The following is a 56,115-nucleotide window of genomic DNA, read 5'->3' as shown; positions in this document are numbered from 1 at the left end:
ACAACGCGATCACCACCGCGATGGGCGCCCGGCTCACCGAGGTCCTCGAGACGATCGCCGTCGAGCCGTCGGTGCGGGTCGCGATCGTCACCGGCGCCGGCCGGCGGGCCTTCTCGGTCGGCAGCGACCTGCGGCAGCGCAAGAGCATGACCAAGCAGCAATGGCTGCGCCAGCGACAGGACTTCGACCGCACGCTCTACACGCTCCGCCAGCTGCGCAAGCCGATCTTCGCGGCGGTCAACGGCATCGCGTACGGCGGCGGCTCCGAGATCGCCCAGAGCACCGACTTCATCATCGCGTCCGAGAACGCCACCTTCGGCCAGCCGGAGGCGATGATCGGGCTGTCGGCCGGGGGCGGCTCGCCGGTGTTCCTGCCCCGGGCGCTGCCGCCCGGCAAGGCGCTGCAGATGCTCATGACCGGCGACCCGATCACCGCCCGGGAGGCCTACCGGCTGGGCATGGTCAACGAGATCCACCCGCCGGACGACCTCATGCCGGCCGCCCACCGCATCGCCGCCAAGATCGCGAGCAACTCGCCGACGGCCGTGCAGGCGGTCAAGCGGGCCGTCCGCATGGGCGACGGGCAGCCGATCGAGCAGGCCATCTCGATCATGATGGAGGCGCACTGGCGCTCCGCCGTCCACCCGGACCGCGTCGAAGGGATCGGCGCCTTCAACGACGACCGCGACCCGACCTTCCAGGACGCCGACTACTGAGGACTTGGAGCGCCCCCGATGACTCTCACCGATGCGATCGCCCGTAATCGTGCCGCCCTCACGATGATCAAGGAAGAGCCGTTCAACGCGGAGGCGCCCCATGATGGCCTGCGGGACGCCGTCACGCCGACCGAGCTGCACTACGTCCGCAGCAACTTCGCCCTGCCCGACCACGACGGCACCCTCCAGGTCGGCGGCGCGGTCGGCAACCCGCTCACGCTCACCGTCGACGACCTGCGCTCCCTGCCGGCCGTGGAGCACGCCGTCACCCTCGAATGCGCGGGCAACGGCCGCCTCGACATAAGACCGCTGCCCACCGGCGAGCCGTGGGGCGGGTACGCCGTCTCCACCGCCCGATGGCGGGGCGCCCGGCTCGCCGACGTGCTGCGCCGGGCCCAGCCCGGGGCGGACGGCGTCGAGCTGCGCTGCGAGGGCGCCGACAGCGGCAAGTACCACCTCACCTCGGTCCTCGAACCGGCCGACGCCGATCTGACGTTCGTCCGCTCGCTGCCGCTGGCTCACGCGGCCGACCCGGCGGCCGAGATCCTGATCGCGTACGAGATGAACGGCGAGCCCCTCGTGCCCGACCACGGCGCACCCTTCCGCCTGGTCGTCCCGCACTGGTACGCGGTGGCGTCGGTGAAGTGGCTCAAGCGGATCGACGTGATCACGTCGCCGTTCGCGGGGGAGTTCCAGACCGGCCACTACATCTATCAATGGCCGGACCGGCCGTTCGAGCCGGTGACGCTCATGCGGGTGCGGGCCCGGATCATCGACCCGGCGCCGGGGACCACGATCCCCGCGGGCAGGTACACGATCCGCGGCAAGGCGTGGTCCGGATCCGGGCCGATCGTCGAGGTGGGCCTGAGCTTCACCGGGGACAGCGAATGGAGCCCGGTGAACGTCGAGCCGGCGGGCCCGTACCAGTGGCAGGAGTGGAGCTACGAGTGGGAGGCGACGCCCGGCCGGCACAGCCTGCGGGCGCGCGCCCGGGACGCTTCGGGCGACATCCAGCCCGAGGTGCCGCCGTGGAACCGGCTCGGCTACGGGAACAACGCGGTCGAGCTGTCGTACGTGGAAGTGCGCTAGGACGCCGCCGCGGGCCGGATCGTCCGATGGTCGGGCATGTCGAGGGCCGCCCGGAGAACCACCGGTGAACGCAAACTTTTTTCACCTTTGAGTTTTACCAGAACGGTTCTATTGACGATCGTCGAAACCTACTGTCCGGTACATGTCCCGGATCACGGCCGCTCTGGCCGTCGTCGTCACCCTGTCCGCGGTGCTGATGACTCCGCAGCCCGCCCTCGCCGCGAGCGGCGCCTTCACCGCCCTCACCTACAACGTCGCCGGCCTCCCCGAGGGGCTGTCCAGCGCGCCGACCTCGCGCGGCACGGCGACCACCGCGATCGGCGGGCGGCTCGCGCCGTTCGACCTCGTGCACGTGCAGGAAGATTTCAACTACCACGCCAGCCTGTACGCAGCCGACACCCACCCGTACCGGACGCCGACCAGCGGCGGCGCCGGCATCGGCAGCGGGCTCAACACGCTGAGCGACTACGCGTACGACACCGACGACTTCGAGCGGGTGCGGTGGAACTCGTGCCAGCTCGACTCGGGTGACTGCCTGACCCCCAAGGGCTTCACCTTCATGCGGGAGCGGCTCGCCGAGGGCGTCTACGTCGACCTCTACAACATCCACACCAACGCTGGCACGAGCAGCGGCGACCTGACGTCCCGCGCCGACAACCTCAACCAGCTGACCGCGTTCATCGCCTCCCATTCCCCGGGCAACGCCGTGATCGTCATGGGCGATGCGAACGCCCGCTACACGCGTACGGGAGACACCATCGCCTCCTTCGCCCAGCGCAACGGCCTCACCGACGCCTGGGTGCAGCTCGAGCGCGGCGGCGTCGCGCCGCCGATCGGCAGCGACGCGCTGGTCTGCGACGAGAGCGCCGTCACCGACACCTGCGAGGTCGTCGACAAGGTTCTCTACCGCGGCAGCCGCTTCGTCACGCTCACCGCCACCGGCTACCACAACGAGCACGCCGGTTTCCTCGAGACGTCCTCCGGCCTGATGCTCAGCGACCACGACCCGATCAGCGTGAAGTTCTCCTGGTCGGCGAGCGCGGCCTACCAGCTGAGCGAGCAGTTCGGCGGCCCGCACGGCGCCTATTACACCGACATCGACGCCGTGCCCGCGGCCGCTCGGGCCGGCGCGATCAGCCTGCGCGCCGGCAGCCGCGTCGACCAGGTGAGCCTCACCCTCACCACCGGCGCGGTGCTCGCGCACGGCGGGACCGGCGGCACGGCGAAGTCGCTCGCTCTCGGCAGCGGCGAGTACGTGACCTCGGTGAAGCTCTGCCGCGGCAAGTACGGCGACACCACCCGCATCTTCTACGCCCAGTTCACCACCAGCACCGGCAACACCCTCTCCGGCGGCACGACCACCTCGGACTGCGTCACCCGCACGGCGCCCAGCGGCTGGCAGATCGCCGGCTTTCACGGCCGCGCCGGCGACGAGGTCGACAAGTTGGGGTTGATCTACACGAAGCGCTGAGGGGCTCAACATTGGCAAGAACCGGCCGAACGGACGGATGTGAGCGTCGGCTACCTGGACCGGCCGGCCGAGAGTGACGCGCTGTTCCGGTCGCTGTTCGACACCTCGCCGATCGGCATGGCCGTGTTCGACCCGGACGGCATCGTCGTCCGGGTCAACGCGGCCGCGTTGATGCTGCTCGGCTACCCCGCGCCGGAGCTCGAGGGCCGGTCGCTGGCCTCGCTGGTGAACCCCGGCGATCACGGCGCGCTGGCCGGCGCCGGGCAGCGAGAGCTGCGGCTGCTGCGCAAGGACGGGCTGGAGGTGGCCTGCCTGGTCGGGGTGACCTCGCTCGGCGACGATCACCGGCTCGCCCAGATCGTCGACCGGTCCGGCGCGGTCGCCGTCGAGCGGGCGTTGCGCCGCAGCGAGGAGCAGTTCCGCGCGGCCTTCGACGCGAGCCCGATCGCGTCGGCCATCGCGGGCGAGGACGCCCGGCTCAAGCGGGTGAACCCGGCCTTCGAGGCGCTGATGGGACGGTCCGCCGACGACCTGATCGGCCGCCACTTCGCCGAGCTCACGCACCCCGACGACCGGTCCGCGAGCGAGCGGGAGGGCCAGGTGGTTGCCGCGGATCCCGCGGCGGCGTCGGGGTTCGACAAGCGTTACGTACGCCCGGACGGCACGGTCGTGCGGGCTCGCGTCGGCCTCACCACCATTCCCGGCCCGGACGGCACCCGCGACCGGTTCGTGCAGTGCGAAGACATCACCGCGCGCGAGCTCGCCGAGGAACAGGCCGCCCGCGAGGCGCAGCGCCTGCGCGTGACGATCGCGGTGCAGCGCGAGGTCATCGCCGCCGCCCGCGACCAGGACGTCGTCCTGCGGCTGATGGCCGACCGGGCGCTGCAGGTGCTCCCGGCCGGCGACGCGGCGAATGTGCAGCTGCTCGACTCCGGCGGCGGCATGCTCCGGACGGTCGCCGGCACCGGCGCGCTCGCCGATCGCAGCATCCCGCCCAAGCCGTTCGAGGGGTCGCTGGCCGGGCTGGCGATGACGACCGGCGCGGCCGTGCGCTGCGACGACACATGGCACGACCCGCGCGCCAACCACGACTTCAGCAAGGCGATCGGGGTCCGCTCGCTGGTCATGGCGCCGCTGCGCACCCCGGACGGCCCGGCCGGCGTGATCGTCGTGGCCTCCCGGTGCCCGGGCGCCTTCGGCGACGCCGACGAACAGCAGCTCACCCTGCTGGCCGACGCCCTGGCCGGCGCGCTGCGGCACGCCGCCGACGCCGCGCACAAGCAGGACCTGCTGCGGCAGGCCACCGACGCGGTGCACGCGCTCGAGCAGGAGCGCGCCGCCGAGCGATCCGCCCGCGCCGACCTGGCCCGCAGCGAGGAGCAGTTCCGCACAGCGTTCGACGGCTGCCCGATCGGCCTGCTCATCGCCGACGAGCACGGCCGGTTCCAGCGCGCCAACCCGGCCGCGGCCACGCTCACCGGCCGTACCCGTCAGGAGCTGGCCGGTCTCACCCACCGCGACATCACCGACCCGGCCGACATCGAGGCCACCGCGCGGGCCCGGCTCGCGCTGCTGCGCGGCGCCGGCGAGGTCACCTACGACAACCGCCTGGTGCGGCCGGACGGCTTCATCGCCTGGACCCGGGTCACCCTCTCGCTGATCCCCGGACCGGCCGGCCGGCGCTGGCGGCTCGTGCAGCTGCAGGACATCACCGCCGAGCGGGCCGCGGCCGCGGCCCGCGATCGCGAGTTGAGCCGGCTGCGAGCCACCCTCGCCGTGCAGCGCGAGGTCACCGCCGCGGCCGGGGTGCGCGACGACGCGCTGCGCGTGGTCGCCGACCGGGCCGTGGACCTCTTCGACGCGGCCGACGGGTCCGCGCTCGAGCTGGTGGACGGCGACGTCCTCTACTACCAGGCCACCGCGGGCACGCTCGCCCCCGCGGCCGGCACCCGCATCAAGATCGCCGGCTCGCTGAGCGGCCGGGTGCTCGTCACCGACGCGCCCGCGCACTGCGCCGACACCGCCGACGACCCGCGGGTCAACCGGGAGGCCTGCGAGCGCCTCGGCATCGGCTCGATGCTGATCGCCCCGCTGCACGCCGAGAACCGGGTCATCGGCTGCCTCAAGATCTCGGCGTCCCGGTCGCACGTCTTCGACGACACCGACGAGCAGCAGCTGGCGTTGCTCGCCGACAGCCTCTCGTCGGCGCTGCGGCACGCCGACGACGCCGAGCGCAACGCCGAGCTGCTCGCCGAGCGCACCCGGGCGCTGGCGGCGCTCGAGGCCAGCGAGACCCGGTTCCGGCTGACCTTCGAGAACTCGCCGCTGGGCCTGACCCTGATCAGCATGTCGTCCACCGACCGGGGACGATATCTGCAGGTCAACCCCGCGATGACGGCGATCACCGGCTACGACGCCGGGGAGCTGACGCGGATGACGTACAAGGATCTGATCGTCGCCGAGGACGTACCGAGCGACGAGACCGTGCGCGCGGCGGTCGCCACCGGTCTGGGGTCCTACCGGACCGAGCTGCGCTACCGCCACAAGGACGGGCACGCGGTGTGGGTGTCGCTGTGCGGGGCGCCGGTGCGCGACGGGCACGGCAATCCGCTCTACCTGGTCAGCCAGGTCGAGGACATCACCGAGAAGCGGGCCGCCGACGCCGAGCTGCGCCGGCACGCCCGGCTGCTCGCGCTCATCCCGGCCGCGGTGATCGTGCGCGACCCGGACGGGACGATCCGCTGGTGGAACGCCGGAGCCGAGGCCCTGTACGGCTGGTCGCAGCGCGCGGTGGCCGGCAAGAACGTGCACCGCCTGCTCACCACCTCCTTCCCGGCGGGCGGGCGGGAGGCCGACGTGCGGCACAGCCTCGAGCACGACGGGCACTGGGCCGGGCAGATCGAGCACCGCACCGCCGACGGCCGCACGGTCACCGTGCTCAGCCGCCAGGTGCTGCACCGCCCGGGGGCCGGCGCCGACCCGCAGGTTCTCGAGATCAACACGGACGTGACCGCGGCCCGCGCCGCCGAGAAGGCCCTGGCCGAGAGCGAGCAGCGGTTCCGGGCCCAGTTCGCGAACTCGGCCGCCGGGCAGATCATCCGCAGCCTCGACGGCTCGCACGTGCAGGTCAACCCGGCGTACGCGCGGATGCTCGGCTACACGCCGGAGGAGCTGGCCGCGATCCCGGACGAGGTGCTCGTACACCCCGAGGACCTCGTGGCCGCGCGGCGCCAGATCGCGGGACTCTACGCCGGGGACGAGGGCGCCTGCACGCACGAGGGACGGCTGCGCCACCGGGACGGGCACTGGGTCGATGTGGCGGCGACGATCTCCCTCGTACGCGATGAGGCCGGAAGCCCGAAGAACCTGATCGGCGTCGTCACCGACATCTCGGGCCGCAGGGCCGCCGAGAACGCCCGTGATCAGGCCGCCGCCGCGCTCGCGGAGCGCAACAAGGAGCTGGAGGCGGCGAACCGGCTCAAGCTCGACCTGATCGGCATGCTCGGCCACGAGATCGGCAACCCGCTGTCGTCGATTCGCGGCTACGCGGAGATCCTGGCCGAAGGCCTGGAGGGCCCACAGCGGGACCGGGCGGTCGGCACGATCGGGCGGCAGGCGGCACGGCTCGACGAGATCGTGCGCGAGGTGCTCTCCATGGTCAGCCTCGACGCGGGCACGATCACGGCGTCCCGGCAGGAGTTGTGGCTGCGGACGGAGGTGACGCGCGCGCTGGCGGCGATGGATCTCGACCATCTGCCGGTGGCCGGACCGGACGTGCGGGTGCTCTTCAACGCCGGGCACCTCCAGCAGATCATGGTGAACCTGCTGTCCAACGCCGCGAAATACGGCTGCGGCGCCACCGCGATCAAAATCACCGGCACGCGTACGGGCGCCGCGCACGTCACCGTCGAGGACAACGGCCCCGGCGTGCCCGGCGAGTTCCAGCCCCGCCTGTTCGAGCGGATGGCCCGCGCCGACCGGGACGCCGCGGGCGTGCGCGGGACGGGACTGGGCCTCTACATCGTGCGGGGCCTGGCCCAGGCGAACCACGGCGACATCCACCACGAGCCCAACCCCGCCGGGGGCTCGCGTTTCGTCCTCACGCTCGAGGCCTGCGGCTTGACGCACCTTCCCCGGTAGTCCCGCCGGCTTCAGCCCACCTGCTGCTGGAACACCGCCGGGGAGTACCGCCCGGCGCCGCGTTCGGCCTGCTCGCCGGGGGCTTTCCGGCCGAACGCCAGCAACGCCAGGCAGGCCGCCGCGCCGACCGCCGGCCAGTTCGCCGACTCCGCCAGCAGCGCCGCGTAGGCGATCGCCGCCGCGAGGACCCACCGGCGGGCCGTCGCCAGCAACAGCAGCGAGGCCACCGCCACCGGATACCAGTAGTAGGGGTGCTCCACCGGATCGGTGCCGACGCGCAGCAGCCCGGCGGCGAGCGGCACGGCGGCGAACGCGGATTCACTTCTCCGGAGCCGCCACGCGATCGCGGCCACGCCCAGCGCCACCACCGCCGCCTGCACCGGGCGCAGCCACCAGGTGAACTCGGTGATGCCCAGCAGCGAGGCGAGGGTTCGGCCGCCGACGGTCCAGGTGATCCGGAACATCGCGAAGTGCCCGGTCAGGGCGAACGGCACATAACATGCCACGCCGCCGGCCACGGCGATCACGCCGGTCCGCACCGCGCGCGCCGGCCGGGCGGCGGCCAGCAGGCAGGGGACGGCGAGGATGCCCCACGGGGCGAGCGCGATGCCGAGGGCGAGCAGGCCCGCTGCCGCGAGGTCACGGCCGCGGCGTTGCAGAACGATCGCGTACGCCCACAGCACCGGCGTCAGGATCTCGGCGGGGTGGCCGTTCCACGGCATGGGCGCGCAGACCCAGAGCAGAGCGAGCAGACCCGCCACCGCTTCGCGCCGGACATCCGCGACCGGGCGGGACAATCGGGCGCAGAGCCACATCGCGCCGGCCACGAACGCGGCGTCCCACAGCGCGACGATCGGCGGCCAGGGCGTGCCGTCCGGGGCCGCGCCGATCATCAGCAGCCGGCTGATCAGCAACTGCGCCGGGCCGGCCTGGTTCCACGCGCTCGCGTAGACCTCGCCGAGCCGTCCCTGCAGCAGCAGGTCGCCGGCCGCCGCGAAGTCCACGAGGTCGGGCGGCAGCGTCATCGTCAGCAGGCCGAGCATGGCCGCCAGCACCGCCGCGATCGCGCGCCGATACCGGATCAGCACGCTCACGCGGCCGCCGGCGCCTGCGGCGCCACGGCTGGCGCCTGCGCCACGGCTGGCGCCTGCGCCACGGCTGGCGCCTGCGCCACGGCTGGCGCCTGCGCCACGGCTGGCGCCTGCGCCACGGCTGGCGCCTGCGACTGCGGCGCCAAGGCCGGCTTCCTGGCGACGGCCGGCGCGAACAGCAGCGCCCCGAGCAGGAGCAGCTCGGCCGTGACCAGCCAGCTCTGGCCGTCGGTGCGCGGCCCGAGGATCAGGTCCTGGTAGCCCTGCGGCGCCGCGAGCAGGACCAGCCCCGGCAGGAACCAGCGCACCGGAACTCCCTCCACCGCCAGGTACAGCAGCACCACCGCGTAGCCGGTGAGAAGGAAGTGCACCTCGGAGATCCCGCCGGCCAGGAACGTGGCGAACAACAGCGCCGCTCCCAGCCGTACGGGAGAGGGCTTCTGCCGGGCGACGACCGCGACCACCGCGGCCAGAGCGACCACCGACGCCGCCACGCCGAGCAGGTGGGGCGCGTTCTGCCCCTCGGCCCAGCCACGCAGCGACAGGTTGTTGATCGCGTTGGCGCCGTGCAGGTTCGTGCCGGTCAAGCAGTAGCGGAACACACTCACGAAGGTGTCGCCGCCGGGCATCAGGCCCATCGCGAACAGCAGCAGGCCGCCGGCCGGCACCATCGTGTTGAGCAGCGGCAACCATTGGCGGCTCAGCAGCGGCACCAGCACCAGCGGGGCGAGCATCGGCTTGACCAGCAAAGACGCCGCCAGCAGCGCGCAGCCGAGGGTCCAGCGGCCGCGCCGGAACGCCAGCAGGACGCCCACCGCCACGGGCACGAGCAGCTCGCTGAGGTTGCCCAGGAAGGACGACCGGTAGGCGATCACCCCGCCGAGCAGGCCCATCACCGCGACGCCGAAGACCGCCGGCCGGTGCCGGGGCGCCTCCCGCGCGATCAGCCAGGCCGCGAACAGCAGCGCGGCCGTGCCGAGCAGCACCCACGCGGCGAACCCGAGGCTCGGCGAGCCGAGCGCGGTGGGCAGCAGCAGGAGCGCCGCGGTCGGCGGATAGACGAACAGCGGGTCGGAGTAGATCGACCGGCCGTCGAGCAGCGCCTCGGCGGCGTGGCGCAGCGGCAGGTAGTCGATGCCGAGCGCGACCCCGCCGCCGAGCACGTCGTCGAGGCCGATCCCGGCGAAGATCCCGGCCACGGCCACGATGAACAGCCCGCCGACCCACGGCGGCACCCGACGAAGACGCTCCACGCCCGCAGCATCGGTTGCCGCGCGCCCGCCATGAGGCTTGCGAGTCGCCGGCCCGCGACGGCGCGTAGGCCCGGACGTCGGCGGACGGGGTCGCGGGCAGCGACCTCAGGCGACGCGGGCGAAGACGACCACGTTCGCGGGGTGTGCGCCGCCGCTGGTCACCAAGGTCAGCACCGGGTAGTCGCGCGGCCCGAAGACCCGCTCGTTGGGGAAGGCCTTCTTCGGGTGGAGCCCGACCCCGATGACCACGAACCGCACCTCGCTCCCGTCGGCCCGCCGTACCTGGATCTCGTCGCCCGGCCGCAGCAGCCGCAGCCGGTGGAAGACCGCCGGCCCGTGCTCGGCCGAGTCGACCCGCCCGGCGATCACCGACGACCCGTTCTCGCCGGGCGTGGGCGACCCCCGGTACCAGGCAGCCGGGGCGTCCTCGCCGGGCGCCGGCAGATCCAGCGTGCGATCCGGCCGAAGCCCGATCGGCACCACGGCGGTCCGCAATTCGATGGCCGGTATCTGCAGCTCTACCGGCGCGGACGGCCCGGGGGCCCGGGCCTGCTCCGGTCTTCCTCCTGCGTCAGTGAGCACGCTGTCCTCCCGATCGGCACATGGGTGGGATAGCGCCGGTGGGCGGAGGAACCCGGCGAACGGTGGGTGTGGCGGGGTGTCACGCAATCTCCCCGCGAGTTGCGGGCACGGTAACCCCGCTCGGCGCGCGCCGGAAGAGGCTTGTCGGTGATCTGCCTCAGGCGCCGGGGTCCACCGTTGGGCACCACCGTGGCCGCCGGGACGGACCGGTCGGTCGTCATGGGTGCTGATTGAACCGGGTTCGGGCGGACATCGGGTGACACGATCTAGTACGTTGACGCCCGCCGATGTCCGTTCCTTCCCGGGGAGCCACATGTCCACTTCGTTCACCCGCCGTACCGCGCTGGGCCTCGGCGCCGCGACCGCCGCCGCGACTGCCGCCGCGCTGACGGCCTCGCCGGCGTCCGCCGCCGCGAGCGGCCCGGCGTGCATCCGCTCGACGTATCAGCGGGAGAAGACGAAGGCGGGCGGCGCCTGGCACACCCATATCGCCGGCGTGGACGCCACCGGCACGCCGGTCGCGATCGTCGAGGACGACGCCGACCACGTGACGCAGGGCTACAGCGTCCAGAAGCTGGCCGTGGCCACCGCGGTCATGGACAAGATCGACCGGGGCGAGCTCTCTCTGGGCCAGAAGCTGGATCTGCCGGCCGACATCATCCTGGGCGGCAGCGGCATCTACTTCCTGCACACCGTCTGGGGCGACCAGATCACCATCGCCAACTTCCTGACCGCGATGCTGCTGGTCTCCGACAACACCGCGGTACGCATGTGCGGCCGCGTCGTGCCGGCCGCCGAGATCAACGAGATCCTGGCCGCGAAGGGCTTCGTCCACACGCGGGTGGAGCCGGTGGCCAATCCGAACCGCTTCTACCTGGGCACCACGACGCCGCGCGAGATGCACGACCTGCTGTGGCGCCTGGCCACGAAGACCCTGCTGTCGCCGGCGTCGTGCACGTTCCTGCTGAGCATCACCCGCTGGATCAACGGCTACATGGACGGCGTCCGCCGCGTGATGTCGTCGGAGGAGCGCAGCCGCGTGGCCACCAAGTACGGCGCCGACTTCAACACGCTGGGCGCGTCGCGCCACGAGGCCGGCATCATGTTCGGCCCCGACGGCCTGCCGAAGCTGACGTACGCGATGTTCGCCGAGGGACTGGGCGACCTCGACAACTACGGCTCGACGCATCCGGCCGTGCAGGCCCACGCCGTGATCGGCCGGACGATGCTCGACAACCTCCCGGCCGGCGCGGCCGCGACGCTCGCCCGCACCGCGCGAGCCGAGCGCATCGAGCCCTTCCGCCCGGTGAACGGCGGCTGACGGCCGCCTCCCCACACCACCGGCTGACGGCCGCCTTCCCCGCCGGCGGTTGGCGGTCATGCCTCGGGCGCTGATCGGGACGGGCCGACCAGGCCCGTCTCGTAGGCGAGGATCGCGGCCTGGACGCGGTCGCGCAGGCCGAGCTTGCCGAGGATGCGGCTCAGCGCGACGATGCGGGCCGGCTCAGCGCGACGATGCGGGCCGGCTCAGCGCGACGATGCGGGCCGGCTCAGCGCGACGATGCGGGCCGGCTCAGCGCGGCGATGCGGGCCGGCTCAGCGCGACGATGCGGCCGGCTCAGAAGGAGCGGCCGAGGACGTCCGGCTCGGCGACCGGGGGCTCGTGGTGGATCAGGTAGCGGTGGGTCTCGCGGTGGGGCGACCGGATCGCGTCGCCGCCGGCCCGTTTGGCCTCGTACATGGCCTGGTCCGCGCGGTACAGGGCGTCGCCGAGGGCGATGGCGGGGCCGGTGGCGACGCCGATGCTGACCGTGGCGGGGCAGTCGGGCAGGGCCCGCACGGCGGACAGCATGCGGGCCGCCACGGTGGCCGCGGCCGACGGTGTCGCGTCGGGGAGCAGGGCGCCGAACTCGTCGCCGCCCAGGCGGGCGATCAGGTCCTGATCGCGCAGCTGGGCCGACAGGGCCTGGGCTATCGCGCGCAGCGCCGTGTCGCCGGCGGGGTGGCCGAAGGTGTCGTTGATCTGTTTGAACTTGTCGGTGTCGATGATCAGGACGGTGACGGTGGCGTTGGGGGCCGTCGGCAGCGTCTGGGCGCGGCGGACGGCGCGGTCGAAGGCCCGCCGGTTCGCTATCCCGGTCAGCGGGTCGAGGTCGGCGGCGCGGGTGGCCTGCTCGTGCTGGGCGCGCAGGGCCTCTAGCGACTTCAGCGTGGCCGCCGTGTGCAGGGTGTGCTGGCGCTGGCGCCAGAGGGACGCGGCCAGCGTGTCGCCGTACGAGAGGCCCACCGTGGCGCCGGTGGAGCCCTGGGCTGCGAGCAGCACCGCGTGGGTGCGGTGGGTCGCAGCGATGATCAGCCAGCCGGAGTCGGCGGGCAGGGTCGCGACGGCCTCCTCGATGACGCGGACGGCCTCGTCAGGTTTGCCCGATCTCTTCAGCGCCACTGCCCGGAAGGACCAGCTGAACGCCAGCATCGACGGCGCGATGCCGCGCGAGCGCAACGCCGCGAGGTAGTGCTCGATGTCGACCGACGCGCCGGCCGGATCGTCGCGGCCGGCGCGGGCGCACGCCGCCATCAGCAGGGCCAGCTCGCGCCACGTGTCCGCCGACGAGCCGGACGCCTCGGCGGCGGCCCGCCGGGCGAAGCGCTCCGCGCAGGCCGTGTGGTCCTCCGCCTCCGCGACCTGGCCGACCTGGTACAGCTCCAGCGCCCAGTGCAGGTGCATCTCGGCCAGATTGAACAGCCACATCGCACGGTTGCCGTTCTGCTCCGCGTCGGCCGCGCTGATCGCGTACGCGGCCTCGTACTGCGGGCCGGCCAGCTCGTACAGGCGCAGCTGCAGATAGCCGACCGCGATGCCCACGCGGGCGTTCACCGCGGCGACCGGGTCGAACGCTGCGCGCAGCGCCGACTCGGCCGCGGACAGGTCGCGCAGCGCGGCGTCGACGTCGTACTCGCCGATGTCCTCCTCGCCCAGGCGCAGCCTCTCGCCGGCCCGGGTCGCCAGCGCGCACGCCACCCAGCCGTTGCTGCCCTCACGCTCCGCGACCCGCAGCATGACGTCGACCGCGGCGAGCGCGGCCCGCAGGTCGCCCTGGACGATCAGCGCCACCACCCGCACGAAATGCATGCACGCGAGATCTCCGCCGGGCGAGCCGAGCGAAGCGGCGACCTCGGCCAGCACCGCGTCGGCCTCGCCGGCCTGCGCCCGTTCCAGCAGTCGTGCGGCGCGCCGCGAGGGGTCCGGCATAGGCGACCATCCAATGAGGGTTATTCAGGAAGCTCGCGTTTCAGGACCTTACCCGTGGCGTTGCGGGGGAGCGAGGCCAGAAACACGATGTCGCGGGGCACGCAGAAGCGCGCGCGATTTTCCCGAACATATGTGCGAATGGCGTCGGGCTCGAGGGCCGTCGATTCCCGCAGCACCACGTACGCGGCCAGCCGTTGCCCGTATTCGTCGTCGGGAACCCCGATCACCGCGCATTCGAGCACCTGCGGCAGATCGGCCAGCAATCCCTCCACCTCGGACGGGAAAACGTTCTCCCCGCCCGAGACGATCATGTCGTCCTCGCGGCCGTCGACATAGACGCGACCGAATTGGTCGACGTGTCCGAGATCCCCGGTGGCGAGCATTCCGTCGCGAAGCTCCCGGGCGCTGCCGTTCGTGTAGCCCTCGAAGAGCATCTCGTTGCCGACGAACAGCCGCCCGGTCTGCCCCGGCGGAACCGGCATTCCGGATTCGTCGAGCACCGCCACCGCCGTCCCGTGCGGCGGGCGGCCCGCGGTGCCGGGCGCGGCGCGCAGATCGGCCGGCGTGGCAATGGACGCCCACGACGCCTCGGTGGAGCCGTAGAGGTTGTAGAGAACGTCGCCGTACCGGTCCATGAACCGCGTCGCCAGCCCGCCGGGCAGGGCGGAGCCGCTGACCGCGGCGATCTCCAGGGCGGGCAGCGGCAGTTCCGGTGGCAGTTCCATCAGGCTCTGGAGCATCACGGGTACGGCGATGAGCGCCGTGCACGCGTTCTCCCGCATGAACGACAGCGCTGTTGCGGGCTCGAAGCGGCGCCGGAGAACGACCGTGGCCCGCAGCGCGAGCGCGATCTGCAGGCCCGCGAATCCCCACGTGTGAAACAGCGGCGCCGCGATCATCACCCGCGCCCCGGCCCGCAGCGGGATCCGGTCGATGATCGAGCAGAGCGGGCTGAAGCCGCCCGGCGTGGGCCGCTGCGCGCCCTTCGGCATCCCGGTGGTTCCCGAGGTCAGCACGATGGTCCGCCCCGGCCGGGCCGGCGGCGACAGCTTCACCGGCGGCACCGCGGCGATCATGTCGGCGGTCCGGTCCATCGCGATGGACCCCACGAATCCCGACAACAGCCCGGCGAACTCCGCGTCATGAACGACGACCTTCAAACCCTGGTCGTCGATCACGGACGAGAGCTGAGCCGCGGACAGCCCAGTATTGATCAGAACCGGATCGGCTCCCACCGACGTGGCGGCGATCAACACGGTGATCATGGCGGCCGAGTTGCGGCACAGCACGCCGACGCGATCACCGGCCGAGATCGGCAGCGCCCCGGCGAGCCGGGACGACCGGTCGAGCAGCTCGCCGTACGTGAGGGAGGCACCCGCATCGTCGATCACCGCAACCCGCGACGGCGAGCGGGCGGCGGCCTGGCGCAGCTCGCCGGCGAGCCCGTACCCCCACTTCCCGAGGGCCGCGAACTGCTGCACGATCCGGTGCGGCGGCCCCGGGTTCAGCAGCCCGCGCCGTCCCATGGTGGCGAGAACGAAGGGGCCGCTCATTACCGGATCTGCATTCCCGAGATGGCCCGCGAGATGACGAGACGCTGGATCTCGCTGGTCCCCTCGAAGATCGTGTAGATCTTCGCGTCCCGGTACATCCGCTCGACCGGATGGTCCCGCAGGTAGCCGGCCCCGCCGAGGATCTGCACCGCCTTCTCGGTGACCGCCACGGCCACCTCGCCCGCCTTGAGCTTGGACATCGATCCCTCGCCGGCCTCGAACGGCCGGTCGTTGCGCCCCATCCAGGCCGCGCGCCACACCAGCAGCCGGGCCGCGTCGATCTCGGTCTTCATGTCGGCGAGGGCGAACGCGATGGCCTGGTTCTCGATGATCGGCCGCCCGAACTGCACCCGGTTCTTCGCGTACTCGAGCGCGTATTCGTAGGCGCCGCGGGCTATCCCGATCGCTTGCGCGCCGACGGCCGGCCGGGAGAGCTCGAACGTCCGCATCGCCGCCTGCCGCGAGGCCCGCTGCCCCGACCGGGCCCGCGCGAGCCGTTCGTCGAGCGCTTCCTTGCCGCCGAGCAGGCAGCTGCCCGGCACCCGTACGTCGTCGAGGAAGACATCGGCCGTGTGTGAGGCCCGCAGCCCCAGCTTCTTCAGCTTCCGTGTGCCCACGAGTCCGGCCGTTCCCGGCGGCACGATGAAAGCCGCCTGCCCGCGCGATCCGAGCGAAGGGTCGACCGATGCGGTCACGACGTGCACATTGGCGATCCCGCCGTTCGTCGCGTACGCCTTCTGCCCGCGCAGCACCCATTCGTCGGAGGCCTCGTCGTACACCGCGCGGGTCCGCATCGACGCCACGTCGGAACCGGCCTCGGGCTCGGTCGAGCAGAAGGCGCCGACCTTGGGCTCGGCCGCGTCGCCGAAGCATTGCGGCACCCATTCCACCAGCTGCTCGGGCGTTCCCGACCCGTAGATGGCCGCCACCGCGAGCGACGTGCCGGAGATCGCCATCGCGATCCCGCCGTCGCCCCAGAACAGTTCCTCGTTGGAGATCGGCAGGCTCAGCCCGGTCGTGTCGGACCACGTGTTGACGAGGAACTCGAAGCCGTAGAGCCCGATCTTCGCGGCTTCCTGGAGGATCGGCCAGGGAGTCTCCTCGCGCTCGTCCCACTCGGCCGCCGCGGGCCGGACCACGCCTTCGGCGAACCCGTGCACCCATTCCCGCAGGTCGTTTTGTTCCTCGTTGAGGTCGAGCCAGAACTCCATGCGCGCGGACACCCCTCGGGCCGACAAACGGACTCTACTGGCCGGTAACGTTACGGTGGCGTAACCAGCCCCGCAAGATGCGGCCGCTGCGAGTCGAGCCGGAATTCCCACCCGTCGGTGTGCGACGACGAACGCGGCGACGCCGAGAAGCCGACCCGCGCCGGCAGGAGAATCGGCTGTTTGAACGCCACGTCCACGGTGTATTCCGCCGGCAGCCGTCCCTCCAGGGCGGCCAGGGCGCGCGCCTTGCTCCACATCCCGTGCGCGATCGGCCGGGGAAATCCGAACAGGCGCGCCCCGATGCGTGAGGTGTGAATCGGATTGTGGTCGCCGGACACCGCGGCATAGTCGCTCCCGACCCGCGCCGGCACCGTCCACACGGCCGTCGGGGCCGGCGTCGGCGGGTGGTCGCGCGGGGCGTGCCCGACGCTGCTGGTCGCGTTTTTCGACAGGTACGTCGAGACGCCCGTCCACACGTTCTCGCCGCTCGCGAAGGCCGTCGCCACCACGTCGAACACCCGGCCCCGGTCGTGCGAGCGCAGATTCTCCGCCCGTACCAGAAGGTCGATCTTCTCGGCGGCGAGAAGAGGGCGCCGCACGCTGATCCGGTTGGCCACATGCACGATCCCGACGACCGGGAACGGGAAGTCCGCCGCCGCCATCAGCGTCATCGCGAGGGGGAACGCGAGGACGTGCGGATACGTCGCGGGCAGCGTGTCGGTGAGCCGGAACCCGCACACCCGGTCGTACCGCGCCAGGTGGCCCAGATCGACCGCGACGCCGCGGCGCACGATCTCGCGGTCGGGCAGGGCGTCCGGCCGCCGCGACGGCACCATCCCGAGCGCTGCCTTCAGGAACAGCCCGCCCGGGTCCGACGTGAGCTCGACGACGGCCATGTCACGCCCCCAGCAGGCTCTGCCCGCAGACCCGCACGACGTTCCCGGTGACGGTCGCCGACCCCGGCGAGGCGAACCACGAGATCGTCTCGGCCACGTCGACCGGCAGGCCGCCCTGGGACAGGCTGTTCATCCGCCGTCCGGCCTCGCGCAGGAACAACGGCATCTTCGCGGTCATCGCGGTCTCGATGAAGCCCGGCGCCACCGCGTTGATCGTGATGCCCTGGCCGGCGAGCACCGGCGCCATCGACTGAACCAGGCCGATCACGCCGGCCTTGCTGGTGGCGTAGTTGGTCTGGCCGCGGTTGCCGGCGATGCCCGCGATCGAGGCGACCCCGATCAGCCGCCCGCCGGCGTTGATGATCCCGCGCTGGAGGAGCAGGTCGTTGATGCGCTCCTGACTGGACAAGTTCACGTCGATGACCGAGTCCCAGCGGCTCTCGTCCATCCGGGCGATCGTCTTGTCGCGGGTGATGCCGGCGTTGTGGACGAGGATGTCCAGGCCGATCAGGTGTCCCGCGAGCCGTTCGGGGGCGTCGGGGGCGGTGAGGTCGAGCTGGACGGCCCGGCCGCGCACGTCGTTGGCGACCCCGGCCAGGGCGTCGCCGGCGCCGGGCACGTCGAGCGCGATCACGTCGGCGCCGTCGCGGGCGAGGACCCGGGCGATGGCCGCGCCGATGCCCCGGGCGGCGCCGGTGACCAGCGCGGTCTTGCCGGCCAGGGGGCGGTCCCAGTCGGCCGGGGTGGGCGCGCTGCCGGCGCCGACGTGGATGACCTGGCCCGACACGTACGCGGAGCGGCCGCTGAGCAGGAACCGCAACGTCGACTCGACGGCCGTCTCGCCGCCGGGCGCGACGTAGACGAGCTGGCTGGTGATGCCGCGCCCGAGCTCCTTGCCGATGCTGCGGGTCAGCCCTTCGAGGGCGCGCTGGGCGGTGGCCTCGCGGGGCGTCCCGGCCGCCGCGGGCGGGGTGCCGAGCACGACGACCCGGCCGCTGCCGGTCAGCGACCGCGCCACCGGGTGGAAGTAGTCGTAGAGGGCGCGCAGCCCGGCCGAGTCGGCGATGCCGGTCGCGTCGAAGACCAGCGCGCCATATCTCACCTGGTCGTCGGCGACGTCGGCGGTCTCGGTGCCGGCCGCTTCGAGCAGCTTGGCGACCGTCCCGGCCAGTCGTCCGCCCGGCGCGGCCCCGATCAGAACGGGACCGGTGGTCAGCGGCTCGCCCGCCTGGTAACGCCGCAGGCGCGGCGGGTCGGGCAGCCCGAGCCGCTTGACGACGCCGCGGCCCATTCCAGAGTTCGCGAAGTTCGCGTACCTGTCTCCCATGGGCGTAGCCTACTCGTGAGTAGGGTTCTGTCGTGAAGGAGATTGCCGTGCACAGCGTGCGTCGCGTCGCCGTCCTGGGTGGAAACCGGATCCCGTTCGCCCGCTCCAACTCGAAGTACGCCGAGGCCTCGAACCAGGACATGCTGACCGCCGCGCTCGACGGCCTGGTCGCCCGGTTCGGCCTGGCGGGGGAGCGGCTCGGCGAGGTGGTGGCCGGCGCGGTCCTCAAGCACTCCCGCGACTTCAACCTCACCCGCGAGACCGTGCTCGGCTCCCGGCTCGACCCGCGCACCCCGGCCTACGACATCCAGCAGGCCTGCGGCACCGGCCTCGAAGCGGCGATCCTGGTGGCCAACAAGATCGCGCTGGGCCAGATCGACGCGGGCGTGGCCGGCGGCGCCGACACCACCTCCGACGCGCCGCTGCAGGTCAACGAAGAGATGCGGCGCGCAATGCTGGCGCTCAACCGGGCTCGTACGCTGCCCGACCGGCTCAAGGCCGTGGCCCGGATCCGGCCGCAGCATGCGTTCATGCCGGCGATCCCGCAGAACGCCGAGCCGCGCACCGGGCTGTCGATGGGCGAGCACGCCGCGATCACGGCCCTCAAGTGGGGCATCCCGCGCGAGGCCCAGGACGAGCTCGCGCTCGCGTCACATCAGCGCCTGACGGAGGCGTACGCGAAAGGCTTCTTCGATGATCTTGTGACGCCCTATCTGGGGCTCACGAAGGACCAGAACCTGCGGCCCGACACGACGCTGGAGAAGCTCGCGAAGCTGAAGCCGGTCTTCGGCAAGGAAGACGCCACGATGACCGCGGGCAACTCGTCGCCGCTGACCGACGGCGCCTCGAGCGTGCTGCTGGCGAGCGAACAGTGGGCGAAGGAGCGCGGGCTGCCGGTGCAGGCGTGGTTCGTCGATGCCGAGGACGCCGCGGTCGACTTCGTGCACGGCGAGGAAGGGCTGCTCATGGCGCCGGCCTACGCGGTGCCGCGGCTGCTCGCCCGCAACGGGCTGACCCTGCAGGACTTCGACTTCTACGAGATCCACGAGGCGTTCGCGTCGCAGGTCCTGGCGACGCTGGCCGCCTGGGAGTCGCCGTCGTTCGGCAAGGAGAAGCTCGGCCTCGACGCGCCGCTGGGCTCGATCGACCGCGCCAAGCTCAATGTCAACGGCTCGTCGCTCGCCGCCGGGCACCCGTTCGCGGCCACCGGCGGCCGGATCGTCGGCACGCTCGCCAAGCTGCTCGCCGACAAGGGATCCGGCCGCGGCCTGATCTCCATCTGCGCGGCCGGCGGTCAGGGCGTCGTGGCCATCCTGGAGCGCTGAAACAGCGCCGCGAACTCCTCGGGAGGCATCGGCTTGCCGAAGAAGTAGCCCTGCAGCAGGGGACAGCCGACCTCGCGCAGCGCCTGCACGTCGGCCGCCTCCTCGACGCCTTCGGCCACGGCCGACATGCCCAGCGACTGGGCCAGCCACAGCACCGCCCGGATGATCGACGACTTCTTCGGGTCGGTGGCCAGGCCGGCCACGAACGACCGGTCCAGCTTGACGATGTCGGCGGGGACCGACTGCAGCCAGGTGAGCGAGCTGTAGCCGGTGCCGAAGTCGTCCAGGGCGATGCGTACGCCCAGGCTCTTGATCGTCTCGAGGCGCTCCTCGATGTCGACCGTCGAGGCCAGCAGCGCGGTCTCGGTGATCTCCAGGACAAGGCGGCTCGGGTCCAGCTGGGGCACCGAGGCGAGCAGGTCGGCGAGCAGCGGCACGAAGTCGGGCTCGGCCAGCTGGCGCGGGCTCACGTTGACCGACACGTAGCGCAGCTCGTCGCGCCACGCCACCAGGTGCCGCAGCGCCTCGATCAGCACGTGCTCGCCGAGCGGCACGATCATGCCGGTCTCCTCGGCGGCCGGCACGAACAGGCCCGGGCCGAGGATCCGGCCGTCGGCGGCGCGCATCCGCACCAGCGTCTCAGCGCCCATGATCTCGCCGGTCTGCGCGGAGACGATCGGCTGGAACCACACCGGCAGCGTCTGCCGCCGGTCGCCTTCCAGGGCCTCGCGCAGCAGCTTCTCGGAGGCGATCCGGTCCTGCACGGCGACCCGCATCTGGTCGCTGAACACCTTCATCCGGTTGCCGCCGTTGCGCTTGGCGACGTACATCGCAGTGTCGGCGGCGAGCACGGCGTCCTCGGCATCGTCGGCGTTCGTGGCCACGGCCAGGCCGACGCTGGCCGACAGGGCGAGCACGTTGCCGCCCACCGGCAGCGGCTCGGCGAACTCGCGTACCACCGCGTGCCCGAGTGCCGCGCCGCTCTCGAGACCGCCGGGCAGGGCGACCACGAACTCGTCGCCGCCGAAGCGGGCCAGCAGCGCGCCGGCCGGCGCGAGCGCGGTCAGCCGGGCCGCGAGCGAGCGCAGCACCAGGTCGCCGGCCGAGTGGCCGGAGCCGTCGTTGATCGACTTGAACCGGTCGACGTCGAGGTAGAGGACGCTGGCCGGGCCGGGCCGCGCGGTCATCATCGCGGCCAGGTCCTGGTCGAAGCCCTCCCGGGAGAGCAGCCCGGTCAGCGAGTCGTGCCGCAGCTGGTGGCGCAGCTCCTCCTCGTGCCGGCGGGCCTGGGTGACGTCCAGGCAGTGCACGAAGATCAGCCGGAGCTGGCCCGTCTTGTCGTGCAGGGCGGTGCTGTGCACCTCGATCCACACGATCGAGTCGTCGTCGTGCCGCCGGAAGGCCCGGGTCGCGGTGGCCGAGCCCTGGCTGACCAGCTCGCCGAAGAGGTTCGGCAGGTCCCGCTCGATCGGGGTCAACGGCAGGTGGGCGACGGAGAAGCCGGCCGGCAGCTCCTCGGGCAGGCCCAGCCACGACCGGTACGCCGCGTTGGTGCGCAGCAGGCGGCCGTCCGGCGCGATCATCGCCATCGGGACCGGCGTCTCGTCGAAGGCGATGCTGAGCTGCGCCTGGCTCTCGTCGAGGTTCTCCTGCGCGCGACGCTCCTCGGCCGCGGTCAGATGCCAGGCGATCACCTGGAAGGCCGCGGCGAGCAGCACGGCCGCGCCGTGCAGCCCCGCCCACAGCAGCGGGTGCACCTGCGCGCCGTGGTGGTCGTAGGTGCGGTCGCTGAGCAGCGAGCCGAACACCCCGTGGTGCAGCGTGGTGGCGATCAGGAAGACGCCGAACGGCGCCCAGTCCCGGTAGAGGGCGAGCGCGGCGATGACGATGAAGAAGGTGAAATGGGCCTCGGTGAGCCCGTGCGACATCGCCACGAAGCCGCCGCAGAACGCGGTGAAGCCCAGCGCGACCGCGATCGAGGGCAACCGGCGCCCGGGCAGGCGGGCGGCGGCGACCACGCAGGGCAGCACCAGCAGCACCGTGAACAGCCAGGACCTGGTGAGGCCCTCGTCGGTCCAGGCGCCGAAGACGGTCAGTCCGACCACGGTCGCGGCGAGGAGCATGGTCAGCAGCCGGTGACGGCGCTGCCAGTCCTCGTCACGGAGTCGTCCCGCTTCGGGGATCCAGCCCAGCCTCCAGCTCTTCACGCCTCTGAAATCGGCTCGGCATCACGGTTTACCAGGATCGTTCGGTAGCGGATGAGTTGCCGGCTCCTCCTTCGCGTGATCGTCGGCACATTCCGATACGGAGACGTTCCGTTTCACCGGCTGCCGGGTCTATGGTCTACCTCGAATACGGAACCGTCTCGTTTCGAAACGCGGGGAAACACATGGACACTCCAGCCGCTACCCAAGCGGGCCATCCTCGGCGCTGGGCCATTCTCGGCGTCATGGTCATCAGCCTGCTCGTGGTCGTGCTCGACAACACCGTGCTCAACGTGGCACTGCGCACGATCGCCGACCCGGAGCACGGCCTCGGCGCCACCCAGAGCCAGCTCGAGTGGGCCATCAACTCGTACACCCTGGTCTTCGCCGGCCTGCTGTTCACCGCCGGCATCCTCGCCGACCGGCTCGGCCGCCGGATCACCCTGATCACCGGCCTCGCCCTGTTCGGCATCGCCTCACTGGTCTCCGCGTACGCGGGCTCGGCCGACCAGCTGATCGCCGCCCGCGCCCTGATGGGTCTCGGCGCCGCGGCCGTCATGCCGGCCACCCTGTCGATCATCGCGAACGTCTTCGCGCCGCAGGAGCGCGGCCGTGCCATCGGCGTCTGGGCCGGCGCGGTCGGCCTCGGTGTCGCGATCGGCCCGATCGTCGGCGGCCTGCTCCTCGAGCACTTCTGGTGGGGCTCGGTCTTCCTGATCAATGTGCCGATCGTGGTCATCGGCATCGTCCTCGGCCTGGTCATCGTCCCGGAGTCGCGCGACCCGAAGCCGGGCCGCATCGACGTGGTCGGCGTGCTTCTGTCGATCATCGGCATCGGCCTGCTCACCTATGGCGTGATCAAGGGCGGCGAGGACGGCTTCGGAGACACGCTCGCCTGGACCACGCTGGTCGCTTCGGTCGTAGTGCTCACCGGCTTCGTCGCCTGGGAGCGCCGCGTCGCCTTCCCGTCGCTGGACGTGCGGCTCTTCAAGAACAAGACCTTCGCGGCCTCGACCGGCATGATCGGCCTGGTCTTCTTCGCGGCCATGGGCGCCATGTTCTTCGGCGCCTTCTACCTGCAGCTGGTCCGCGGCTACGGCCCGCTCGCCTCCGGCGCGCTGTTCGTCCCGTTCGCGGTCGCCCAGATGGTCTTCGCCCCGCGCAGCGCCGCGATGGTCAAGCGGTTCGGCCCCAAGGCGGTCAGCGCCGTCGGCCTGCTGCTGGTGGCGATCGGCCTGGCGTCCTGGCTCTTCATCGGCGCCACCACGCCGATCTGGATCGTCGGCGCGGCGTTCTTCCTCATGGGCGTCGGCATGGCCAACGTGATGCCGTCGGCCACCGAGTCGATCATGGCGGCGCTGCCGCGGGAGAAGGCCGGCGTCGGCTCGGCGGTCAGCAACACCATCCGCCAGCTGGGCGGGGCGCTGGGTGTCGCCGCGCTCGGCGCGATCCTCTCCTCGGTCTACCGCGACCACCTCGGCAGCGTCACCGACGGCCTGCCGGCCGCGGCCGCCTCTTCCGCCGAGGAGTCGATCTCCGGCGCCTATGCGGTCGCCGAGCGTCTGGGAGACGGCGGTCCGGCCCTGATCAGCAGCGCGAACGACTCCTTCCTGACCGCGATGCACTACGCCTCGGTCGGCAGCGTCATCGTCGCCCTGCTCGGCGCGGTCGTCGCGCTGCTCTGGCTGCCCGGCAAGCGTCCGGCCACCGCTCCCGTCCCCACCTCGGCCGAGGGTCTGGCCGAGGAGCAGGGCGTGGAGCTGGTCGAGGCGTGACGCTTACGTAACAATGAACGCCATGACCACGGCAGTTAACGAGGCCGGCCAGGACCGCAAGGCTCCTGGCCGGCCCCGCAGCGCGCAGGCCGACGAGGCCATCCTCGACGCGGTGCTCGAGCTGCTCGGCGCCGGCCACAGCGTCGCCGCCATCTCGATCGAGGCGGTGGCCGCCAAGGCCGGCGTCGGCAAGGCGACCATCTATCGCCGCTGGCCCAACAAGGAAGCCCTGCTCATCGACGCGGTCGCCTCGATGAAGGGCCCGTTGCCCGAGCCCACGGGCCAGTCGGTCCGCGACGACCTGGTGATGCTGGTCAAGGCCAACCGCACCGGCCGCGCCCGGCGGTACGGCCAGGTGACGGTGTGCCTTATGCCGGAATTCGTGAAGGACGAGAACCTGCACAGCATGTACCAGGCGGTCATCGAGCCCCGCCGGGACGTGATGCGGCAGGTGCTGACCCGCGGCGTCGCCAACGGGGAGCTGCGGCCCGACCTCGACATCGAGCTCACGCTGCTGATGATCTCGGGGCCGTCGATGATGCAGAGCCTGCTGCACTGGAACCCGGCGGTGCAGGAGGAAGGCTTCGCCGAGTCGCTGGTCGACTCGGTGCTGCGGGGCGCCGCCGCCTGAGCGCTTGTCGTTCGGGCGGCCTTGTCGCTCGCGGCCTTCTTGCTCAGGCGGCCTTGTCGCCTCGCAGCGCCATCCGCGCCGCGGCGTTGCGGACGGCGATGCCCGGCCGGGTGCTCGGCACGATCAGCGCCGCGGCGAATCGGGCGGCGCGACCCTTCGTGTCGGTGCGGCGGCGGTGCTCGGCCTCGTAGCGCTTGAGCGCCGTCTCGACATCGGCTTCGCCCAGCGCCCCGGCCAAGGTCCGCGCGCCGGCCATCGCCATGCTCGAGCCGTCGCCGAACAGCGACACCGAGGCGGCCGCGTCGCCGAGCAGCGTGATGCGGCCGCGTGACCAGCTCGGCAGGACGACCCGGCTCACGCTGTCGAAATAGAGATCATCGGACGCGCGCGCGCGATCGAGGAACTCCGGGACCCGCCACAGCCGATCCTTTCCGTACGCGTCGAGCAGCATCTTCTTGTGTGCTGCCGTGTCGCGGTGGTCGAAGCCGGGGACGGCCCCGCCGCGGAAGATGAACGCCAGCAGGGCATGGTCGCGGGACGGGTGCACCGAGAGCAGGCGGCCGGGCGCGTTGTACATGAGCGCCTCGTCGGGGTGGTCGACCGGCTCGCCGAGCGGGGTGGTCGCCACGTAGACGCCCAGGTGGCGTACGAAATCCTGCTCGTGGCCGATGGCCAGCCGGCGGACCGTGGAGTGCAGTCCGTCGGCGCCGACGACCAGATCGAAGCGCCGGGGCTCGCCGCGCTCGAAGGCGACGTCGACGCCGTCCGGGTCCTGGCTCATCGCCGTGATCGTGTCGTCGAAGACGAACTCGGCGTGGTCGCGCGCGGCCGCGTACAGGATGGTGGCGAGATCGGCCCGTGGCACCTCGATCTCCATGGTTCCGGCCGCGCTGCGGCTGGACGGCATCGGCAGGCGCGCGCCGCGGCGGCCGCGTGAGTCGATCAATCGCATGGCGGTGACGGTGGTGGCGGCCTCGCGCAGCGCCGGGACGACGCCCATCTGCTCGGCGACCGGGAGGGCGGGGCCGCGGACGTCGACGGGGTTGCCGCTCGAGCGCTGCCCCTGCGCGCGCTCGACGACCGTGGGCTGGAAACCGGCTCGGGCCAGCCAGAACGCCAGGGTGGGACCGGCAACGCCGGCTCCCGAGATGAGTACGGTTCGCATGGCTTCACCATAGCTGCACTCAGTGCGGGATTGCAACGAGTGCCGGTTTGCGTTGGATGCATTAAGGTGTTCTTCGTGTCACTGCGTGAACGGAAACGGGAGCGGACCCGGCAGGCCATCGTCGCGGCGGCCGCCGACTTGATCGAGCGCCGCGGGTACGAGCGGACCACGGTTGCCGACATCGCGGCGGCGGCCGAGATCGGGACGCGGACGTTCTTCAGCTACTTCCCGACTAAGGAAGACGTGCTCTTCCCGGAGGCCGATGACCGGGTGCGGGTGACCGTCGCGGCGATCGAGAGCAGGTCGCCGTCGGAGGGGCCGGCTGCCGTGCTGGTGCGGGCGCTGCGGGAGGTGGCGGAGTCCAGTGCGGATCTGACCGGGCGGATGGCGCGGCTGCGTCTGCGGCTGATGCATTCGGTGCCGGCGGTCCGGGGGCGGGGGCTGCTGATCCAGATGGACGCGCAGCGGGAGATCGCCCGGCATCTGGCGGCGGCATATCCGTCCCAGCTGGACGCGGTGTCGGCGGGAGCGCTGGCGGGGGCCCTGACCGGGGCGGTGACCGGGGCGTTGCAGGCGCTGTTTGACGATCCGTCGCAGTGGGATGATCCGGACGTGATCCGGTCCGCCGTCGAGCGGGCTACGGCGATTGCGCTCGCGCCCTGGGGGGATTCTGGTGATGGAGCCGTTTGAGACGCTTTCTGTGGAGGGGGCGCCGGTGGTCGCGGCGCCGGACGGGTCGACGGTGCGGCCGTTGTGCGTTGTGCCCGGGGCCGGGAGCTTCGCGCATTTCAGTCTGGGGCCGGGGGAGGTCGCGCGGGCTGTGGTGCACGCGACGGTGCAGGAGATCTGGTACGTCGTGGCCGGGTCCGGGTCGATGTGGCGTCGGTCGGGTGCGGATGCCTCGCCGGGTGCGGCTCCCGCGTCAAGTGCGGCTCCCCTTTCGGGTGCGGCGTCCTCTTCGGGTGCGGCGTCCTCTTCGGGTGCGGCGTCCTCTTCGGGCGGGGTTTCCTCCGAGGATGTGCTGCGGCCCGGGGTGTGCTTGACGATTCCGGTCGGGACTTCGTTCCAGTTCCGGGCGGGAGCCTCCGGGCTGGAGGTCGTGGCCGTGACCATGCCGCCGTGGCCGGTCGGCAGCGCGACCGAGGCGACGCCGGTCGACGGGCCCTGGGAAGCGACCTTCTAGACCTCCTCATCGAGATGGGTCTATCATCTGGCGGAGCGACCTTGGGAGCGCTCCCAGTCGCGGCGCCGCCTTCCACCGGGCGGCCGTCCTCGAAGGAGAACCGCCATGGCCCGTCGTGGTTTCCGATGGCTCGCGACGGCGGCCGCGGTCGCCGCCGCGCTCGTCCTGATGTCGTTCCAGGCGCCGGCGGGCGCCGACCCCGTCACGGGCAACGCGACGTACTTCGACGCGCTCGGCTCGCCGTACGGTGGCTGCGGCCTGCCCCAGGCCCAGCTGGACTCGCCGGATTTCGTCGCGCTGAACGTCTACAACACGCCGGGCGACTACAACTTCTATCCGCGGCCGGTGACCGACGCCTCGAAAACCGGCCAATGGAACAACGGCCTCAACTGCGGGCGGTTCGTGCAGGTCTCGATCGGCGACTACTGCACCGGCGTGAACGACGGCGCGACCAACCAGCCGTTCTGCCGCAACGGCTCGTGGGTGGCCGACCAGTACAACAACGCCACCCTCACGATGATCGTCGCCGACAGCTGCGGCGACTCGAACGCCTGGTGCCGCGACGACCCCTACCATCTGGACCTGGCGAAGGACTCGCTGAACCGCTTCGCCCGCTCCGGCACGCCCGTCGGCGACATGTACCCGAACCATTGGAACAACCGCCACATCAGCTGGCAGTTCGTCCCCGCGCCCAGCTACGCCGGGGACATCAAGGTCGGCTTCCTGCAGGGCGCCCAGGCATATTGGCCCGCGATCGCCGTCTCCCACCTGGCCAACGGCATCCACGGCGTCGAGTACTACCAGGTCGGCGCCTGGCAGCCGGCCAAGATGAACAGCGACATGGGCCAGTCCTACATCATCGGCGGCCTCACCTCCGGCGCGACAAGCTTCCAGATCCGCGTACGCGACGCGGGCGACCAGCTGATCAATGGCGGCCGCGTCTACAGCTTCTCCCTCCCGGCAGCCTGCGGCTCGACATGCTCCCAGCCCTACACGGCAACGACCTACACCACGAGCAACGGCACCGCTTCGCCCAGCGGCCCGACCTCGCCCCCGACGTCCCCGCCGACCTCGCCGCCGACCTCGCCCCCGACGTCCCCGCCGACTTCGCCCCCGACTTCGCCGCCGACCTCGCCCCCGACGTCTTCGCCGACGGCCGCGCCATCAGGCGCGTGCACCGCGGCGTCGTCCGTGGCCAGCTCCTGGAACGGCGGCTTCCAGGCCACCGTCACCGTGAAGGCCGGCAGCAGCCCCGTCTCCGCCTGGACCACCCGCTGGACCTTCACCAACGGCGAGCAGATAACCCAACTCTGGAACGGCACCTACTCGGTCGCGGGCGCCACGGTGACCGCTCACAACGCCTCCTACAACGGCAGCTTGGCCGCCAACGCCTCCACCACCTTCGGCTACACGGCCACGGGCACCCCCGCCGCGGTGACCGTGACCTGCACGAGCCCGTAGTACCTGCACGAGCCCGTAGTCGTCCAGCCTGGCGGCGCCCACCCGCCGCCGGGCTGGCTCCGAGCAGCGCGCCCGCCTGCCCGCCGCCGGGGTGCGGGCCGGCGGGCGCCGCTCCGATTGCTTTGCCCGCCTCGCGCCGGTCCGATCGCCTTGCCCGCCTCGCGCCGGTCCGATCGCCTTGCCCGCCTCGCGCCGGTAGGTCCTGTCGGCTCGGGCCGGAACTCGGCCGGTCGCGGGTTTCGGGTCAGTTGGGGGCCGGGGTCACCAGGCCTGACTCGTAGGCGGCGATGACCAGTTGGGCACGGTCGCGGGCGCCCAGTTTGGCCAGGAGGTGGCCTATGTGGGTCTTGACCGTGGCGGGGCGCATGTTCAGGCGTTCTCCTATCTCGGCGTTGGTGCGCCCGCGTGCTATCAACTTCAGGACCTCCCGTTCGCGGTCGGTCAGCGAGTCCATCGCCTGGCCCAGCGGGCCCAGCGGAGGCAGGCTCCGGGTGTACTCGGCGATCAGGCGACTCGTCACGGTCGGGGCCAGGAGACTCTCGCCCGCGGCGACGACGCGGATGGCGTTGAGCAGGTCGCCGGGCGGCGCGTCCTTGAGCATGAACCCGCTCGCTCCGGCGGAGAGCGCGCCGTACACGTACTCGTCGAGGTCGAAGGTCGTCAGGATCAGGACGCGAGGGCGCCGGCCCGACGCGCGCGCGGCGCAGATGCGGCGCGTGGCCTCGACGCCGTTCATCTCGGGCATCCGGACGTCCATCAGCACGACATCGGGATCGGTGCTTGCCGCGAGCTCGACCGCCTCCATGCCGTTCGCCGCCTCGCCGACCGCCTTCATGCCGGGCGTCGCGTCGACCAGCAGACGGAAGCTGCCCCGCACGAGGGCGGTGTCGTCGACGATCAGTACCCGGATCGGGGCGGTCACGGCGTCAAGGGAAGGCGTGCGGACACCGCGAACCCGCCCTCCGGTCGTGGACCGGCCCGGAACGACCCGCCGTACACCAGGACCCGCTCGCGCATCCCGATCAGCCCGTGGCCGACCCGGCCGCCGTCGGGTGGCATCCGCGGCCGCGTTTGTTCGTTGGGATCGGCGCCGATGCGCTCGGCGGCGGACACCCCCGCGCGCCGGCCGTCGTCGGTCACGTCGATGCTCACCTGGCCTCCCTTGACGATCACTGAGATCTCGCAGCGAGCGGGCGCGGCATGGCGGACAACATTGGTCAAAGCCTCCTGAACTATGCGGTAGACAGATAGGGCTATTCCCCCGGGCAGGCTCTCGGTGCCGCGGAGGTCGAGTTCGACCCTGACACCGGCCTCCTCGGCCCGGCGCACCAGGGTGGGCAGTCCGGACGGGCCGGGCAGCGGGGCGAACTCGACGCCCTCGGCCCCGGAGCGCAGCACGCCGAGCAGCTGGCGCATCTCGGTGAGCGCGGTGCGGCTCGTCGACTCGATCACGCGCAGGGCCGCCTGGGCCTCGGTGGGGTGCGTCCCGATGACGTGGTTGGCCGTCCCGGCCTGCACGGTGATCACGCTCATGCTGTGGGCGACCACGTCGTGCAGCTCGCGCGCGATACGCAGCCTCTCCTCGGTGACCGCCCGTTGCGCCTGCTCCGCCGCCGCGCGTGCCGCCTCGGACCGGCGAGCCCGGACGAGCTGGCCGCCCGTCCATGCGCCGGCCAGGAAGCCGGCGCCGAGCACGGCCGTGCCGAGACGGGGCCAGATGCCGTGCGGCGTGCCGACGACCGACGTGACGACGAGGATGGCGACGGCGACCGCGCCGGTCACCTTGGCCGGCAGCCGCGGGCGACGCGTGCCCAGCGCGACCGGATAGAGCGCGAAGGCGGCGGCCACGAAGGGATCGGTCAGCACACCGGCGGCCAGGGCCGCCACCGAGCCGGCGAAGACCAGGAGGAACACCGGCACGGGCCAGAGCCGGCGCACGGCCGCCGGCGCCCCGATCAACAGCATGAGCGGAACAGCCACCCCGGCCGGCACATCGGCGCCGATCACGGCGCCGGGCGCGAACACCACGAGATACGCGATCGCGGCCAGGCCGTCGAGCGCGATCCACTGGTGGCGGCTCAGCCGCGGGGTGCGGTCCACGCGGCCACGTTAGCGGCGGCGGGCGCGGGGCGCCTCAGCCCTGGGTCTGTCATACCGTGGTCCGATGTGCCCGGCGCCGGCATGGGGCAGCGTGGCCGGCGTGATCGAGGTCAACGAGCTGACCAAGCGGTACCGGGACACGGTGGCCGTCGACGAGCTCTCCTTCAGCGCCGAGCCGGGCATGGTCACCGGCTTCCTCGGCCCGAACGGCGCGGGCAAGACCACCACCATGCGCATCCTGCTCGGCCTGGCCACGCCGACGGCCGGCGCGGCACTGGTCGGCGGCCGGGCATACGCCTCGCTCGACCACCCGCTGCGCGAGGTCGGCGCCCTCCTCGACGCCGGCGCCGTCCACCCGGGCCGCTCGGCGGTGGAGCATCTGCGCTGGCTCGCGCGCACGAACGACATAGCCGCGAGCCGGGTCACAATGGTGCTCGATCAGGTCGGGCTGGCGGGCGCGGCCCGCACCCGGGCCGGCCGTTACTCGCTCGGCATGCGCCAGCGGCTCGGCATCGCGGCCGCCCTGCTCGGCGACCCCGGCATCCTGATCTTCGACGAGCCGGTGAACGGCCTCGACCCGCAGGGCGTCCGCTGGATACGCGAGCTGATGCGTTCCCTGGCCGCCGAGGGCCGCACCGTTCTGATCTCCAGCCACCTGATGAGCGAGATGGAGCTGACCGCCGACCGTCTCATCATCATCGGCCGGGGCCGCCTGCTGATGGACACCACGGTCGGCGAGCTGATCACAGCCGAGGGCTTCGCCACGCTGGAGGACGCCTACCTGTCCGTGACCGACGAGTCGACCGTGCACAGAGCGGGTGGTGACTTCTCATGAGGGCGCTGCTCGCCGCCGAGTTGATCAAGATCCGGTCGCTGAGGTCGACCATCTGGACTCTCGCCCTGACTGTCGCCCTGAGCGTCGGCCTGGCCTTCCTGGTCGGCTCGAGTTTCCGCGCCGGCTTCGACAGCATGGACGCCGAGCGCCAGGCACAGTTCGACCCGCTCTTCGCCTCGTTCTACAGCATCACCATCGCCCAGCTGGCCCTGGTCGTCCTCGCAGCCTTCGTCGTCACCGGCGAATACGCCACCAACACGATCGTCGCCTCGCTCGCCGCCGTGCCGAGACGCGGTCGCTTCTACACCGGCAAGGTCCTGGCGGGCGGTTCGGTCGCGGGCGCGGCGGCAGTGGTGACCGTCCCGCTCACCTTCGCGGCGGCGCAGGCCGGACTGGGTCCGCACGGCACCACGTTCACCGTCGGGGGAACACTCGAGGCGGCCGTCGGCGCGTGCCTCTACCTGATCCTGATCTACCTGTTCGCCACGGGAGTGGCGACCCTGCTGCGCGGATCGATCCCGACGCTGGCCGTGCTGCTGCCGCTGCTGTTCCTGGGCTCGCAGGGCCTGGGCAACGTGCCGAAGGTGAAGGCGGTGGCGCAGTTCCTCCCCGACCAGGCGGGGATGCTCATCATGCACATCGCCGGCCCGCCCGGCGACCCGCGCTTCGGGCGCCCCTACGGCCCGTGGACCGGGCTGGGAATCATGGCCCTCTGGGCGGCCGTCGCACTCCTGGCGGGCTACGCCGCTCTACGCCGCCGAGACGCCTGAAATGTACGGGGCGGCGTGCGGGGACACGGGGCTATCCCGGGCGGCGTCCCCACGCCGAGATCAGCGGCGCGAGGGTGAGGTCGAGCTCGCCGGCATCGATGGCGGCCAGGTGCGCGTCGATCTCGGCGTCGTTCGCCAAACCCGCGGCGAGCAACTCGGCGCGGACCATGCGCACCGTCGCGGCCTCCAGCCGGTCGCAGGCAACCCCGCCGACCGGGAAGCAGCCGGCCGCCGCGACATCGGCCAGGCCGGCCGCACGCAACGCCCGCGGCAGCGTGCGGCCGTAGCGCAGGTCGGCGCCGCGGCGGGTCATCAACTCGCGGACGGTGCGCCGCAGCCGGTTGGCGCGCTGCTGTGCCGGGCCGACCTCATCGAGGCAGGCCAGCGGCTGCAACTCGGTATCGGCGTCCTCGACCAACAGCCGGCCGCCGGGGCGCAGCGCCGCCACCATCGTCGCCAACGCCCGGGCACGGTCGGGCACGTGGACGAGCACGAGCCGGGCGTGGACCAGGTCGAACGTGCCCGGCTCCGGCGGCGGGTCGTCGACGACGTCGTGCCGGAGCACCTCGTACCCGGCGTGCGGGTCCAACCAGGCCGGATTGATGTCCGTGGCCAGCACGTAGCCGGTTGGTCCGACGGCCGTGGCGAGTGCCTCGGGAATGCTGGGGCCGCCGGCGCCGACCTCCCAGCAGCGCCAGCCCGCCTTCACTCCGAGCCGGTCGAAGTGCCCCCGGGTGACGCCGTCGAACAGCTCGGCCAGCCAGGTGAACCGGTCGCCCGCCTCCACCCGGGCGTTGTCGAGCAGGTAGCGGTGATCCGGGGCAGACCCTGGGGGCTGCGATGAGCTCATGCCTACATCTTCACGATCTACCGCGTCCTATGTCAGTGCGACACGGGCGGAAACCAGACACGCTCGTCATGCACAACTCCGGCCCGGCCGGCGATCCGCGCGTCGGGCGCCCCTACGGACCGTGGACCGGCCTGGGAATCAGGGCCCTCAGGGCGCGGCCGTCGCACTGCTGGCGGGCTACGCCGTCCTACGCCGCCGAGACGCCTGAAATGGGGAAGGCGCCGTGCCGCGGGCGGTGGGAAGGCGGTGGTCGGTGGGGTAGGCGCCGGGCCGTGGGCCGTGCGGTGAGGAAGGCGGTGGGCGGCGTGCGGTGGGGAAGGTAGCCGGACGGGGGACGGGTTGGGGGTGAGAATGTCGGGATACTGCGGCGGTGGGTCGCGAAGTCAGCTATGAGGACGCCGTCAAGTTGCTCGGCGGGGACCAGGCCAAGGTGGTGCGGCTGCTCGACACTCTGATGGGGGTGGGGCTGCTCGTCCTGGTCGGGCCGTTCCGGGACGTGCTGGGGTGGTTCGACGCCAAGGCCGAGCTGGGCAAGGTCACCGAGCGGCTGGTGAGTGGGCTGGTCGAGCGGCGGTCAAAGCTCGGGCGGTACGAGCGCACCGAGCGGTTGCGAGCGGCGCACGCGGTGCTGGCGTTGACGGCCTTCTTCGAGGCCATGGCCGAGGCGAAGCTTCCGGTGTCCTACCGCGACCTCGAGCTGACGGCCAGCGAGCAACGGACGCTGGGCGAGAAGGGGGCGAAGGGGCGCGAGCCGTTCGCAGGGTGGACCGCGCCGGTGCCGGAATCCGCGGAGTCGCACGAGGACTTCCGGGCGGTGTTGAGGCTGTACTACGTCGACCTCGCGACGACGGTGGAACAGTTCGTCGGCGGGCTCGCTGTGTGGGAACGGCTCGGTGAGGACGCGCGGAATCGGGCCCGGGCGGCTTTCGGCGACTTGGCGGAGGCCGCGCTCGCCCGGTACGACAGCCTGCTGGGCAAGCTGGCCGCCGACTATCCGGAGGTGGCGTTCTGGGCGGGGATGCGGGAGCATGCCGCGGGCCGGGAGCGGCTTCGGGTGATCAGCATGAGCGTCACCGAGCTGGGCGCGATGCTGGCGCCGATCGCCGCGGGGCGGGCGCCGGACGAGCGGCGGCGCGGGCTCTCCCGGGCCTATGCGGCGGCGTTGAAAAGGCCCGTCGTCGAGTCGGGCGAAGCGCCGATCGGGCTGATGCTGCCGACGCTCGGGGAGGCCTTTGTGCCGCAGCGGTACCGGGCCGTCGCCGTCAGCGGGAACGCGGTGCTGAGCAATGAAGGATGGTGGGAGCGGCTGCCGGTCCGCGACGACCTGCTCCGATTCCTCACCTGCCATCTCACCTCGACCGTAGTCGCACGGGCGCCGCTGCTGATCCTGGGACAACCCGGCTCGGGAAAGTCCGTGCTGACCAGGATCCTGGCGGCGGAGTTGCCGGCCACCGACTTCCTGCCGGTGCTGGTGGTGCTGCGGGCGGTGTCGGCCGCCGCCGATCCACAGGACCAGATCGAGCAGGCGATCCGGGCCGAGACGGGCGAGCGGGTGCTCTGGCCGGAGCTGGCCCGCTCGGCCGACGGCGCGATGCCGGTGGTGATCCTCGACGGGTTCGACGAGCTTCTGCAGGCCACCCGGGTCAGCCAGACCGACTACCTGCAGCGGGTCGCGGCGTTCCAGCGGCGGGAGGCCGATCAGGGCCGGCCGGTCGCCGTCATCGTCACCAGCCGGCTCAGCGTCGCCGATCGGGCCGAGCCGCCCGAGGAGACGGTCGCGGTGCGGCTCGAGCCTTTCGACCGCAACCGGGTCGCTGCCTGGCTCAAGGTCTGGAACCGGACGAACGAGCACTGGTATTCGGCCAGCGGCGAGCGGCCGCTCGACCTGGCGACGGTCATGCGCTACCCCCGACCTCGCCGGCCAGCCGCTCCTGCTGCTCATGCTGGCGTTCTACAACGCCGAGGGGAACGCGCTCCGCGACGCCGGGGACCTGCGGCTCGATCAGCTCTACGACCGGCTGCTCGAACGGTTCGCCCGGCGCGAGGTGGAGAAACGGGGCGGCGGCCTGCCGGCGCGCGAGCTGACCGCCCGGGTCGAGGGCGAGCTGCGCAAGCTCAGCCTGGAGACGTACGAGTTCCTGCACGCCACCTTCGGCGAGTACCTGGTCGCGCGGCTGATCCACGCCGTCGCCCGCGACATGATCGCGCGGGAGCAGGCGTCGACCTTCCGGTCGGAAGCGGACGTCGACGACGACCTGCTGCATGCGCTGCTGTCGTTCGCGCCCCTGGCCGGTCGCGCGCAGACGGTCACCTTCCTGCGTGACATGGTGGCCGCCACGCCCGGGGAAGACTGGTCCGAGCTGATGGTGCGCCTCTTCCGGGCGGCGCCGATGCCCCGGCCGCCGCGAGCCCACGCCGACTATGCCCCGGCGGTGCTTCCGGTGCCGGCCCGCATCGCCGCGTACACGTCGAACCTGTTCGTCCTCGCCCTATGCGCGAGGCGCCTGACCGCGTCGGGCCTCCTCGGGACGACCGGCAGCGCGTCCACCGTGGGGAGCTGGCGGGCTGGCGATCACCCGGCGCCGCGCCCACTTCACCGCCGATTTCGACGAGGATTTCGTCCAGGAGGTGCTGGAGCCGTTGTGGACGCTGGACTTGCATCGCGTCGACGGGGCGCGAGCGGTCGGCGGGGACCGCCTGGTGAGCTGGCAGAACTCGCTGCTGAGGCTGGCCCTCGCACAAATGCAGATGCCCCTCGGCCGGGAGTCCCTGTACGCCGAGATCGCCGATCGCGTGGACCATGTTGACTTGTTGCTGGGCCAACTCCGGCTGGATGACGCCATCGAGCCCCCCGCCGTGGCAGAGCTGCTGCAGCGCCTCGACATTCACCACTTGCGTGGCCGTCGGGATCTGGCCGTGCAGTGCATTCTGGCCCACCTCGGCCCGGGCCAGACCGAGCTGGCGGGTGTGCTCCACGACTTGATGCCGCTGGTCGACCATTGGAAGGTCGCGGACGTCGACGCTCAGATCCGCTGCGCCGAGCTGGGCCTGCCCTCCTCGACCCTGACCGAGGCGGAGGCCGGGAGCCTGGTGGAGCGGTATGCGGCCGTGCGGACTGACTTCGTCGGCCGCATACCGGTCCTGGTCAGTCGCGGCTGACTCGTACCGGCTCGACGTGCCAGATGGTCGACGCGTAGTCGCTGACCGTGCGGTCGGACGAGAAGAAGCCGGTGCGGGCCGTGTTGAGCAGGGACGTCCGGGTCCAGGCGTTCTGGTCCTGCCAGGCCTTGTCGACCGCCTCCTGGCATTCGACGTAGGCCCGGTAGTCGGCGAGCGTCAGGTACTCGTCCCAGTTCAGCAGGGACTCGGCCACCTCCTTGCCGACCCCGCCGAACGCGCCGGACATGATGGCGTCCAGGGCCGCGCGCAGCTCGGCGTCCTGCTCGTAGTACGAGCGCGGGCTGTACCCGGACGCCTTCAGGGCCGTCGCGCCCGGTGTGTCCAGGCCGAACAGGAAGAAGTTCTCGGCGCCGACACGGTCGCGGATCTCGATGTTCGCGCCGTCGAGGGTTCCTATGGTGATCGCGCCGTTGAGGGCCAGCTTCATGTTGCCGGTGCCGGAGGCCTCCTTGCCGGCCAGGGAGATCTGCTCGCTCAGGTCGGCCGCCGGGATGATCAGCTCACCCAGGGTGACGTTGTAATTGGGCGGGAAGACGACCTTCAGGTACGGGGTGACGGCCGGATCGTCATCGATGGCCGCCGCTACCGCGTTGATGAGCTTGATGATGGATTTCGCGGCGTGGTAGGCGGGGGCTGCCTTTCCGGCGAACAGGACTGTGCGGGGCACGAAGGAGCCGTTGGGGTTGTCCTTGATGCGGTGGTATTGCGTGATCACGTGCAGCAGCTTCAACTGCTGGCGCTTGTACTCGTGGAAACGCTTGACCATCACATCCATCAAAGCGTCGGGGTCGCCGAGCCCGAGGCGCACCTTGTTGGCCCGCTTGATGTCGCGCCAGCTGCGCAGGAAGAGCGCGTCGTCGGCGAACCTCTCGAGGCCGCGCAGGCGGTCGAGGTCGCTGACCCACCGGGAATCGCCGAGCGCCGACGTGATCAGGTCGGAGAGGGCGGGATTGGCGATCCGCAGGAAACGGCGTGGCGAGACGCCGTTGGTGACGTTGCGGAACTTGCCGGGCCACATCTCGGCGAAGTCGTGCAGGGTCGTCTCGGCGAGCAGCTTCGAATGGAGCTCGGCGACGCCGTTGACCGCGCTCGTGCCGGCCACGGCCAGATTCGCCATCCGGACGCGGCGCTCCGGCTCCTCCTGGATCAGCGACATCCGGCGTACGCGATCGACGTCGCCCGGATAGCGCGAGCGGACATCGTCGAGAAGCCTCTGGTTGATCTCGTAGATGATTTCGAGGTGGCGGGGGAGCAGGCGCTCGAACATCGCGACGGGCCACGTCTCGAGGGCCTCCGGCAGAAGCGTGTGACACGTGTACGCGAACGTGCGCTGCGTGATGAGCCAGGCCTCGTCCCAGTTCAGCCCCTCCTCGTCGACCAGCAGCCGCATCAGCTCGGGAATCGCGAGCGACGGGTGCGTGTCGTTGAGCTGGATGACGGCCTTGGACGGGAAATCGGTCCACGGCCCGCCCCACAGGCGGAAACGGCGGATGATGTCGCGCAGCGAGCACGACACGAGGAAGTACTGCTGCTTGAGCCGCAGTTCCCGGCCGAGCTCGGTGCTGTCGTCCGGGTAGAGCACCTTGCTGATGTTCTCGGCGCGGACCGCCTCCTGCACGGCCTCGGCGTACTGGCCGGCCGAGAAACGCTCCAGATCGAACGACGACTCGCTGCCGCGGGCCCGCCACAGCCGCACGATGTTGACGGTCTCGGTGTCGTAGCCGGGCACCAGCATGTGGCTGGGCTCGCCGAGCACGATCTCGCCGGGAATCCATTTCGTGCGGCCCGACTCGTCGCGGCTCGTGTAGCCGTAGAAGAAGACCGTCTGCCGGTCGTCGGGCGCCGGGAACTCCCACGGATTTCCCTGGAACGTCCAGTCGTCGGGCTTCTCCACCTGGGCGCCGTCGACAAAGGTCTGCTTGAAGATGCCGAAGTCGTAGCGGATGCCGTACCCGATCGCGGGAATGTCGAGGGTGGCCATCGCGTCGACGAGGCAGGCCGCGAGCCGGCCGAGACCGCCGTTGCCGAGGCCCGGTTCGATGTCGAGCTCTTCCATCTCCTCGGCCGAAACCCCGAGCGCCTTCAGCGCGGCGTTCGCGATCTCGCCCGTACCCGAATAGAGAACGTTCTGCTCGAGCTGGCGCCCCAGCAGATATTCGGCCGAGAAGTAGTAGACCCAGCGCGGATTGGCCGCGAAATGCGCGGCGGTCGTCCGGGCGCGACGCGCCGCGAGCCGGTCACGCACGGTGAGGACCAGCGACTCGTACGCGTCCTGCGCGCTCGCCGACTCCACGGTCGTGCCGCGCCGGTAGTAGAGGTTGCTGAGCAGGTCCTGTTCGAACTCGGCCGCCGAGCTTCCCAGCGGCCGCAGCCCGATTCCGTTCCTGAAGTCCATGAACGCACACTTTCGCAGACAGGTTGCCGGAAGTTGTCAGCTTCGTGCCACTTGCAGGGACTCCGCGACGACGTCCGGGTCGTACGGTTACGCGTCGTGCTTGCTGCCCGGATCAGCATAAATCAGCCCAAGGGTGGACGTGAGCGCATCCAGATCGCCGGGGTGGGTCACGCCGCCGAGGCTACCCGGGCGCGGCCCGTGGCCATCACCCAGGACGTGGCCGGCAAGACCTTCAAGGAGCTGGCCGGCGACTTCACCCCCGACGGCAAGCTCAGCACGGCCGGCCTCAAAGCGTACGCCGATCAGCTGCCGACCCTCGGCATCGCCAAGACGGTGCCCGCGGAGTCGTCGTACTACGACTCCGCGTTCGCCTAAGGCTCCAGTTGAGGTTGAGGGTTGCGGTGGTGACCGTGAGGCTGAGGTTGAGGGTCGGCGCGCTGGGCGCGTGATCGCCGCGCTGATCGCCAACCTGCGCGGGGCGGAGGCCGACGCGGTGATCCTGGCCGTTTGCGCGGGGGCGATCCTGGTCAGCGTGGCGCTGCACGGTGGCGAGCGGCGGCTCTCCCGATGGCGTGAGCAGTCCTGACGTGATCAGCGCGGGCCGGTGATGCCTTCCGGGCGGACATGAATGATGTGTACGGGTTCGGTGGCCGGGCCCAGCCGGACGAAGTTGTGTTCCGACCAGTTCCAGTGCTCGCCGGTGATCAGGTCGTGGGCCACGAAATGGTCCCGGAAACCCAGGCCCAAGGTGGCCATGTCCAGGTGGATCCAGGTGTCGCGGGTCCGGTCGGGTTCGAGGTTGGCGACGACCACGATGACGTCGTCGCGGTCGTAGACCCGGCGGGCCTTGGAGAAGACGAGCACGTGCTGGTCGTCGGCGTGGTGGAAACGCAGGTTGCGCAGCCGGTGCAGGGCCGGGTGGGCACGCCGGATCTCGTTGATCCTGCTCAGGTACGGCGCGAGGGTGTCGCCGGCGGCGTCGTGCTCGGCCCAGCGCCGGTCCTTGTACTCGTACTTCTCGTTGTCGATCTGTTCCTCCGCGCCGGGCCGGGCGACGCGTTCCATCAGTTCGTAGCCGGCGTAGATCCCGTAGCTCGGTGACAGGGTCGCGGCCAGGGCGGCCCGCATCTTCCAGGCCGCCGGCCCGCCGCGCTGCATGAACGGCGTGAGGATGTCGTGGGTGGTGGGCCAGAAGGTGGGCCGCATGTACGCCGCAGCCGGGCCGGCCAGCTCGGCGCCGTACTCGGCGAGCTCGTCGCGGGTGTGGCGCCAGGCGTAATACGTGCACGACTGCTGGAAGCCCACCTTGGCGAGGGCGTGCATCATCGGCGGACGGGTGAACGCCTCGGCGAGCCAGATGACGTCCGGGTGCTCGGCGGCGACGTCGGCGATCAGCCGTTCCCAGAGCCGGAGCGGCTTGGTGTGCGGGTTGTCGACCCGGAAGATCGTGACGCCGTGGGCGAGCCAGACCCGCACGATGCGGCGGATCTCGGCGTACAGGCCCTCCGGGTCGTTGTCGAAGTTCAGCGGGTAGATGTCCTGGTATTTCTTCGGCGGGTTCTCGGCGTACGCGATCGAGCCGTCGGCCCGCGTGGTGAACCATTCCGGATGGGCCGCGACCCACGGATGGTCGGGTGCGCAGTTCAGCGCGAGATCGAGCGCGACCTCGAGGCCGAGGCGGCGCGCGTGGGCGACGAACGCGTCGAAGTCGTCGAACGTGCCCAGGTCGGGATGGAGGGCGTCGTGGCCGCCGTCGGACGACCCGATCGCGTACGGGGATCCGGGATCGTGCGGCTCGGCGCGCAGGGAGTTGTTGCGGCCCTTGCGGTTGACCCGGCCGATCGGGTGGATCGGGGTCAGGTACACCACATCGAAGCCCATTTCGCGTACCGCGTCGAGGCGGCGGGCCGCGGTCGCCAGGGTGCCGCTGCGCCATCGGCCGGTGCTCTCGTCGTACCGGGCGCCCTCGGAGCGGGGGAACAGCTCGTACCAGGCGCCGTAGAGGGCCCGTTCCCGCTCGACCAGCCACGGATGCTCGGCCGACGCGGTGACGTGCTCGCGCAGCGGCCGTTCGCGGAGCTCGGCGCGCACCTCGGCGGAGATCCCGGCGCCCAGCCTCGCCTCCGGCGCCCACCCGGTTTCGCGCAGGCCCGCGACCGCCCGGGTCACCACGGCGTCCTGCTCCTTGCCGCGGACCACCTCGGCGCCGGCCCGTTCGAGAACTCGTGCGCCTTCCTCGAGCATCAGCTCGACGTCGACGCCCGCTTCGACGTTGATGACGGCGTCGTGGTGCCACGTGCCGTACGGGTCGGACCAGCCCTCCACCCGGTAGGTCCATCTGCCGGCCCGGTCGGCGCTGACCGTGGCCGACCAGGCGTCGAGCCCGGCGTTGACGCGCGTCATCGGCACGCGGTGCTCCTGGCCGTCCGGATCGGTGAGCACCACGGCGGCGCCCACCGCGTCGTGACCCTCGCGGAACACGGTGGCGGTGACCTCGAACTCCTCACCGATGACCGACTTCGCGGGCCGCTCACCGTGCTCGACCACCGGAGCGACGTCGCAGACGGCGATACGTCCGATCGGGCGGCTCGGTGGGTCGATCGATGGGCCGGCGCTGGGTTCGGTCATCGGCACCTCGCTTGTCGTCGTTTGCCTCCGGCGGATTGTTGCCCTGCACGGCCACCGGGCATGCGGTCGTTCGCGGAGTGTTCACTTTCCGGGGCCCCGCCCGAACAGGCCCCGACGGCGAGTGTGTCGATGCGCGCCGGCCGGGGAACAAAGCCGGTGAGGGATCCCCGAGCGGAAAGAGGCACGTCATGACCGAACCTGCCACCGACGGCGTCGTCGACCCCGAGACCGCCCTTCGCCGGGAGGTCGACACCCTGGCCCAGCGGTTCCCGGACGTGGACCGGGCGGAGCTCGACGAGCGGGTGCACGCGACCTACCGGCGGCTCAAGGAGGACGCCACGGTCGACGCCCACCTGGTCGCCATGACCGAGGGCCAGGTGACCGAGGAATTGCGTGAACGCGGCGAAACGGTCCACGTGCGCGGCAGCGACGCCGGCTGACCCTCAGGCGGTCGTCATCGCGGCGATGCGGTTCGCCACCAGGGTGGCGCCGTCGCCCAGCAGGATCGTGTAGTGGTTGACGCCGGGGACGATCTCGGCGCCCGCCGCCGCCAGGGCCGCGGCCGGGTACATGCCGGTCTCCTCGTCCTGCAGCCCGCGCGGGGCGGCCAGCATCGGGTACTCGGCGGGCGCGGGGGCGGTGAGCATGTCGCGGGCGTCGGCGCGGATCGCGTCGATGTTGCAGGACGAGCCGGTTCCGGTGTAGTCGCGCAGCACATAGGCGGCGATGTCCTGGTTCCACGAGCGGCCGAGCGCGGGGTTGCTCTTGAAAAACGTCAGGTAGTCGTCGGCGGTCGGGAACGTCATCGACAGGCGGCGCATCGCGGGGCCGATCGTGGCCAGCAGCGCGGCGTCCACGTCGATGCCGGGCGGCGTCGGCAGGGGCAGCCCGCCGTCGACCAGGAGCACCGGCCCGACTCGGGTGGGGTAGCGGGCGGCGGTCGCGGTCACCACGAAACCGCCCATCGAGTGGCCGGCCAGGCCGACCCGCGACACCCCGAAGTGGTCGGCCACGGCGATCAGGTCGGCCGCATGCGCGGCCATGCCGTAGGGAGCGGGAAGACTCGCGCTGCGTGCGCGGCCACGAAGGTCAAGAGCGATCATCCGTACGCGTCCCGCGAGCTCCCGTGCCACGGCGGCCCAGGACAGCGCGTTGGCCGTGATCCCGTGGGCCGCGAGCACCACGGGACCGTCGCCGGGCCAGGCCAGCACCCGCAGCGAACCACCCCGGACCGGAACGTCGATCTCCTCCACGCGAGCAGCCTAGGCACGATTGGTGCGCTCCCACATGGTGGCCGCGCACATCCCACTCCGGCCTCGTATGTGGCCGGCGATCACTGTGGCTTGGCCGCGTGGAGGCGCTCGATCGTGCCGGCCTTGAGGCGCTCGGTCTCGACCAGCGTGAAGCCGGCCGCCTCGACCAGGGGGAGCTGGCGGCGGGTGAAGTGCTCGCCGGCGGTGCGGATGGTGATCCGCTCGGCCAGCCACTGCGCGGCCCGCAGCGGCGGCCAGGTGCTGCGGACGTGGTCGACCAGCAGGAGGCGGCCGCCGGGGACCAGGACCCGGCGCATCTCGGCGATGGCGGCCGCGGGCGAGGGGATCGTGCACAGCGACAGCGCGCAGACGACGGTGTCGAAACAGGCGTCCGGGTACGGCAGGTGCTCGGCGTCGCCCTCGCGCAGGTCGGCGGCGCGGCCGTTCCCGGCGGCGCGGCGGCGGGCGATCGCGAGCATCGCCGGGCTCAGCTCGATGCCGGCGAGCTCGACGTCGGGCCGGTAGTAGGGCAGGTTGCGGCCGGTGCCGACGGCCACCTCGAGGACCCGGCCGCGGGCGCGGCCGCCGAGCCATTCCCGGGCGCCGGCGAACCAGATCCGTTCCATGAAGGCGATCTGCCGGTCGTAGTCGGGGGCCGCCTTGTCCCAGACCCGGCGGGCCTTGCCGGTCGGCGTCTCGGGGTCACTCATGGCCGGTGACGGCGGAGAGGGGGCCCTGCAGGCGGTGCAGGCGCAGGGCCAGCTGGAGGTCGAGGGCCCGCGACGGGGTCTGCCAGTCGGGGCCGAGCAGGTGGCCGATCCGGTCGAGGCGCTGGGTCACGGTGTTGACGTGGACGTGCAGCGACTCGGCGGCGCGGGCGAGGCTGCCGCCGGCCGCGAAGTAGGCCTCCAGGGTCTTGAGCAGGGCGGTGCCGCGCCGCGCGTCGTAGTCGATGACCGGGCCGGCGGCGGCGTGGACGAAGGCGGGCACGTCACGGCGGTCGCCGAGCAGCAGGCCCACGTATCCGAGCTCGGTGTGGCTCGCGCCGTCGCCCACCCGGCCGAGCGCCAGCAGGGCGGTGGCGCAGGAGTCGGCCTCGTGGAACGCGCCGGCGACCGCGGCGGGGGAGGACGCGGGGCCGGCGCCGCCGGCGGTGACCGGGCGGGAGAGGGCGCGGCCCAGCTCCTTGGCGACGGCGCGGGCGGCGGCCGCGGGGTCGGCGCCGGGCAGGAGCAGGGCGATGCGGCCGTCGCGGCCGGCGGCCAGGCCGCCCCGGGTCGCGGCGAAGGTGCGCGCCCAGGACAGGGCCCGCTGGCGCAGGCCGCCCGAGGCCTGGTCGGCGGCGGCCACCACGACGTGCGGCTCGTCGAGGGTCACGCCGAGGCGGGCGGCCCGGGTGCGCAGCGCCTCCTCGTCGCGCAGCGGGCCGGCGATCAGGTCGTCGAGCAGCTCGCCGCGGACCTGGCCCTCGGCTTCGGCAACCGTGCGGCGGAACAGCAGCAGCAGGGCGGTGATCTGCGCGGCCCGTTCGAGGATCCGCTGGTCGGCGCCCTCCAGGGGCATCGTGGGGTGGAAGACGAGGGCGCCCAGGTTGTCGGCGCCGGCCGCGACCGCCGCCACGTACGCGTCGGCTCGCTGAACGCTGCGGCCCTCGGCCCGCGACGCCGCGACGGCGGCGGCGAGGTCGACGTCGCCGGAGGGCGCCGCCGCGCCGGGCGACGCGGCGGTGGCGAGGGTCCGGCCCTGCGCGTCCAGCACCAGCAGCAGGCCGCCGAGGATGCCGACCAGGTCGGCGGCCACGTCGTCGACGCCGCCGCCGCGCAGCACCAGGGCGGTCATCCGGTCGTGGGCGGCCGCGGCGCGCTCGACCGACGCGCTGTGCGCCTGGATCACCTCGTTGGCGGCCGACAGCTCGGCCAGCGCCGCCTGGGTCTCGGTGAGCAGGCGCGCCGTGTCGATGGCGATCGCGGCGTGCGCGGCCAGGGAGGCGAGCAGGGCGACCTCTTCGCGGGCGAACGGGCGCTCGGTGCGGTTGGCGGCGAACAGGACGCCGATCACCGTCGACCCGAGCAGCAGGGGCACGCCGAGGATGGCGACCAGCCCCTCGTCCCGTACGCCGGAATCGATCTCTTTGGTGTGGTGGAAACGGGGATCCTTGCCGTAGGCGGCGGTCGAGTAGGGCGTTCCCGAGACCGCGACCAGGCCGCCCAGCCCGGCGCCGGCCGGCAGGCGCAGCGACTGGAAGCTCGCCGCCACCGAGCCGTCGGTGATCCGCATGTACGTGTCGCCGCGCTCCGGATCGTCGAGCGTCATGTACGAGACGTCGGCGCCGAGCAGCGTGCGCGCCCGGTGGACGATCGCGCGCAGCACCGCGTCGAGGTCGCGGAGCCCGGCGAGGTCGCTCGCGGTGTCGTACAGGGCGGAAAGCTCCTCCTCGCGACGCCGGCGGCGTTCGAGGAGCTCGCGCACCCGCAACGCCGCGATCTTGATCTCCTCGATCGCGGCGAGCTCGGCGGAGGGCGCGCCGGACTGGCGGGCGGCCAGCAGCGGCCGCTCGAACTCGACGGGCGCGGCCTCCCGGGCGAGGAGGGTGAGGAACTCGAGCATGATGAAAAACTAGTGTGCGGTCCAGCCGCCGTCGATCGTGATCGACGAGCCGGTGATCAGGCCGGCGGGCGGGGTGCAGAGGTAGGCGAGCAGCTCGGCGACCTCGTCCGGCTCGATCAGCCGCTTGATGGCCGCGCGGTCCAGCATGATCTTCTCGATGACCTCGGACTCGGGGATGCCGTTGATCGCGGCCTGGTCGGCGATCTGCTTGTCGACCAGCGGCGTGCGCACGAAGGCGGGGCAGATGCAGTTCGAGGTGACCCCGTGCGGGGCGCCTTCGAGGGCGGTCACCTTGGACAAGCCCTCCAGTCCGTGTTTGGCAGCGACATAAGCCGACTTGTACGGGGAGGCGAGCAGCCCGTGCACCGAGGAGATGTTGACGATCCGCCCCCAGCCCTGCCGGTACATGTGGGGCAGGACGCGCTTGGTGAGCAGGAAGGGCGCGTTGACCATCACCTGCTGGATCAGCGCGAACTTGTCGTCGGGGAAGTCGGTGAGCGGCGCGACGACCTGCAGCCCGGCGTTGTTGACCAGCACGTCGGCGTCGGCGGGAATCGACGCGATCGCCGCGGGGTCGCTCAGGTCGGCGACCACGGCCTGGCCGCCGATCTCCTCGGCGACCGCCTCCGCCGCCGCGGCGTCCATGTCCACCACGATCACCGAGGCCTTCGCCGCGGCCAGCCGCACGGCGCACGCCCGCCCGATCCCGCTGCCGCCGCCGGTCACCAGCGCGGTCCGGCCCGACAGATCCAGTTCGACCACAGTCGTCATGTCCGCGAACCTACGACCACCCGCGGGCCCCCGCACATGTGCGCGCCCCACACACCCGGGACGTTGCCTCTGTGCGGTAGTTTTCAGCCGCGATGAATGTCTCCCGACGCGCTCTCCTCGGCGCCGCGCTCGGCTCGCTGGCCGCCACCGCGGCCGGCTGCGCCCGCCCGGTCGATCCGGGCACCGGCGGCGGCGCCCCCGGCAAGACCCTCGACATCGGCCTGCTCTGGACCCGCACCGGCGGCGACCGCCTGACCATCGCCGAGAGCAACCGGTACGAGCAGGGTCTGCGCATCGGCCTGCTCTGGGTGACCAGCCGCTCCAACAAGGTCGGCGTCCGCACGATCAAGACGACGAAGGTGGACGACCGGGGTGACCCGGCCGTCGCGGCGGCGGCCGCGGAAGAGTTGGCCGACCGGGGCTGCCGCATCCTGATCGGCGGGTTCACCGACGCGGTCGCGCTGCGGCTGGCCGAGGTCGCGGACCGCCGCAAAGTCCTGTTCATCCCGGCCACCGCCACGGCCGACGAGCTGACCGGCATCAACCGGTACACATTCCGCGACGGGCCCGAGATCACCCAGCTGCTGCTGGCCGCCAAGACGTACGTGAAGCCCGGCGGCCGCCTGGTCGTGCTCGCCGCCGACAAGGCCCGCGCCGCGAAGGCCGCCTCGGTGCTCGGGGCGGCCGCGACGATCGTCCTGCCCGCGACCACGAAGGACTTCGCGGCGGTCAGCCGGATCAAGGCCGGCCAGATCTACGTCGACTGGCCGAGACCGGCGCCGAAGCTGTGGACGGCGATCCCGTCGGGGGCCGAGCCGATCACGATCCTCGGCGCCAGGTCGACGTGGTATCAGTACGGCGTGGCGGCCGGCGCCCTGAAGGTCGTGACGCCGTACGTCGACGCGGTGGCGAACAACAGCGCGTACCAGGTGCTGCGCGCCACCGTGCCCGGCCGGCGCACCGACAGCGGCCACGCCGATGGGTTCGCGGCCTCCCAGATGGCCGTCCGCGCTTTCCAGTACGGCCCGCAGAGCGTCGACAAGATGATCGAGTCGCTCGAGGGGCTGGAGTTCGACGGGGTCAAGAAGGGGCTGATCGTCCGGCGTCAGGACCACCTGCTGGAGCAGGAGGTGTGGGGCGGCCGGCTGACATGGGTGGGCGCCTCCGGCGTGATCAGCGCCGTCCCGGACCGCGTGTTCACCGCCGCCGAGACAACGCCGCCGCTGTCATGAGCGACGACAGCCGGCCGGCGACGGTCGCGGACGTGCACGAGATCGCCGAGTCGATGCCGCACGTCACGGTCGAGTGGGGGACCGGCGACAATCCGGTCTACCAGGTGGGCGGCAAGTCGTTCGTGTTCTTCCGCAACCCGCGGCCCGACGCCGTCGACCCGTCGACCGGCGAGCGCTACACCGATGTGATCGTCTTCTGGGTGGAATCGCAGGGAGACAAGGAGGCGCTCGTCCAGGACGAGTCGACGCCGTTCTTCACGACGCCGCACTTCAACGGTCACCCGTCGGTGCTGCTGCGGGCGAGCCGGATCCACGAGCTCACCCGGGGCGAGCTCGCCGAGGTCGTCCAGGACGCCTGGCTCTCCGCGCGTCGGCCCGCCGTGCGGCGGTGTGGCGCGCCGCTAACGAGGTGGGGCCGTGAGGTGCGCCCGCACCGCCTTGCGGAGGTCGGTGAGCAGCCGCCCGCGCTCGTCCGCCCGGGTCGCCAGCACCACGTGGGCCGGGTCGACGCCGTGCAGCGGGACCTCGGTCAGATCGGGCCGGTAGGAGGCCAGCCCGGCCGGCACGATCGCCACCATCTCGCCCGACGCGATCAGCTCGGCCTTGTCCTCGACGGAGGTCAGCAGCGGTCCGGTGGCGGTGCTGCCCGCCCGCCAGAAGTCGTTCCACACCGGGTCGGTGGCCATCCGCGGCAGCGGTTCGCCGGCGATGTTGTCGAGGGTCACCGATTCCTTGCCGGCCAGCCGGTGCCCCACCGGGATCAGCAGCACCCGCGGCTCGGCGTAGAGGACCGTCACCTCGAGGCCGTCGGTCACCAGCGGCAGCCGGCACACGACCGCGTCGGCCCGCCGCTCGAGCAGCGCCGGGCGCGCGTCGTTCCAGGCCAGGTGCAGCGTGCGCACCTCCGCGCCGGGGTGCTGCCGGCGCAGCACGGCGACGGCCGGGGTGACGATGACGCCGTGCAGGTAGCCCACGGTCAGCCGGGCCGGTGAGGCCGCGGCCCGGGTGTCGGCGACCGCGACCGAGGCCGCTTTCAGCAGCGCGGTGGCGTGCGTCAGGAACACCTGCCCCGCCGCGGTGAGCCGGGCGCCCTGCGGGGTGCGGTCGAACAGCCGCGCTCCCACCTGCTGTTCGAGGGCCCGGATCTGCCGGCTGAGCGACGGCTGCGTGATGTGCAGCGCGACCGCCGCCCGGCCGAAATGGCCGTGCTGGGCGACCGCCGCGAAATACCGGGCCAGCCGCAGATCCAAGTCCATGCCCGAAGCGTATCGCTGCCCTCTGACCAGGCCTCATGCCCAGATCGCATTGCGCCATGCGAGACAAGCTTTGGCGCCGGCCCGGCTCGCCGCGCCACGCTGACGGCATGAACGAGATCTGGGTGCTGGGCGCCACGGGCCGCACCGGAAGCGCGATAGCCGCACTGCTCAAAGGCGAGGACCTGGTGCTGGTCGGCCGCAACCGGGCGCGGCTGGCAGAGGTGGCCGCGGCCACCGGGGGCCGGCCGGTGCTCACCGCCGACATCCCCTCGGCGCTGGCCGCGGCCACTCCGAAGGTCGTGGTCAACACCATCGGCCGGCCGCTGCTGAACGGCGGCTATCACTATGTCGACCTGGCCAACGACGTGACCACGATCGCCGACGTGCTGTCCCGCGATGCCGCGGCCGAGGACGCCGGCCGCACGCTGGTCACCGGCGCCGGATTCGGCGTCCTCGCCGCCGAGAGCGTGGTGCTGCGCCTCTGCGAGGGCCGCGCACAACCATCACACGTACGCGTCGACGGCCTCGCCATGATCGAGCCCGTCCCCGGGAAGGTCGGCGAGGCCCTGGCCGGCACGCTCGTCGACGCCATCTCGTCGGGAGGCCGTCGCTATGCCGGCGGCCGGATGGTCGCCGCTCGCCTGGGCGGCGATCACGCCCGCCTGACGCTTCCCGACGGCACGACGGCCTCGACCGTCTCGGTCCCCACCGGCGATCTGATCGCGGCCCAGCGCGCGAGCGGCGCGCCGTCGGTCGTCGCGGCCAACGCCGAGGCGCCTTCCGGCCTCGCGGCCCGCGCCGTGCTGCCCCTGGCCGCCGCGCTGCTGTCGATCCCGGCTGTCTCCCGCTTCGCCAAGCGCCGCCTGGCTGCGATGTCCCCTCCCGTGAAGCCCCCGGCCCGCACGCATTCGTGGGCGCGGGCGCAGGCGACCTGGTCCGACGGCACCACGCGGGAGGCCTGGCTGCAGGCGCCCGAGGGCATGGCCTTCACCGCGGCCGTCGCGGCCGAGGTCGCGCGGCGCCTGGCCCACGACGAGGGCCGGCCCGGCGCCTACACCCCGGGCGCCCTCTTCGGCGCCTCCCTGGCCGAGGCGGCCGGCGGCCGATTCATCATCTGACCGGCGATGTCGTTCCGCGTGAAGGTGGACGGTCACCGCGACGGGTGACCGGACATGGACGGGTTTCGCTATGCTGCCGGGAATGTTCGACGATCAGTCCTTGGACGCGGCGCTCCAGCGGATCGACGAGTGGGAGCGGTCCGCGACGCAGCGCGCCGAGCAGGCGCAGGAACTCGCCCGGCGGGCCGCGCAGATCTCCGCGACCGCGCGCAGCCGCGACGGGCTCGTCGAGGTGACCGTGGGCGCCGAAGGGCAGATCCAGCGGCTGCACCTCGACGACCGCATCCGGCAGCAGCCCGCCGCCGAGACGTCCGACCAGATCATGGCGATGCTGCGCGAGGCGCAGGCCAAGGTGGTCCGGCAGTTCGAGGAGGTCACCGCCGAGACGGTGGGCGCCGAGACCGAGACCGGGCGCATGCTGATGGAATCGCTGCGCAAGCGACTGGGCGCCGAGCCGCATGAGTGACCACTTCCAGGTCAACGCGGCCTCCCTCACCTCGCACGCCGGCGAGGTCGACGGCATCGGCGACGGGCTCACCACCGCGGCCCAGGCCGCGCAGGCCGTGCAGACCGACACCGGGGCGTACGGGCAGCTGTGCCAGTTCGTGCCGGCGCTGCTCAACGGCCTGCAGCAGTCGATGGTCGACGGCATGAACACGGCCGCCGACTCCGCCCACGACACCGCCGACGCCCTGCGCGCCACGGCCGCCGACTACGACGGCAGCGACTCGGGCGCCGCCGACCGCATCCGGAACACGCGATGATGCCGAGGCCGCCACTGGTCGCGGTGGCGAACCCGAACATCTCGGCCGACCCGTGGGCGGGCGTGTGGATCGCCGAGGACATCGAGACGATCCTCGCCGGCGTCAAGAGCGGCAGCTGGATCGACGTCACGCTCGGCGCCGTCTCGGCCGGGCTCGACGCGCTCGCGTTCATCTCCGATCCGATCGGCAGCCTCCTGCAGTACGGCGTCGCGTGGATCATCGAGCACGTCAAGCCGCTGTCCGAGGCGCTCGACTGGCTGGCCGGCGACCCCGGCCAGATCTCGGCGCACGCGCAGACCTGGCGCAACATCGCGGGCTCGCTGCGCGACCGGGCCGGCGACCTCGACCGGGCCGTCCGCTGGGACACCGAGGAGTGGAAGGGCGCGGCCGCCGACGCGTACCGCACGTGGACCGGCCAGCAGAAGGACGCCGTCGGCGCCCTGGCCGGCGCGGCCGACACCATGGCGGCGATCACCGAGGGCGCCGGCATGCTGGTGGCGGGCGTACGCATGATGGTGCGCGACGCGATCGCGGTGCTGGTGTCGCGCCTGATCACGTACGCGGCCGAGGAGGTCTTCAGCCTGGGCCTGGCCACGCCGCTGGTGGTCGAGCAGGTCAGCACGCTGTGCGCGTCGTGGGGCGCGCGCATCGCCAAGTGGCTCAAGGGCCTGATCAAGAGCCTCGAGCACCTGCGCGGCCTCGGCAAGAAGATGGGCGAGGCGATCGAGGCCATCAAGAAGCTGCTCAGCAAGCTGCGCCGCGGCCGCGAGGGTGGGACCGTCCCGTCGGGCAAGCCCGGCCCGGGCAACAAGCCGCGTGGCCGCCGCACCGACGCGCACCCCACGAAGAAGAAGGACCGGCCGCTGCGCCGCGAGAACGAGTCGGCCGACACGCTGTCGCAGCACGGGTACGACGTCGAGCAGAACCCGCCCCCGAAGCCCAACGGCAAGGAACCGGACTACAAGGTCGAGGGCGAGTACTTCGACAACTACGCCCCGAGCAGCAAGAACCTCGACAACATCCGCGACGAGGTGAGCGGGAAGGTCAAGGAGGGCCAGGCCGACCGCATCGTGCTCAACCTCGACGACTGCCCACGATCGATGGAGGACATCCGGGGCGTGCTCGAGCGCAAGCCGATCAACGGCCTCAAGGAGATCCTCGTGGTGAAGGATGGCAAGGTCGTCCCGTTCTACCCGTTCTCGTGATTTTCGGAAGGCACCATGGCGATCGAGTACACCTACTACGGGGCGGCGGACCTCTCCACCGAGGCGGTCCGGTCCCAGGTCGCGGCGGCCATCGGCGGCCTCGTGACCGAGGACGGCACCGTGGTCCGCGACGGGTTGCAGGTGGCCGCCTACCGGGTCGACCCCGGTGAGGAGGCCGTGGCGCCCCAGCTGTTCGGGTTCCCGCACCGCATCACCGTGCGGTTCCGCTTCTCCTCGAGGCACCCCGAGCTCGAGGAGCACAACACCGCGCTGATGGCCGGCGTCGTCATCGGCCTGGCCGGCGCCGACGGCGTGCTGCTGTTCAACGGCGAGGAGGCCGTCATGCGGACCGTCGCCGGCACGGTCACCTTCGGCGCCGATTGGGCGGACTGGGCGGAGAACCGCGAAACCGCGGCCTTGCTTACGCAGTTCCCGAGCCAGGTGCTTCCGCAGCCTCTGCTCTGAGCAGCGGCCGCACCAGCGCCGCGAACTCCTCGGGCTGCTCGATCTGGGGCATGTGGCCGGTGCGCTCGAACAGGTGCCACCGGGCCTGGGGGAGCGCCGCCCGCGCCGCCGCCAGGTGGGCCGCCGGGAGGATGTGGTCGCGGTCGCCCCACACCAGCAGGGTGGGCTTGTCGTGGCGGGCCACCCGGGGCAGCAGCTCCGAGCGCCACCCGGCGGCGATGCCGCGGAAGCCGCCCAGGGCCTTGGCTATCTCCAGGTACACCGCGGCGAAGTCCGGCTGCTGGGCGATCTTGATGGCCGTCTCGATGCGTTCCGGGGTGACCATCGCGCGGTCGGCGAACAGGTTGCGCTCGACGCGCGGGGCCGTGCGGTGGTCGATGCGCGACAGCAGGGCCCGGCCCATGCCGGGGATCGCCAGCATGCGCAGCGCGAACGTCACCTCCTTGCCGAACCCGGCGCTGTTCACCAGGGTCAGCGTCGACACCCGGCCGGGGTCGTCGACCAGCATCTGCATCGACACGGCGCCGCCGAGGCTGTTGCCCATCAGGTGGACCGGGCGGTTCCGGTCGAGACCGAGCGCCTCGAGGGTGGCCCACACGCCGTCCGACAGCGAGACCAGCGTCGTGGAGGTGGGGTGGCGCTGGCTCAGGCCGAAGCCGGGCATGTCGATGCTGATCACCCGGTGGGATTCCGCGAGCAACCGGTGCTGGGCCGACCAGTCCTCGAGGCTCCGGCCGATCCCGTGCAGCAGCACCACCGGCGGCGCGGACTCGTCGCCGGTGGCCTCGTAGCGAATGCGCGCGTGGCGGACGTCGACGTAGCTCATCGGGCCACTCCCTGCGGCGCGCTGCTTTTGGAAACCCGCGCCGAGGTCGCCGCGCGCACGATGCGTTCGTGGGCGACCGGCAGCAGCCGGGCGAGGAGGTCGGGGACCTTGGCGCTGGAGGCGATGAGCACGCGGGCCTTGCGCTTGGCGACGGCGTCCAGGATCTGCCGCGCGGCCTTGTCCGGCGGGTACGTGAGCAGCTTGGCGAAGATCTTCCGGTTGGGTTCGACCTCCTCGGCCGGCACGCCGCTGCCGACCGGGGCGTTCTCCGCGATCCGCGTACGGATGCCGCCCGGGTGCACGGTGGTCACGCCGATTCCGTCGTCGGCCAGTTCGGCGTGCAGCACCTGGCTCAGCCCCCGCAGCGCGAACTTGCTGGCGCTGTACGCGGACTGCCCAGCCGGCGCGATCAGCCCGAACAGGCTCGACACGTTCACCAGGTGCGCGCCGGGCGCGGCCTTCAGCGCCGGCAGCAGCGCGTGGGTCAGCAGGAAAGGCGCGCGGAAGTTGACGTTCATGACCTTCTCGAACTCGTCGACCGTGACCTGGTCGAAGCGCCCGCCCAGCGCCATCCCGGCGTTGTTGATCAGCAGGCCGAGCGAGGGGTGCTCCGCGAGGACCTGGGTGGCGACGCCGTCGACGTCGGCGCGGGAGGAGAGGTCGGCGACGAGAGTCTGCACCGACCGGCCCGGGTGCACCCGGTCGATCCGGGCGGCGACGTCCTTGAGGCGGGCCGCGTCGACGTCGACCAGCACCAGGTCGCTGCCGCGCGCGGCCAGGCCGTAGGCCAGCTGTTCGCCGATGCCGCTGGCCGCGCCGGTCAGCAACGCGGTGCGGCCGGCGAAGAGGTACGGGGTCATGAGGCGATCTCCTCCAGGGGGACGGGGGCGGGACGGCGGGTGAAGGTCATGTCGCGGGTGACGTCCGCGCGGGGCAGGGTGAGGGCGTCGCTGAGATAGTTCTGGCGCACCAGCCACGGGTCGTTCTGGCCCTGGCGCGGAAACCTGTCGAGCGCGCGCTGCACGTACCCGGAAGAGAGATCGAGCAATGGACGGCCCTGACCACCGAGATCCTTCGGCGCGGCCACGGCGTAGCCGTGCCGGTCCATGTGCTTGAGCAGGCGCATCACGTAGCGGTGGACGAGATCGGCGCGCAGCGTCCAAGAGGCGTTCACGTAGCCGATGCAGTAGGCGAGGTTGGGTACGCCGCTGAGCATGATCCCGCGGTAGGCGGTGTGCTCGCCGATCTCGACCGGCGCGCCGTCGACCGTGACCCGCACGCCACCGACCGGCAGCAGCGACAGGCCGGTCGCCGAGACGACGATGTCGGCCTCCAGGACGCGGCCCGAGCGCAACCGGATGCCTTCCGGCACGAAACTTTCGATGTGGTCGGTGACGATCGACGCGCTGCCGTCGCGCAGGACCTCGTAGAGGTCGCCCGACGGAATCACGCAGAGGCGCTGATCCCAGGGCTCGTAACGCGGGTTGAAATGCTCGTCGACGTAGGCCGGGTCTTTCAGGGCGCGCACGGCGAAAGAGCGCAAGATCTTGCGTACGCGGGCCGGCCGTCGCCGCGCGAGCTGGTAGAACCCCTGCGTCAGCAGAATGTTCTTGGCGCGGGCGAGCCGGTTGGCCGCCTTGGCCGGGAGCACGCGCCGCAGCCCGTTCGCGATGACGTCCCGTTGCGGCAGCACCGTCATGTACGTGGGCGAGCGCTGCAGCATCGTCACGTGCCCGGCCTCGCCGGCCATCGCGGGCACGAGCGTGACGGCCGTGGCGCCGCTGCCGATCACCACGACCTTCTTGCCGCGGTAGTCGAGGTCTTCCGGCCAGAACTGCGGGTGGACCAGCGTGCCGCCGAAATCGGCCATGCCCGGGAAATCGGGCTGGAAGCCGGTCGCGTAGTCGTAGTAGCCGGCGCAGGCGTACAGGAAATCGCAGGTCAGCGTCGTGCCGTCGGCCAGCCGGAGGGTCCACCGGTCACCGGCCCAGTCGGCGGTGGCGACCCGGGCGCCGAAACGGATGTGCGGCGTGATGCCGCCCTCGGCCGCGGTTTCCTCGATGTAGCGGCGGATCTTGTCGCCGGCGGCGATCGACTCCGGCTCCCGCCACGGCCGGAACGGGTAGCTCAGCGTGAACATGTCCGAGTCGGATCGGACGCCGGGGTAGCGGAACAGGTCCCACGTCCCGCCGATCGCGTCGCGGGCCTCGAGGATCGCGTACGTCTTGCCGGGCAGTTGCTCCTGGAGCCGCCAGGCCGCGCCGATCCCGGACAGGCCGGCGCCGATGATGAGAACGTCGAAATGTTCGGCCATGGTGTCAGTCTCGTTACGGACCCCGCCGCCGGACTTGCCCTCGCGCGACACTGATTTATCCTTTCGCGACATGGGATCGATGGTCCGGGCCGCCGGGCTGCGCGGACTGCCCGGCCTCATCGACGAGCTCGATGGCGATGGCCGGGCCTTGCTGGCGCGGCACGGCGTCGACGCGGCCCTGCTCGACACCGACGACGCGGTGATCCCGTCGCTGGCGGCCGGCCGCATCCTCGAGGCGGCCGCCGCCGACCGCGACTGCCCCGATCTGGGCCTGCGGCTCGCCGCCCGGCAGGACATCGCGGTGCTGGGGCCGCTGGCCATCGCGATCGAGAATTCGGCCACCCTCGGCGAGGCCCTCGACTGCGCGACGCGGTTCCTGTTCGTGCACTCGCCGGCCCTCACGATCGCCCAGGCGCCCGACCCGTCGGGCCGGCCCGGGGTGGTCGCGCTGCGCTACGGCTCGACCGAGCTCGATCCGCTCCCGCCGCAGGTCTGCGACAACGGGCTCGGGCTGCTGCACCGCATCACGGTGCTGCTCGCCGGGGGCCGTTACGGTCTGCGCTCGGTGCACCTCACGCACCGTCCGCTCGCCCCGGTCGCCCGCTACACCGAGTTCTTCGGGGCGGACGTCCGCTTCGGGCAGGCGTCGGCCCTGCTGCGTGTGCCGGCCACGATCCGGGACGCCCGGGTGAACGGCGGCAATCGCGTGCTGCGCGAAGTGGCCCTCGACTACATGCGCAACCATTTCAAGGCTCCCGAGCAGCCGCTGGCCGACCGGGTCCGCCGGCTGATCACCCAGTCGCTCGGCTCGTCGGCCGTCGACATCGCCGCGGTCGCCCGGCGCCTGCAGATCCACCCGCGCACCTTGCAGCGCCGCCTGGCTCTCGACGGCACGACGTACGAGAAACTGCTCGACGACGTGCGCCGGGCCACCGCCCATCGCCTGATCACCACGACGGACATCCTGTTCTCGCAGATCACCGCGATGGTCGGCCTGACCGAGCAATCGGCGCTGACGCGCGCGGTCCGCCGCTGGTACGGCACCAGCCCGCGCGACCTGCGCCGCGCCGCCTAGACCTGCGGTTTTGCCCCGCCGCCCGAAGTGGGGGGGGGGCCCCCCCCCCGGGGGCCCCCCCCCCCCCGGGGGGGGCAACCCCCCCACCCGGCGGGGCACCGCCCCCCCCCCGCGGGGCCGCCCCCCCACCCCGGGGGGCCCCCCCCCC

48 protein-coding genes and 2 pseudogenes (1 of these 50 only partly in view) are annotated in these 56,115 nt (G+C 72.0%); 26 read left to right on the top strand and 24 right to left on the bottom strand.

Annotated features, from left to right (window positions below):
* The 4 genes from ACIA5D_RS48305 to ACIA5D_RS48290 form a co-directional block, all read left to right on the top strand.
* A protein-coding gene (locus ACIA5D_RS48305) for an enoyl-CoA hydratase/isomerase family protein (protein ID WP_396037469.1) crosses the window boundary here: on the top strand, positions 1-716 show its 3' portion. Its footprint begins 133 nt before the window's first position; 716 of the gene's 849 nt are visible here — the last part of the coding sequence; its start codon lies off the left edge, out of view; its stop codon occupies positions 714-716.
* Between the two features lie 18 nt (positions 717-734).
* Positions 735-1,805 carry a sulfite oxidase gene (locus ACIA5D_RS48300; protein ID WP_396037468.1) on the top strand — a complete coding sequence of 357 codons (1,071 nt, stop codon included), beginning with the start codon at positions 735-737 and terminating at the stop codon, positions 1,803-1,805.
* A gap of 142 nt (positions 1,806-1,947) precedes the next feature.
* Positions 1,948-3,276: a jacalin-like lectin gene (locus ACIA5D_RS48295; RefSeq protein WP_396037467.1), complete on the top strand. Its 1,329-nt coding sequence runs from the start codon at positions 1,948-1,950 to the stop codon at positions 3,274-3,276.
* A 39-nt stretch (positions 3,277-3,315) separates the two neighbouring features.
* Positions 3,316-7,416: a PAS domain S-box protein gene (locus tag ACIA5D_RS48290; protein WP_396037466.1), complete on the top strand. Its 4,101-nt coding sequence runs from the start codon at positions 3,316-3,318 to the stop codon at positions 7,414-7,416.
* An 11-nt stretch (positions 7,417-7,427) separates the two neighbouring features.
* On the opposite strand, the gene ACIA5D_RS48285 is transcribed toward ACIA5D_RS48290, so the two are convergent.
* From ACIA5D_RS48285 to ACIA5D_RS48275, 3 genes are all read right to left on the bottom strand, one after another.
* On the bottom strand, positions 7,428-8,510 hold the full coding sequence (locus ACIA5D_RS48285) for a hypothetical protein (protein WP_396037465.1): 1,083 nt from the start codon (positions 8,508-8,510) through the stop codon (positions 7,428-7,430).
* Entirely contained in the window at positions 8,507-9,760 is a 1,254-nt protein-coding gene (locus ACIA5D_RS48280) for a glycosyltransferase 87 family protein (RefSeq protein WP_396037464.1), read from the bottom strand. Before ACIA5D_RS48280 ends, ACIA5D_RS48285 begins: the two co-directional genes overlap by 4 nt.
* A gap of 105 nt (positions 9,761-9,865) precedes the next feature.
* A complete protein-coding gene (locus ACIA5D_RS48275; RefSeq protein WP_396037463.1) occupies positions 9,866-10,342 on the bottom strand; it encodes a sortase domain-bontaining protein in 477 nt (158 codons plus the stop codon).
* Positions 10,343-10,655: 313 nt separating this feature from the next.
* Here ACIA5D_RS48275 and ACIA5D_RS48270 point away from each other — a divergent pair, with 313 nt between their 5' ends.
* Positions 10,656-11,663, top strand: a complete 1,008-nt coding sequence (locus ACIA5D_RS48270; RefSeq protein ID WP_396037462.1) for a serine hydrolase — start codon at positions 10,656-10,658, stop codon at positions 11,661-11,663.
* 56 nt (positions 11,664-11,719) lie between these two features.
* Here ACIA5D_RS48270 and ACIA5D_RS48265 read toward each other — a convergent pair.
* From ACIA5D_RS48265 to ACIA5D_RS48240, 6 genes and pseudogenes are all read right to left on the bottom strand, one after another.
* Positions 11,720-11,827: pseudogene (locus ACIA5D_RS48265) on the bottom strand (DNA-binding response regulator); the annotation flags it as partial.
* A 133-nt stretch (positions 11,828-11,960) separates the two neighbouring features.
* Positions 11,961-13,592 (bottom strand): diguanylate cyclase domain-containing protein, encoded by a 1,632-nt coding sequence (locus tag ACIA5D_RS48260; RefSeq protein WP_396037461.1) that lies wholly within the window; start codon positions 13,590-13,592, stop codon positions 11,961-11,963.
* 20 nt (positions 13,593-13,612) lie between these two features.
* Positions 13,613-15,145, bottom strand: coding sequence for an AMP-binding protein (locus tag ACIA5D_RS48255; RefSeq protein WP_396037460.1), 1,533 nt, complete (start codon positions 15,143-15,145; stop codon positions 13,613-13,615).
* Positions 15,145-16,356, bottom strand: a complete 1,212-nt coding sequence (locus ACIA5D_RS48250; protein ID WP_396037459.1) for an acyl-CoA dehydrogenase family protein — start codon at positions 16,354-16,356, stop codon at positions 15,145-15,147. Before ACIA5D_RS48250 ends, ACIA5D_RS48255 begins: the two co-directional genes overlap by 1 nt.
* 50 nt (positions 16,357-16,406) lie before the next feature.
* Positions 16,407-17,252 (bottom strand): MaoC/PaaZ C-terminal domain-containing protein, encoded by an 846-nt coding sequence (locus tag ACIA5D_RS48245; protein WP_396037458.1) that lies wholly within the window; start codon positions 17,250-17,252, stop codon positions 16,407-16,409.
* A 1-nt stretch (position 17,253) separates the two neighbouring features.
* Positions 17,254-18,579: a 3-oxoacyl-ACP reductase gene (locus tag ACIA5D_RS48240; RefSeq protein WP_396037457.1), complete on the bottom strand. Its 1,326-nt coding sequence runs from the start codon at positions 18,577-18,579 to the stop codon at positions 17,254-17,256.
* A 47-nt stretch (positions 18,580-18,626) separates the two neighbouring features.
* Between ACIA5D_RS48240 and ACIA5D_RS48235 the strand changes: the two genes are divergently transcribed.
* A complete protein-coding gene (locus ACIA5D_RS48235) occupies positions 18,627-19,904 on the top strand; it encodes an acetyl-CoA C-acetyltransferase (protein ID WP_396037516.1) in 1,278 nt (425 codons plus the stop codon).
* On the opposite strand, the gene ACIA5D_RS48230 is transcribed toward ACIA5D_RS48235, so the two are convergent.
* On the bottom strand, positions 19,874-22,111 hold the full coding sequence (locus ACIA5D_RS48230) for a putative bifunctional diguanylate cyclase/phosphodiesterase (protein ID WP_396037456.1): 2,238 nt from the start codon (positions 22,109-22,111) through the stop codon (positions 19,874-19,876). The two genes, ACIA5D_RS48235 and ACIA5D_RS48230, sit on opposite strands and share 31 nt — an antisense overlap.
* 242 nt (positions 22,112-22,353) lie before the next feature.
* On the opposite strand from ACIA5D_RS48230, the gene ACIA5D_RS48225 reads away from it, so the two are divergent.
* Both ACIA5D_RS48225 and ACIA5D_RS48220 read left to right on the top strand, forming a co-directional pair.
* The gene (locus tag ACIA5D_RS48225) at positions 22,354-23,883 is read left to right on the top strand and encodes an MFS transporter (protein ID WP_396037455.1); all 1,530 of its coding nucleotides are present in this window, start codon (positions 22,354-22,356) and stop codon (positions 23,881-23,883) included.
* Positions 23,884-23,896: 13 nt separating this feature from the next.
* Positions 23,897-24,514 (top strand): TetR/AcrR family transcriptional regulator, encoded by a 618-nt coding sequence (locus ACIA5D_RS48220; RefSeq protein ID WP_396037454.1) that lies wholly within the window; start codon positions 23,897-23,899, stop codon positions 24,512-24,514.
* A gap of 43 nt (positions 24,515-24,557) precedes the next feature.
* On the opposite strand, the gene ACIA5D_RS48215 is transcribed toward ACIA5D_RS48220, so the two are convergent.
* Positions 24,558-25,679, bottom strand: a complete 1,122-nt coding sequence (locus ACIA5D_RS48215; RefSeq protein ID WP_396037453.1) for an FAD-dependent monooxygenase — start codon at positions 25,677-25,679, stop codon at positions 24,558-24,560.
* Between the two features lie 75 nt (positions 25,680-25,754).
* Between ACIA5D_RS48215 and ACIA5D_RS48210 the strand changes: the two genes are divergently transcribed.
* The 3 genes from ACIA5D_RS48210 to ACIA5D_RS48200 all read left to right on the top strand — a co-directional run bounded on the left by ACIA5D_RS48210 (position 25,755) and on the right by ACIA5D_RS48200 (position 28,323).
* Complete coding sequence (locus ACIA5D_RS48210) at positions 25,755-26,369, top strand: TetR/AcrR family transcriptional regulator (protein WP_396037452.1); 615 nt, start codon at positions 25,755-25,757, stop codon at positions 26,367-26,369.
* A 349-nt stretch (positions 26,370-26,718) separates the two neighbouring features.
* Positions 26,719-26,862, top strand: coding sequence for a hypothetical protein (locus ACIA5D_RS48205; RefSeq protein ID WP_396037451.1), 144 nt, complete (start codon positions 26,719-26,721; stop codon positions 26,860-26,862).
* Between the two features lie 105 nt (positions 26,863-26,967).
* Positions 26,968-28,323, top strand: a complete 1,356-nt coding sequence (locus ACIA5D_RS48200) for a cellulose binding domain-containing protein (protein WP_396037449.1) — start codon at positions 26,968-26,970, stop codon at positions 28,321-28,323.
* A gap of 244 nt (positions 28,324-28,567) precedes the next feature.
* Here ACIA5D_RS48200 and ACIA5D_RS48195 read toward each other — a convergent pair whose 3' ends face one another.
* Together ACIA5D_RS48195 and ACIA5D_RS48190 are read right to left on the bottom strand one after the other, a co-directional pair.
* Entirely contained in the window at positions 28,568-29,245 is a 678-nt protein-coding gene (locus ACIA5D_RS48195) for a response regulator (RefSeq protein WP_396037448.1), read from the bottom strand.
* On the bottom strand, positions 29,242-30,423 hold the full coding sequence (locus tag ACIA5D_RS48190; RefSeq protein WP_396037447.1) for a sensor histidine kinase: 1,182 nt from the start codon (positions 30,421-30,423) through the stop codon (positions 29,242-29,244). The genes ACIA5D_RS48195 and ACIA5D_RS48190 overlap by 4 nt, the downstream gene beginning before the upstream one ends.
* 64 nt (positions 30,424-30,487) lie before the next feature.
* Here ACIA5D_RS48190 and ACIA5D_RS48185 point away from each other — a divergent pair, with 64 nt between their 5' ends.
* Positions 30,488-31,258 (top strand): ABC transporter ATP-binding protein, encoded by a 771-nt coding sequence (locus ACIA5D_RS48185; protein ID WP_396037446.1) that lies wholly within the window; start codon positions 30,488-30,490, stop codon positions 31,256-31,258.
* Entirely contained in the window at positions 31,255-32,028 is a 774-nt protein-coding gene (locus ACIA5D_RS48180; protein WP_396037445.1) for a hypothetical protein, read from the top strand. Before ACIA5D_RS48185 ends, ACIA5D_RS48180 begins: the two co-directional genes overlap by 4 nt.
* 31 nt (positions 32,029-32,059) lie before the next feature.
* Here ACIA5D_RS48180 and ACIA5D_RS48175 read toward each other — a convergent pair whose 3' ends face one another.
* Positions 32,060-32,878, bottom strand: coding sequence for a methyltransferase domain-containing protein (locus tag ACIA5D_RS48175; RefSeq protein ID WP_396037444.1), 819 nt, complete (start codon positions 32,876-32,878; stop codon positions 32,060-32,062).
* A gap of 370 nt (positions 32,879-33,248) precedes the next feature.
* Between ACIA5D_RS48175 and ACIA5D_RS48170 the strand changes: the two genes are divergently transcribed.
* Positions 33,249-35,201 (top strand): NACHT domain-containing protein, encoded by a 1,953-nt coding sequence (locus ACIA5D_RS48170; protein WP_396037443.1) that lies wholly within the window; start codon positions 33,249-33,251, stop codon positions 35,199-35,201.
* Between the two features lie 305 nt (positions 35,202-35,506).
* Positions 35,507-36,037: a hypothetical protein gene (locus tag ACIA5D_RS48165; RefSeq protein ID WP_396037442.1), complete on the top strand. Its 531-nt coding sequence runs from the start codon at positions 35,507-35,509 to the stop codon at positions 36,035-36,037.
* Here the strand turns inward: ACIA5D_RS48165 and ACIA5D_RS48160 are convergent.
* Complete coding sequence (locus ACIA5D_RS48160) at positions 36,024-38,453, bottom strand: glycogen/starch/alpha-glucan phosphorylase (RefSeq protein ID WP_396037441.1); 2,430 nt, start codon at positions 38,451-38,453, stop codon at positions 36,024-36,026. The two genes, ACIA5D_RS48165 and ACIA5D_RS48160, sit on opposite strands and share 14 nt — an antisense overlap.
* Before the next feature lie 51 nt (positions 38,454-38,504).
* Between ACIA5D_RS48160 and ACIA5D_RS48155 the strand changes: the two genes are divergently transcribed.
* Together ACIA5D_RS48155 and ACIA5D_RS48150 are read left to right on the top strand one after the other, a co-directional pair.
* Positions 38,505-38,828: a hypothetical protein gene (locus ACIA5D_RS48155; RefSeq protein WP_396037440.1), complete on the top strand. Its 324-nt coding sequence runs from the start codon at positions 38,505-38,507 to the stop codon at positions 38,826-38,828.
* A gap of 70 nt (positions 38,829-38,898) precedes the next feature.
* Positions 38,899-39,039, top strand: a complete 141-nt coding sequence (locus ACIA5D_RS48150; RefSeq protein WP_396037439.1) for a hypothetical protein — start codon at positions 38,899-38,901, stop codon at positions 39,037-39,039.
* A 5-nt stretch (positions 39,040-39,044) separates the two neighbouring features.
* Here ACIA5D_RS48150 and ACIA5D_RS48145 read toward each other — a convergent pair whose 3' ends face one another.
* Positions 39,045-41,081 (bottom strand): alpha-1,4-glucan--maltose-1-phosphate maltosyltransferase, encoded by a 2,037-nt coding sequence (locus ACIA5D_RS48145; protein ID WP_396037438.1) that lies wholly within the window; start codon positions 41,079-41,081, stop codon positions 39,045-39,047.
* Positions 41,082-41,269: 188 nt separating this feature from the next.
* On the opposite strand from ACIA5D_RS48145, the gene ACIA5D_RS48140 reads away from it, so the two are divergent.
* Positions 41,270-41,521, top strand: a complete 252-nt coding sequence (locus tag ACIA5D_RS48140; protein ID WP_396037437.1) for a three-helix bundle dimerization domain-containing protein — start codon at positions 41,270-41,272, stop codon at positions 41,519-41,521.
* A gap of 3 nt (positions 41,522-41,524) precedes the next feature.
* On the opposite strand, the gene ACIA5D_RS48135 is transcribed toward ACIA5D_RS48140, so the two are convergent.
* The 4 genes from ACIA5D_RS48135 to ACIA5D_RS48120 form a co-directional block, all read right to left on the bottom strand.
* Complete coding sequence (locus ACIA5D_RS48135) at positions 41,525-42,334, bottom strand: alpha/beta fold hydrolase (protein WP_396037436.1); 810 nt, start codon at positions 42,332-42,334, stop codon at positions 41,525-41,527.
* An 80-nt stretch (positions 42,335-42,414) separates the two neighbouring features.
* Positions 42,415-43,044: a class I SAM-dependent methyltransferase gene (locus tag ACIA5D_RS48130; protein ID WP_396037434.1), complete on the bottom strand. Its 630-nt coding sequence runs from the start codon at positions 43,042-43,044 to the stop codon at positions 42,415-42,417.
* On the bottom strand, positions 43,037-44,941 hold the full coding sequence (locus ACIA5D_RS48125; protein ID WP_396037432.1) for a helix-turn-helix domain-containing protein: 1,905 nt from the start codon (positions 44,939-44,941) through the stop codon (positions 43,037-43,039). The genes ACIA5D_RS48130 and ACIA5D_RS48125 overlap by 8 nt, the downstream gene beginning before the upstream one ends.
* A gap of 9 nt (positions 44,942-44,950) precedes the next feature.
* Positions 44,951-45,712 carry a 3-hydroxybutyrate dehydrogenase gene (locus ACIA5D_RS48120; protein ID WP_396037431.1) on the bottom strand — a complete coding sequence of 254 codons (762 nt, stop codon included), beginning with the start codon at positions 45,710-45,712 and terminating at the stop codon, positions 44,951-44,953.
* A 92-nt stretch (positions 45,713-45,804) separates the two neighbouring features.
* Between ACIA5D_RS48120 and ACIA5D_RS48115 the strand changes: the two genes are divergently transcribed.
* Together ACIA5D_RS48115 and ACIA5D_RS48110 are read left to right on the top strand one after the other, a co-directional pair.
* Positions 45,805-46,944: an ABC transporter substrate-binding protein gene (locus tag ACIA5D_RS48115; RefSeq protein ID WP_396037430.1), complete on the top strand. Its 1,140-nt coding sequence runs from the start codon at positions 45,805-45,807 to the stop codon at positions 46,942-46,944.
* Positions 46,863-47,243: pseudogene (locus ACIA5D_RS48110) on the top strand (hypothetical protein); the annotation flags it as partial. The gene ACIA5D_RS48115 and the pseudogene ACIA5D_RS48110, both read left to right, overlap by 82 nt.
* Before the next feature lie 102 nt (positions 47,244-47,345).
* On the opposite strand, the gene ACIA5D_RS48105 reads toward ACIA5D_RS48110, so the two are convergent.
* Positions 47,346-48,200: a LysR family transcriptional regulator gene (locus ACIA5D_RS48105; protein ID WP_396037429.1), complete on the bottom strand. Its 855-nt coding sequence runs from the start codon at positions 48,198-48,200 to the stop codon at positions 47,346-47,348.
* A gap of 107 nt (positions 48,201-48,307) precedes the next feature.
* On the opposite strand from ACIA5D_RS48105, the gene ACIA5D_RS48100 reads away from it, so the two are divergent.
* From ACIA5D_RS48100 to ACIA5D_RS48080, 5 genes are all read left to right on the top strand, one after another.
* Positions 48,308-49,318, top strand: coding sequence for a hypothetical protein (locus tag ACIA5D_RS48100; RefSeq protein ID WP_396037428.1), 1,011 nt, complete (start codon positions 48,308-48,310; stop codon positions 49,316-49,318).
* A gap of 82 nt (positions 49,319-49,400) precedes the next feature.
* The gene (locus tag ACIA5D_RS48095; RefSeq protein ID WP_396037427.1) at positions 49,401-49,784 is read left to right on the top strand and encodes a YbaB/EbfC family nucleoid-associated protein; all 384 of its coding nucleotides are present in this window, start codon (positions 49,401-49,403) and stop codon (positions 49,782-49,784) included.
* Positions 49,777-50,082: a type VII secretion target gene (locus tag ACIA5D_RS48090; RefSeq protein ID WP_396037425.1), complete on the top strand. Its 306-nt coding sequence runs from the start codon at positions 49,777-49,779 to the stop codon at positions 50,080-50,082. Before ACIA5D_RS48095 ends, ACIA5D_RS48090 begins: the two co-directional genes overlap by 8 nt.
* Positions 50,082-51,287 carry a hypothetical protein gene (locus ACIA5D_RS48085; protein WP_396037424.1) on the top strand — a complete coding sequence of 402 codons (1,206 nt, stop codon included), beginning with the start codon at positions 50,082-50,084 and terminating at the stop codon, positions 51,285-51,287. Before ACIA5D_RS48090 ends, ACIA5D_RS48085 begins: the two co-directional genes overlap by 1 nt.
* 15 nt (positions 51,288-51,302) lie before the next feature.
* Complete coding sequence (locus ACIA5D_RS48080; protein ID WP_396037423.1) at positions 51,303-51,752, top strand: SitI3 family protein; 450 nt, start codon at positions 51,303-51,305, stop codon at positions 51,750-51,752.
* Here the strand turns inward: ACIA5D_RS48080 and ACIA5D_RS48075 are convergent.
* The 3 genes from ACIA5D_RS48075 to ACIA5D_RS48065 are packed head-to-tail and all read right to left on the bottom strand — an operon-like array spanning position 51,709 to position 54,892.
* Positions 51,709-52,578 carry an alpha/beta fold hydrolase gene (locus tag ACIA5D_RS48075; protein ID WP_396037422.1) on the bottom strand — a complete coding sequence of 290 codons (870 nt, stop codon included), beginning with the start codon at positions 52,576-52,578 and terminating at the stop codon, positions 51,709-51,711. The two genes, ACIA5D_RS48080 and ACIA5D_RS48075, sit on opposite strands and share 44 nt — an antisense overlap.
* A complete protein-coding gene (locus ACIA5D_RS48070) occupies positions 52,575-53,438 on the bottom strand; it encodes an SDR family NAD(P)-dependent oxidoreductase (protein WP_396037421.1) in 864 nt (287 codons plus the stop codon). Before ACIA5D_RS48070 ends, ACIA5D_RS48075 begins: the two co-directional genes overlap by 4 nt.
* Positions 53,435-54,892, bottom strand: a complete 1,458-nt coding sequence (locus ACIA5D_RS48065) for a flavin-containing monooxygenase (protein ID WP_396037515.1) — start codon at positions 54,890-54,892, stop codon at positions 53,435-53,437. The genes ACIA5D_RS48070 and ACIA5D_RS48065 overlap by 4 nt, the downstream gene beginning before the upstream one ends.
* Before the next feature lie 70 nt (positions 54,893-54,962).
* On the opposite strand from ACIA5D_RS48065, the gene ACIA5D_RS48060 reads away from it, so the two are divergent.
* A complete protein-coding gene (locus tag ACIA5D_RS48060) occupies positions 54,963-55,967 on the top strand; it encodes an AraC family transcriptional regulator (RefSeq protein ID WP_396037420.1) in 1,005 nt (334 codons plus the stop codon).
* Positions 55,968-56,115: the final 148 nt, after the last annotated feature.

The organism is Actinoplanes sp. NPDC051513 (assembly GCF_044454685.1).
Lineage (GTDB): Bacteria > Actinomycetota > Actinomycetes > Mycobacteriales > Micromonosporaceae > Actinoplanes.
This window is presented reverse-complemented; position numbering and strand designations above follow the sequence as displayed.

What these genes read in the sequence shown, in the direction of transcription:
- ACIA5D_RS48300 (WP_396037468.1), top strand. Translation starts at nt 735, where the DNA reads ATGACTCTCACCGATGCGATCGCCCGTAATCGTGCCGCCCTCACGATG.
- ACIA5D_RS48295 (WP_396037467.1), top strand. Translation starts at nt 1,948, where the DNA reads ATGTCCCGGATCACGGCCGCTCTGGCCGTCGTCGTCACCCTGTCCGCG.
- ACIA5D_RS48270 (WP_396037462.1), top strand. Translation starts at nt 10,656, where the DNA reads ATGTCCACTTCGTTCACCCGCCGTACCGCGCTGGGCCTCGGCGCCGCG.
- ACIA5D_RS48260 (WP_396037461.1), bottom strand. Translation starts at nt 13,592, where the DNA reads ATGCCGGACCCCTCGCGGCGCGCCGCACGACTGCTGGAACGGGCGCAG.
- ACIA5D_RS48255 (WP_396037460.1), bottom strand. Translation starts at nt 15,145, where the DNA reads ATGAGCGGCCCCTTCGTTCTCGCCACCATGGGACGGCGCGGGCTGCTG.
- ACIA5D_RS48250 (WP_396037459.1), bottom strand. Translation starts at nt 16,356, where the DNA reads ATGGAGTTCTGGCTCGACCTCAACGAGGAACAAAACGACCTGCGGGAA.
- ACIA5D_RS48245 (WP_396037458.1), bottom strand. Translation starts at nt 17,252, where the DNA reads ATGGCCGTCGTCGAGCTCACGTCGGACCCGGGCGGGCTGTTCCTGAAG.
- ACIA5D_RS48240 (WP_396037457.1), bottom strand. Translation starts at nt 18,579, where the DNA reads ATGGGAGACAGGTACGCGAACTTCGCGAACTCTGGAATGGGCCGCGGC.
- ACIA5D_RS48225 (WP_396037455.1), top strand. Translation starts at nt 22,354, where the DNA reads ATGGTCATCAGCCTGCTCGTGGTCGTGCTCGACAACACCGTGCTCAAC.
- ACIA5D_RS48220 (WP_396037454.1), top strand. Translation starts at nt 23,897, where the DNA reads ATGAACGCCATGACCACGGCAGTTAACGAGGCCGGCCAGGACCGCAAG.
- ACIA5D_RS48215 (WP_396037453.1), bottom strand. Translation starts at nt 25,679, where the DNA reads ATGCGAACCGTACTCATCTCGGGAGCCGGCGTTGCCGGTCCCACCCTG.
- ACIA5D_RS48200 (WP_396037449.1), top strand. Translation starts at nt 26,968, where the DNA reads ATGGCCCGTCGTGGTTTCCGATGGCTCGCGACGGCGGCCGCGGTCGCC.
- ACIA5D_RS48185 (WP_396037446.1), top strand. Translation starts at nt 30,488, where the DNA reads ATGTGCCCGGCGCCGGCATGGGGCAGCGTGGCCGGCGTGATCGAGGTC.
- ACIA5D_RS48180 (WP_396037445.1), top strand. Translation starts at nt 31,255, where the DNA reads ATGAGGGCGCTGCTCGCCGCCGAGTTGATCAAGATCCGGTCGCTGAGG.
- ACIA5D_RS48175 (WP_396037444.1), bottom strand. Translation starts at nt 32,878, where the DNA reads ATGAGCTCATCGCAGCCCCCAGGGTCTGCCCCGGATCACCGCTACCTG.
- ACIA5D_RS48160 (WP_396037441.1), bottom strand. Translation starts at nt 38,453, where the DNA reads ATGGACTTCAGGAACGGAATCGGGCTGCGGCCGCTGGGAAGCTCGGCG.
- ACIA5D_RS48145 (WP_396037438.1), bottom strand. Translation starts at nt 41,081, where the DNA reads ATGACCGAACCCAGCGCCGGCCCATCGATCGACCCACCGAGCCGCCCG.
- ACIA5D_RS48140 (WP_396037437.1), top strand. Translation starts at nt 41,270, where the DNA reads ATGACCGAACCTGCCACCGACGGCGTCGTCGACCCCGAGACCGCCCTT.
- ACIA5D_RS48130 (WP_396037434.1), bottom strand. Translation starts at nt 43,044, where the DNA reads ATGAGTGACCCCGAGACGCCGACCGGCAAGGCCCGCCGGGTCTGGGAC.
- ACIA5D_RS48125 (WP_396037432.1), bottom strand. Translation starts at nt 44,941, where the DNA reads ATGCTCGAGTTCCTCACCCTCCTCGCCCGGGAGGCCGCGCCCGTCGAG.
- ACIA5D_RS48120 (WP_396037431.1), bottom strand. Translation starts at nt 45,712, where the DNA reads ATGACGACTGTGGTCGAACTGGATCTGTCGGGCCGGACCGCGCTGGTG.
- ACIA5D_RS48115 (WP_396037430.1), top strand. Translation starts at nt 45,805, where the DNA reads ATGAATGTCTCCCGACGCGCTCTCCTCGGCGCCGCGCTCGGCTCGCTG.
- ACIA5D_RS48105 (WP_396037429.1), bottom strand. Translation starts at nt 48,200, where the DNA reads ATGGACTTGGATCTGCGGCTGGCCCGGTATTTCGCGGCGGTCGCCCAG.
- ACIA5D_RS48100 (WP_396037428.1), top strand. Translation starts at nt 48,308, where the DNA reads ATGAACGAGATCTGGGTGCTGGGCGCCACGGGCCGCACCGGAAGCGCG.
- ACIA5D_RS48095 (WP_396037427.1), top strand. Translation starts at nt 49,401, where the DNA reads ATGTTCGACGATCAGTCCTTGGACGCGGCGCTCCAGCGGATCGACGAG.
- ACIA5D_RS48090 (WP_396037425.1), top strand. Translation starts at nt 49,777, where the DNA reads ATGAGTGACCACTTCCAGGTCAACGCGGCCTCCCTCACCTCGCACGCC.
- ACIA5D_RS48085 (WP_396037424.1), top strand. Translation starts at nt 50,082, where the DNA reads ATGCCGAGGCCGCCACTGGTCGCGGTGGCGAACCCGAACATCTCGGCC.
- ACIA5D_RS48080 (WP_396037423.1), top strand. Translation starts at nt 51,303, where the DNA reads ATGGCGATCGAGTACACCTACTACGGGGCGGCGGACCTCTCCACCGAG.
- ACIA5D_RS48075 (WP_396037422.1), bottom strand. Translation starts at nt 52,578, where the DNA reads ATGAGCTACGTCGACGTCCGCCACGCGCGCATTCGCTACGAGGCCACC.
- ACIA5D_RS48070 (WP_396037421.1), bottom strand. Translation starts at nt 53,438, where the DNA reads ATGACCCCGTACCTCTTCGCCGGCCGCACCGCGTTGCTGACCGGCGCG.
- ACIA5D_RS48065 (WP_396037515.1), bottom strand. Translation starts at nt 54,892, where the DNA reads ATGGCCGAACATTTCGACGTTCTCATCATCGGCGCCGGCCTGTCCGGG.
- ACIA5D_RS48060 (WP_396037420.1), top strand. Translation starts at nt 54,963, where the DNA reads ATGGGATCGATGGTCCGGGCCGCCGGGCTGCGCGGACTGCCCGGCCTC.